Origin of the sequence: Paraglaciecola sp. MB-3u-78, from assembly GCF_002835935.1 — a bacterium.
GTDB lineage: Bacteria > Pseudomonadota > Gammaproteobacteria > Enterobacterales > Alteromonadaceae > Paraglaciecola.
Genome location: NZ_PJCF01000004.1, coordinates 288,357 through 346,027 on the forward strand (window position 1 = coordinate 288,357; position 57,671 = coordinate 346,027).

General features: G+C 41.5%; 42 protein-coding genes and 2 pseudogenes (1 of these 44 only partly in view). 23 read left to right on the plus strand and 21 right to left on the minus strand.

Going from position 1 to position 57,671, the window contains the following annotated elements:
• Positions 1 to 426 precede the first annotated feature (426 nt).
• Together CXF95_RS08140 and CXF95_RS08145 are read left to right on the plus strand one after the other, a co-directional pair.
• Positions 427 to 1,605: a monodechloroaminopyrrolnitrin synthase PrnB family protein gene (locus CXF95_RS08140; protein ID WP_101198222.1), complete on the plus strand. Its 1,179-nt coding sequence runs from the start codon at positions 427 to 429 to the stop codon at positions 1,603 to 1,605.
• Positions 1,602 to 2,738 carry an aminotransferase class V-fold PLP-dependent enzyme gene (locus CXF95_RS08145; RefSeq protein WP_101198223.1) on the plus strand — a complete coding sequence of 379 codons (1,137 nt, stop codon included), beginning with the start codon at positions 1,602 to 1,604 and terminating at the stop codon, positions 2,736 to 2,738. Before CXF95_RS08140 ends, CXF95_RS08145 begins: the two co-directional genes overlap by 4 nt.
• A gap of 28 nt (positions 2,739 to 2,766) precedes the next feature.
• On the opposite strand, the gene CXF95_RS08150 is transcribed toward CXF95_RS08145, so the two are convergent.
• A complete protein-coding gene (locus CXF95_RS08150) occupies positions 2,767 to 3,285 on the minus strand; it encodes a hypothetical protein (protein ID WP_101198224.1) in 519 nt (172 codons plus the stop codon).
• Between the two features lie 115 nt (positions 3,286 to 3,400).
• On the opposite strand from CXF95_RS08150, the gene CXF95_RS08155 reads away from it, so the two are divergent.
• From CXF95_RS08155 to CXF95_RS08165, 3 genes are all read left to right on the plus strand, one after another.
• A complete protein-coding gene (locus CXF95_RS08155) occupies positions 3,401 to 4,870 on the plus strand; it encodes a DUF3336 domain-containing protein (RefSeq protein WP_101198225.1) in 1,470 nt (489 codons plus the stop codon).
• Between the two features lie 21 nt (positions 4,871 to 4,891).
• A complete protein-coding gene (locus tag CXF95_RS08160) occupies positions 4,892 to 5,764 on the plus strand; it encodes an SMP-30/gluconolactonase/LRE family protein (RefSeq protein ID WP_101198226.1) in 873 nt (290 codons plus the stop codon).
• Between the two features lie 345 nt (positions 5,765 to 6,109).
• Positions 6,110 to 7,378, plus strand: a complete 1,269-nt coding sequence (locus CXF95_RS08165; RefSeq protein ID WP_101198227.1) for a serine hydrolase — start codon at positions 6,110 to 6,112, stop codon at positions 7,376 to 7,378.
• Positions 7,379 to 7,641: 263 nt separating this feature from the next.
• Here the strand turns inward: CXF95_RS08165 and CXF95_RS08170 are convergent, their stop codons facing one another.
• Both CXF95_RS08170 and CXF95_RS08175 read right to left on the minus strand, forming a co-directional pair.
• Complete coding sequence (locus tag CXF95_RS08170; protein ID WP_101198228.1) at positions 7,642 to 8,931, minus strand: O-acetylhomoserine aminocarboxypropyltransferase/cysteine synthase family protein; 1,290 nt, start codon at positions 8,929 to 8,931, stop codon at positions 7,642 to 7,644.
• A 151-nt stretch (positions 8,932 to 9,082) separates the two neighbouring features.
• Positions 9,083 to 9,808: a tRNA-uridine aminocarboxypropyltransferase gene (locus tag CXF95_RS08175; RefSeq protein WP_369809305.1), complete on the minus strand. Its 726-nt coding sequence runs from the start codon at positions 9,806 to 9,808 to the stop codon at positions 9,083 to 9,085.
• A 276-nt stretch (positions 9,809 to 10,084) separates the two neighbouring features.
• On the opposite strand from CXF95_RS08175, the pseudogene tnpA reads away from it, so the two are divergent.
• The 3 genes and pseudogenes from tnpA (at position 10,085) to CXF95_RS08190 (ending at position 13,477) form a co-directional block, all read left to right on the plus strand.
• Positions 10,085 to 10,516: pseudogene (tnpA, locus tag CXF95_RS08180) on the plus strand (IS200/IS605 family transposase).
• A 502-nt stretch (positions 10,517 to 11,018) separates the two neighbouring features.
• Entirely contained in the window at positions 11,019 to 13,004 is a 1,986-nt protein-coding gene (locus CXF95_RS08185) for a caspase family protein (protein WP_101198229.1), read from the plus strand.
• Positions 13,005 to 13,039: 35 nt separating this feature from the next.
• The gene (locus CXF95_RS08190) at positions 13,040 to 13,477 is read left to right on the plus strand and encodes a hypothetical protein (protein ID WP_101198230.1); all 438 of its coding nucleotides are present in this window, start codon (positions 13,040 to 13,042) and stop codon (positions 13,475 to 13,477) included.
• A 78-nt stretch (positions 13,478 to 13,555) separates the two neighbouring features.
• On the opposite strand, the gene CXF95_RS08195 is transcribed toward CXF95_RS08190, so the two are convergent.
• From CXF95_RS08195 to CXF95_RS08205, 3 genes are all read right to left on the minus strand, one after another.
• A complete protein-coding gene (locus tag CXF95_RS08195) occupies positions 13,556 to 14,572 on the minus strand; it encodes a bifunctional helix-turn-helix transcriptional regulator/GNAT family N-acetyltransferase (RefSeq protein ID WP_101198231.1) in 1,017 nt (338 codons plus the stop codon).
• 112 nt (positions 14,573 to 14,684) lie between these two features.
• Positions 14,685 to 15,506: a sterol desaturase family protein gene (locus tag CXF95_RS08200; RefSeq protein ID WP_101198232.1), complete on the minus strand. Its 822-nt coding sequence runs from the start codon at positions 15,504 to 15,506 to the stop codon at positions 14,685 to 14,687.
• Positions 15,503 to 15,949, minus strand: coding sequence for an SRPBCC family protein (locus CXF95_RS08205; protein WP_101198233.1), 447 nt, complete (start codon positions 15,947 to 15,949; stop codon positions 15,503 to 15,505). Before CXF95_RS08205 ends, CXF95_RS08200 begins: the two co-directional genes overlap by 4 nt.
• A 97-nt stretch (positions 15,950 to 16,046) precedes the next feature.
• Here CXF95_RS08205 and CXF95_RS08210 point away from each other — a divergent pair, with 97 nt between their 5' ends.
• Complete coding sequence (locus CXF95_RS08210) at positions 16,047 to 17,051, plus strand: AraC family transcriptional regulator (protein WP_101198234.1); 1,005 nt, start codon at positions 16,047 to 16,049, stop codon at positions 17,049 to 17,051.
• Positions 17,052 to 17,161: 110 nt separating this feature from the next.
• Here CXF95_RS08210 and CXF95_RS08215 read toward each other — a convergent pair whose 3' ends face one another.
• On the minus strand, positions 17,162 to 17,377 hold the full coding sequence (locus CXF95_RS08215) for a DUF4177 domain-containing protein (RefSeq protein WP_369809306.1): 216 nt from the start codon (positions 17,375 to 17,377) through the stop codon (positions 17,162 to 17,164).
• A gap of 119 nt (positions 17,378 to 17,496) precedes the next feature.
• Positions 17,497 to 17,736 (minus strand): CDGSH iron-sulfur domain-containing protein, encoded by a 240-nt coding sequence (locus CXF95_RS08220; protein ID WP_101198236.1) that lies wholly within the window; start codon positions 17,734 to 17,736, stop codon positions 17,497 to 17,499.
• Between the two features lie 274 nt (positions 17,737 to 18,010).
• Between CXF95_RS08220 and moeB the strand changes: the two genes are divergently transcribed.
• Together moeB and CXF95_RS08230 are read left to right on the plus strand one after the other, a co-directional pair.
• Positions 18,011 to 18,763 (plus strand): molybdopterin-synthase adenylyltransferase MoeB, encoded by a 753-nt coding sequence (moeB, locus tag CXF95_RS08225; protein ID WP_101198237.1) that lies wholly within the window; start codon positions 18,011 to 18,013, stop codon positions 18,761 to 18,763.
• A gap of 163 nt (positions 18,764 to 18,926) precedes the next feature.
• Complete coding sequence (locus tag CXF95_RS08230) at positions 18,927 to 20,618, plus strand: alkaline phosphatase (protein WP_101198238.1); 1,692 nt, start codon at positions 18,927 to 18,929, stop codon at positions 20,616 to 20,618.
• 332 nt (positions 20,619 to 20,950) lie between these two features.
• Here the strand turns inward: CXF95_RS08230 and CXF95_RS08235 are convergent, their stop codons facing one another.
• Complete coding sequence (locus CXF95_RS08235) at positions 20,951 to 24,079, minus strand: efflux RND transporter permease subunit (protein ID WP_101198239.1); 3,129 nt, start codon at positions 24,077 to 24,079, stop codon at positions 20,951 to 20,953.
• Positions 24,079 to 25,449 carry an efflux RND transporter periplasmic adaptor subunit gene (locus tag CXF95_RS08240; RefSeq protein ID WP_101198240.1) on the minus strand — a complete coding sequence of 457 codons (1,371 nt, stop codon included), beginning with the start codon at positions 25,447 to 25,449 and terminating at the stop codon, positions 24,079 to 24,081. Before CXF95_RS08240 ends, CXF95_RS08235 begins: the two co-directional genes overlap by 1 nt.
• Before the next feature lie 332 nt (positions 25,450 to 25,781).
• On the opposite strand from CXF95_RS08240, the gene CXF95_RS08245 reads away from it, so the two are divergent.
• A complete protein-coding gene (locus CXF95_RS08245; RefSeq protein ID WP_101198241.1) occupies positions 25,782 to 26,261 on the plus strand; it encodes a nucleotidyl transferase AbiEii/AbiGii toxin family protein in 480 nt (159 codons plus the stop codon).
• Positions 26,262 to 26,479: 218 nt separating this feature from the next.
• Here the strand turns inward: CXF95_RS08245 and pckA are convergent, their stop codons facing one another.
• Positions 26,480 to 28,084 (minus strand): phosphoenolpyruvate carboxykinase (ATP), encoded by a 1,605-nt coding sequence (pckA, locus tag CXF95_RS08250; RefSeq protein ID WP_101198742.1) that lies wholly within the window; start codon positions 28,082 to 28,084, stop codon positions 26,480 to 26,482.
• A gap of 795 nt (positions 28,085 to 28,879) precedes the next feature.
• Here pckA and CXF95_RS08255 point away from each other — a divergent pair.
• Entirely contained in the window at positions 28,880 to 29,296 is a 417-nt protein-coding gene (locus CXF95_RS08255) for a class I SAM-dependent methyltransferase (protein WP_101198242.1), read from the plus strand.
• A gap of 18 nt (positions 29,297 to 29,314) precedes the next feature.
• Here CXF95_RS08255 and CXF95_RS08260 read toward each other — a convergent pair whose 3' ends face one another.
• Positions 29,315 to 29,932 (minus strand): FMN-binding negative transcriptional regulator, encoded by a 618-nt coding sequence (locus CXF95_RS08260; protein WP_101198243.1) that lies wholly within the window; start codon positions 29,930 to 29,932, stop codon positions 29,315 to 29,317.
• A gap of 7 nt (positions 29,933 to 29,939) precedes the next feature.
• Positions 29,940 to 30,551 carry a GNAT family N-acetyltransferase gene (locus CXF95_RS08265; RefSeq protein ID WP_101198244.1) on the minus strand — a complete coding sequence of 204 codons (612 nt, stop codon included), beginning with the start codon at positions 30,549 to 30,551 and terminating at the stop codon, positions 29,940 to 29,942.
• A gap of 87 nt (positions 30,552 to 30,638) precedes the next feature.
• Between CXF95_RS08265 and CXF95_RS08270 the strand changes: the two genes are divergently transcribed.
• Positions 30,639 to 31,754, plus strand: a complete 1,116-nt coding sequence (locus tag CXF95_RS08270; RefSeq protein WP_101198743.1) for a PLP-dependent aminotransferase family protein — start codon at positions 30,639 to 30,641, stop codon at positions 31,752 to 31,754.
• A gap of 64 nt (positions 31,755 to 31,818) precedes the next feature.
• Here the strand turns inward: CXF95_RS08270 and istB are convergent, their stop codons facing one another.
• Positions 31,819 to 32,583, minus strand: coding sequence for an IS21-like element helper ATPase IstB (gene istB, locus CXF95_RS08275; RefSeq protein WP_101198245.1), 765 nt, complete (start codon positions 32,581 to 32,583; stop codon positions 31,819 to 31,821).
• A gap of 19 nt (positions 32,584 to 32,602) precedes the next feature.
• Positions 32,603 to 34,147, minus strand: coding sequence for an IS21 family transposase (gene istA, locus CXF95_RS08280; RefSeq protein WP_101198246.1), 1,545 nt, complete (start codon positions 34,145 to 34,147; stop codon positions 32,603 to 32,605).
• A 220-nt stretch (positions 34,148 to 34,367) separates the two neighbouring features.
• On the opposite strand from istA, the gene CXF95_RS08285 reads away from it, so the two are divergent.
• Complete coding sequence (locus CXF95_RS08285; RefSeq protein WP_198556526.1) at positions 34,368 to 34,757, plus strand: aminotransferase class I/II-fold pyridoxal phosphate-dependent enzyme; 390 nt, start codon at positions 34,368 to 34,370, stop codon at positions 34,755 to 34,757.
• Between the two features lie 170 nt (positions 34,758 to 34,927).
• Here CXF95_RS08285 and CXF95_RS08290 read toward each other — a convergent pair whose 3' ends face one another.
• From CXF95_RS08290 to hmgA, 4 genes are all read right to left on the minus strand, one after another.
• Positions 34,928 to 35,926, minus strand: coding sequence for an LLM class flavin-dependent oxidoreductase (locus CXF95_RS08290; protein WP_101198247.1), 999 nt, complete (start codon positions 35,924 to 35,926; stop codon positions 34,928 to 34,930).
• A gap of 156 nt (positions 35,927 to 36,082) precedes the next feature.
• Positions 36,083 to 36,712, minus strand: coding sequence for a maleylacetoacetate isomerase (maiA, locus tag CXF95_RS08295; protein WP_101198248.1), 630 nt, complete (start codon positions 36,710 to 36,712; stop codon positions 36,083 to 36,085).
• Between the two features lie 9 nt (positions 36,713 to 36,721).
• The gene (gene fahA / locus CXF95_RS08300) at positions 36,722 to 38,035 is read right to left on the minus strand and encodes a fumarylacetoacetase (RefSeq protein ID WP_101198249.1); all 1,314 of its coding nucleotides are present in this window, start codon (positions 38,033 to 38,035) and stop codon (positions 36,722 to 36,724) included.
• A gap of 164 nt (positions 38,036 to 38,199) precedes the next feature.
• Positions 38,200 to 39,504, minus strand: coding sequence for a homogentisate 1,2-dioxygenase (hmgA, locus tag CXF95_RS08310; RefSeq protein WP_101198250.1), 1,305 nt, complete (start codon positions 39,502 to 39,504; stop codon positions 38,200 to 38,202).
• 129 nt (positions 39,505 to 39,633) lie between these two features.
• Between hmgA and CXF95_RS08315 the strand changes: the two genes are divergently transcribed.
• The 7 genes and pseudogenes from CXF95_RS08315 (at position 39,634) to CXF95_RS08350 (ending at position 52,099) form a co-directional block, all read left to right on the plus strand.
• A complete protein-coding gene (locus CXF95_RS08315) occupies positions 39,634 to 40,095 on the plus strand; it encodes a MarR family winged helix-turn-helix transcriptional regulator (protein ID WP_101198744.1) in 462 nt (153 codons plus the stop codon).
• A 360-nt stretch (positions 40,096 to 40,455) separates the two neighbouring features.
• Positions 40,456 to 41,328, plus strand: a complete 873-nt coding sequence (locus CXF95_RS08320) for a phosphate/phosphite/phosphonate ABC transporter substrate-binding protein (protein ID WP_198556527.1) — start codon at positions 40,456 to 40,458, stop codon at positions 41,326 to 41,328.
• Positions 41,325 to 44,147, plus strand: coding sequence for an EAL domain-containing protein (locus CXF95_RS08325; RefSeq protein WP_101198252.1), 2,823 nt, complete (start codon positions 41,325 to 41,327; stop codon positions 44,145 to 44,147). Before CXF95_RS08320 ends, CXF95_RS08325 begins: the two co-directional genes overlap by 4 nt.
• Before the next feature lie 41 nt (positions 44,148 to 44,188).
• Positions 44,189 to 44,583: pseudogene (locus CXF95_RS29930) on the plus strand (hypothetical protein); the annotation flags it as partial.
• Between the two features lie 419 nt (positions 44,584 to 45,002).
• Positions 45,003 to 45,530, plus strand: coding sequence for a hypothetical protein (locus CXF95_RS08340; protein WP_101198254.1), 528 nt, complete (start codon positions 45,003 to 45,005; stop codon positions 45,528 to 45,530).
• Positions 45,531 to 45,699: 169 nt separating this feature from the next.
• The gene (locus CXF95_RS08345) at positions 45,700 to 46,257 is read left to right on the plus strand and encodes a GntR family transcriptional regulator (RefSeq protein ID WP_232787723.1); all 558 of its coding nucleotides are present in this window, start codon (positions 45,700 to 45,702) and stop codon (positions 46,255 to 46,257) included.
• Positions 46,258 to 47,083: 826 nt separating this feature from the next.
• Positions 47,084 to 52,099: a PAS domain-containing protein gene (locus CXF95_RS08350; RefSeq protein WP_198556528.1), complete on the plus strand. Its 5,016-nt coding sequence runs from the start codon at positions 47,084 to 47,086 to the stop codon at positions 52,097 to 52,099.
• 133 nt (positions 52,100 to 52,232) lie between these two features.
• Here CXF95_RS08350 and CXF95_RS08355 read toward each other — a convergent pair whose 3' ends face one another.
• Positions 52,233 to 54,062: a glycoside hydrolase family 3 protein gene (locus CXF95_RS08355; RefSeq protein ID WP_101198255.1), complete on the minus strand. Its 1,830-nt coding sequence runs from the start codon at positions 54,060 to 54,062 to the stop codon at positions 52,233 to 52,235.
• Entirely contained in the window at positions 54,055 to 56,295 is a 2,241-nt protein-coding gene (bglX, locus tag CXF95_RS08360; protein ID WP_101198746.1) for a beta-glucosidase BglX, read from the minus strand. The genes CXF95_RS08355 and bglX overlap by 8 nt, the downstream gene beginning before the upstream one ends.
• A 376-nt stretch (positions 56,296 to 56,671) precedes the next feature.
• On the opposite strand from bglX, the gene CXF95_RS08365 reads away from it, so the two are divergent.
• Positions 56,672 to 57,671: the 5' portion of an MFS transporter gene (locus CXF95_RS08365; RefSeq protein ID WP_101198256.1), read on the plus strand. It continues 470 nt past the right edge of the window; only the first 1,000 of its 1,470 coding nucleotides appear in the window; the start codon lies at positions 56,672 to 56,674; its stop codon lies off the right edge, out of view.

Here is a 57,671-nt window from a genome sequence, read left to right on the forward strand (position 1 = left end):
TTTGATTGAATTGTAATGAGAGTCTGAGGCATTTTTTTTATCGATATTGAAAATTTGGAAATAGGAATAGGTAGCTACCTACAATCCCATACATTTGACTTTTTAACACTAACACTAAACCTAAAGACTGAGGCTTTGTTTTAAGTTTTCCAAATCAAGGAATGTTGAATCATGGAGGACATCTGCTGTATGTGGCTTATGTATCATACTCATATCCATTGAATGTCTACTTATCGGTAAATCATCCTTAATGAAAATAAGATTTAAAAAAAGGGGCACGCCCTGATCTGTCATCACATAAGACCATGTTATGGTATTCATTCGGTTAACTTGCTTTATTTCATAATGGTTTGGCAACATATTTCTATATTCCCTAGGGGTGGTATGACTCGAATGGGAAACCAACATAATAATAATTAGGAAAACATGAAATTACTGACACCAAAAACACAAGCCTTTGATAGTTGGATCCGTAGCGATTTTGTGAAGCTTAATGATGAATTGGAAGCCCTGTATTTCCAACAAGAAGACAAGTCCAATGTTGAGGGTATAGGGGAGGACATCAAACAGAGCTTGGAGAGGGAAGGGCGAGATTTAATCAAAGAATTGTTGGCTGAGGGTAATACCGATCAAGGCTTCGATAGTGCTTTTGATTTATTAGGTAATGTGGGTCTGTATATGGCCGCCTGTCGTCGCCACGAAATTACTGAGCCTAGTCGAGAGACGACTTCACCGCTAATTGAAGCATCGGCTTTAGCCATGCATATTGGTGCCTCGATTGGGGTTACACCGCGTTTTGCTACTGCCCATTTAACCACACATAACAGCGCTCAAAATGGTATTTATAAGCGCTTCACCAGTTTAGACGATGAAAAGCTTTTTTTGGATTATAATACCCGGGGTATTTTGGCCTATAAAAGGGCTGCAGACGCGCTCTTAAAAATTCAACCGCTGGGGATATCTCATCCCATCAGCCATGATTTATTGGTGTCGTGTCAAAAGGCATTGCAAGAAGTGATCGATTCGAATGCTATATTGTTTGAACGTTTAGATGCGACACGCTTTTTCTATTGTGTGCGTCCCTACTATAAACCTTACCGTGTTGGCTCTCAGGTGTTTCGCGGCGCCAATGCAGGGGATTTTGCGGGTATCAATGTTATTGATTTGCTATTAGGTCTGTGTCCGGCAAATGATTCAAATTATTCTCAGCTGTTAGTGGATAAGTTTCTCTATATGATGCCTGAAGATCAAACCTTATTGCGAGACTGTATGCGCCGGGAAAGTCTTATGAACGATTTTCTCAATGCTAAAAACTGCGCCAATCAAGACTGGTATCAGGACAACTTAGGTCAATTCTTAACCGCCTGTCAGTTGCATGGTGAAACCGCCAATCAGCATCATGAGCAACTGGTTAATAAGTATATTACTCAGCCTGCCAGTGACTTAACTCAAACCCACTTAAATTCTGTGACGGCAAGTGGTCCTCCTCTTGCATCTCTGCTAAGTGGATTAGAAAAACTCAAAGATAAACGCATGGCAAATGAACGTAGCGACATTCTGACTCGCTTTAATGATATCAAGACTCTCAAGGCTAGCCTTAGATGACATTAGAATTATCGAGCAAGGATTATAAAGCAGATTTTTGTTTGCCTGAGCAAGGTTGTTATTTGTTGAGTCATTCGGTCGGTCGCCCGCTTAAGAGCGCACCTCAGGCTTTTCAGGATGCTTTTTTTAGCCCTTGGCAAAATTTGAGTACTGAGCCTTGGCAACAATGGCTTAGCAGTATTGAAACATTTCAGTCTGCTTTAGGGCATTTATTCAACCATGAGCCAGACAATTTTTGTCCTCAGGCAAATTTATCTAGCGCCTTGTGCAAGCTTCTTATGTCTCACCCTAGGCTAACCAAACCCTCTGCTAAGGTGTTGATGAGTGAACAAGATTTCCCCAGTATGGGGTTTGCATTACGCCATGCCTTACCTGAATGTGAGATTTTTTTTATTCCAAAAGACTTAGATACTACTTCTGTAGATGTGTGGCAAAGCCATTTAAGGGAAGACATAGATTTGGTATTTATCAGCCAAGTGTATTCAAACTCAGGGCAACAGGCGCCAGTAAAATCTATAGTCGATAGTGCGAAACACCAAGGTATTCTGACCCTTATAGATGTGGCGCAATCGGCGGGTCTCATTCCTTTAGATCTGACCGAAACAGTGCCCGATTTTATGATTGGGTCTTCGGTGAAATGGCTATGCTCAGGTCCAGGGGCTGCCTATTTATGGGTGCATCCGAGTCAGATAAAAAATTGCGAGCCAAGAGATGTAGGCTGGTTTTCCCATGACAATCCCTTTGAGTTTGACATACACAACTTTAACTACCATGAAGGTGCATTACGATTTTGGGGGGGCACGCCCTCAATCGCTTCCTTTATCTTAGCTGCCCACAGTATCGATTATGCTAACCAAATAACGCCAGGCTTGGCAAGACAGCATAATCTGCGTCTTTTAGCTCTATTGGATAAAGCGTTTGGGGCACAACTTGTGTCACCTAGGGCGGCCAATAAATGCAGTGGTACCGCAATATTACAGTTTGGTGATGGGCAAAACTCTGTTCTCAAAGCCTTAAAAGCCGCACATATAGGAGTCGATGTACGGAGCTTAGGGATACGTGTCTCGCCACATATCTATAATGATGAGGATGATATCGAGTATTTGATTGATGTGATAAATAAAGCCTGTTAATTCGAGGTGGGCCGCTATTTAATCTGCTCTAAGGAAAAAGCTGTACAATGCCACTTTTGCCATCCCAGTCACCTACTATCCAAATTTGTTCAAAGGGATGGGTAGAGGGAATTGATATACAATGTTGCAGAGCTAATATTTGATCTTTCCCCCAAGCAGGGTGAGCATTACGGATCACTAACCAAACCCGCTTGGTTTTATAGCGCTTAAAGGATTTATTAAACAGAATTCGGTTTAGAGCCGTTAACAGGCGCCCATGTGGCATAGTGTTTTTTTCCAATGCTTGAAGTTCTTGACGGGTCTGGTCACTTAGTTCTCGTTTCAATATTTGCATGGCCTCCTGCTCACTGCCATATAGATGAGCGACTTCCAAATCTAATCTGTCTCCCTCAAAACGACAAGACACATCAGGTTTGGCGGGGCGGTTATGCCAAAGGTGGCGTATTGGATTACCTGTATCGTGCTCATACCAGCGCATAAACAGTTTTGCCGCCTGATGCTCTAGCACTATCTTTTCATGTTCACTGTTATTCAGTTCAGACGCCACAGGATCCCCCTCATTTTTTCTTGTAGGTTTATATCAGCCATCTTGATGGTCCACAGCAATTTTTATGATTATAATGCATAAAGATATAATTTTATTATTGCGGTAATCTAACCTTATGCTTTCTTTCTCTTCTAGTTTTTCACTCTCCCGTTTGGAGCGCAAAATGCTCCGTGCCGACAGTTATGCTGATTGGAAAAATACTGCGCTTGAGCACGATTCAAAGTCTGGTTTCGAAGCATGGAAAGCCAAAGACGAGTCAAAGAGTTACGATTATGCCAATATTCGTTCCAGGATAGATGCACTTAAAGAGCACAGACGTCAAGCAGACAACATTGGACTATTATTTGCGCTGAATGAAGGGATACACGGAAATCAGGGAGGAATGGGGAAATCTGAACTCTATAAAATGGCTAAATTTGGTACAAAACATCTAATCGAAGAATACGTTGATGAAATAGTCGGTGCCTTAGAACATATATCCTCTATTCCAGAGTCAGGTGAGATCACCAAAGAAGACAAACTGGATTTTTTTGAACGTGCCAGCCACTGTTTTGGCCGTTCAGCTTTGATGTTGAGTGGTGCCGGTTCACTTGGACATTTTCATCGTGGTGTGATCAAAACGTTGTTTGAACATAACGTGTTGCCTACTGTGATTTCTGGCTCAAGCGCAGGGGCGGTTTCTGCAGCCATACTTGGAACTTATTCTGACGAAGAGTTACCTGCTGTTTTGCAAGGTGACAATGCACTGGATCCTCTACAAGAAAAGATTGATAAGCGTCCCAAAAGCCTTATACGCAAGCAAGTTGACCCTGCATCATTGAAAATATTGTTGGAGGCTCTCATCCCTGATATGACCTTCCAGGAAGCCTATGAAAAAACAGATCGAATGATCAGCATTACTATCGCACCAGCCGAAGAACACCAAACGTCAAGGTTAATGAATGCAATCACTTCACCTAATGTTTATGTGCGAACGGCGGTGATGGCTTCCTGTGCAGTACCTGGTGTATATGCACCTGTTATGTTGATGGCGAAAAATGTCTATGGTGAGGCCCAGCCCCATTTACCTGAGCGTCGTTGGGTAGATGGTGCCGTCACTGATGATTTACCAGCCAAAAGACTCGCCAGACTCTATGGGGTTAATCATTATATTGTCAGTCAGGCCAATCCATTAGCATTGGCTATTATCAAAGGCGAACAGTATTTGCCTGTGTCTGAAGGGGCAAAAAAGGTTTTACGATTATCCACCCATGAAATTTTAAAAAGTGGCGAAAAATTTAGCCGACGTTATTTACGTAAAATTCCGGATTTGGGTAAAACCATGAGTATGTTCTATTCGGTTATGGCTCAAGATTACAAAGGTGATGTGAATATTGTACCCAACTTTAATTTTGTGGATCCTCAAAAACTGCTGGGCCAACTCACCTCTACTGAAATCGATGAATTAGTTATTGAAGGTGAACGGTCAACTTGGCCTCAATTAGAACAAATTAAAATTAGTTCTAAAATTGGACATAAATTAGATGAAATACTGGATCACCATTCCAAGCATAATATCAAACGCTTTTACAAGAAACGCCGCTGAATTAAAAAGATAAGGATTCTAATGACACAATCAACCATATTAATCGACGGACTTTATTTTGGGGAAAGCCCACGTTGGCGTAATGACCGCCTCTGGTATAGCGATTTTTACGATAAAGCTGTTAAGTCCGTTGACCTGCAAGGCGAGGCGAGATTGGAATTGCAATTGGATGAGCAACCCTCGGGCTTAGGTTGGCTGCAAGATGGACGTTTACTCGTGGTATGTATGGAATCACTTGCGTTAAAGCGACTTGAAAAAAACGGTTTGGTTTTACACGCTGATTTATCTCAATACTCTAAGCATTTATGCAATGACATGGTAGTTGATAAGCAAGGTAATGCCTACGTTGGCAATTTTGGGTTTAACCTTGACGAAGAGATGCAAACACGTGGTGTAGAGTCAGTGATTGCTGATCACCCTAAAGCCAATATCGTGAAAGTGACACCACAAGGTGACGTAAGTGTCGCGACCGGCGGTATGAGTTTCCCCAATGGATCTGTTATTACAACCGATGGCAAAACGTTCATTGTCGCCGAAACCTTGGGGCTGTGTTTAACCGCCTTTGATATTGATGAAAATGGCTCTTTGAGTAATCGAAGAGAGTGGGCAGCTACCGGAGCACGAGTGCCCGATGGAATATGTATGAATGCCGATGGGAATATATGGGCAGCAAACGCAGTCAATAACGAGTGTGTTCTTTTTGCACAAGGCGGAGAGGTATTAGAAGTAGTGAATACCAGTCAAAATTGTTATGCCTGTATGTTAGGCGGGGAGGATGGTAAAACCTTATTTATGCTCACAGCGCAGAGCTCCCAAGCACAGATAGTGAGCGCAAAGAGAACCGGGAAAATTGAAATGACTAAAGTCGCATCGCCTAGAGCGGGTCGTCCTTAATTTTTTTGAGCTACTCAGAGTGATAGGGATAGGTTTTTTAGTGACGAATGTTGTTTTAAACTTATCTCTAACTGCAATTTTAGATCCCAGTTTTATGGAATGCTTGAATTAGGACCACTTTTAATTAATACACCCCTTACCCAATCCCAGCAAACATGGGATGTCATTTCTAATCACTCTGCTTGATTAGTCAGTGCTCATACCTAAGTTGAATAGAGCCGATACATCGTATAATGTTATTAAATTCAAACAGGCTTTATGCCACTAAAGCGCGCTGAAAATTAAGCCGTTTAATGATGATGGTTTTATAGTCTGACATGTGAAAATCAACTTGGATAAAATGCTATGCCATCAAAAATCATTCAGATGACTAAAAATAATAACATCATGAGTGTCGCTGTTTTTGCTTTACTGTTTTTTAGTTCTTCATTATTGGCTAAAGACTATAATTTCACCGCTGCTAAGAGTATTTTAAATGGATATGTAGAGACGAATAAAATTGCTGGAGGTGTCATTCTTGTCATGAAAGATGGCAAGGAAATTCTGCATGTCGCGGCGGGTAAGCAGAATATTGAAGCTAACAAAGAAATGAAAATAAATAGCCTGTTTCGTATTGCCTCTCAAACAAAAGCACTCACATCAGTCGGCGTCATGATCTTGAATGAACGGGGACTCATTAATTTTACAGACCCTGTTTCCAAGTATATTCCTTCCTTCAAAAAGACGAGTGTTTTAGTGATGAATCAAGACAAGTCTCTTTTTGAAGTACCTGCGGAACGCGAAATCACAATTCATGATCTTCTCACTCACTCTGCTGGCATCAGTTATGGATGGGGTGTAAATGAAGACAAGTGGAAGAAGATAGGATTACACGGTTGGTATTTTGCTGATAAAAATCAAACCATGAAACAAGCTTTAGCGCCAATAACAACATTACCTCAACATGCTCAACCTGGATCAGAGTTTGTTTATGGTCACAGTACAGATTTACTTGGTGTCATCATTGAGATTATATCAGGGCAAAGTTTAAAAATATTTTTTGAGACCGAAATTACAGGCCCATTAGGGATGATTGATACACATTTTTATATACCGCAAGGTAAATTAAATCGCCTGACTGCTGTTTATAACGCTACTGATAGTGATATAAAAAGAGCAAGGGATTCCGATACCGCTGATGATTTTATGCTTAGCCAAGGCCATTATGCTGATGGCCCCAAGCAAGCATACTCAGGTGGCGCCGGGCTAGTATCAACGGCTAGTGATTATGCAAAATTACTCTCAATGTTACTGAATCAAGGCTCTTTGAAGGGAACCAAAATACTATCGCCCTCTTCTGTAGCGCTGATGACAAGGGATCAAATACCTTACATTGATATGGATTGGAACGATGGTTTTGGCTATGGTTTTGCGCTAACAATAGGTAACGAAGGGGATTTAAAAGGCAAAACACTACAATATGAGTGGGGCGGTGCCTACAATTCAAAATATTATGTTCGACCTGAAGACGGAGTCATAGTCGTTTATCTTACGCAGTTAAAACCAACCAAGGGGCTTAAAGATTGGGAAGAAATAAACGCAGTGATTAAGATAGCGCTAGGGATAAAGCCGTAACTTATTCATTTCAACTCGGGTAAATAATCGCGATACTTATTACTTCATAGGTATCAAGAAGAGTTGATTTTTCAGAAAAATGCGGATCCCAGAACTGGCTTCAAAGTCACAACTTCTATGAACTAACTACTGAGCGGTCGTCAGAAATAAAAGTGGAAGGTGTATGGCTCGCTGGTGCACAAAAAATTTAACGGGTTAGATGATTTCTAGCAGAGGTATGCGGGGCGTTTCTAATGACATTCGCCCCGCTGGTTATATATTTCCTATTTCACAGCATCAAGTGCTTGGCTTACATCTGCAATGATGTCGTCAATATTTTCGATACCCACAGATATTCTGACGAGGTCTTCACTGACTCCCGCTTTAGCTAATTCTTCTGGATTGAGTTGCCTATGTGTAGTAGATGCGGGGTGACAAGCTAGGGATTTTGCATCGCCAATGTTTACCAGTCTCAAAATCATTTGTAAGGCATCGATAAACTGACCACCAGCGACCTTGCTTGAAGACTCAGCTGTGGTTTTTATACCAAAGCTTAAAATACCTGATGCTTTGCCATCAGTGATTTTTTGGCAAGTTGCTTGGTAAGGACTATCTGCTAATGCAGCATAGTTAACCCAGCTTACTTTTGGATGGTTAACCAAATATGCGGCTAGCTTTTCGGCATTTTCGCAATGGCGTTCCATACGTAGGCCTAATGTTTCAAGGCCCATTAAAATATTGAACGAGTTAGTCGGCGAAATAGCTGCGCCCGTGTTACGAAGTGGAGCAACACGACAGCGGCCAATATAAGCCGCTGCACCGAGTGCTTCAGTATAAACAACGCCGTGATAAGACGGGTCAGGTTGATTTAAAATAGGGAAACGTTCTTTGTTTGCTACCCAGTCAAACTTACCTGAGTCTACAATAATGCCACCAATAGAGGTGCCATGACCGCCAATGTATTTGGTTAATGAATGAATAACAATGGCAGCGCCATGTTCAAAGGGGCGACATAAAAAAGGTGTAGCTACGGTGTTATCAACAATTAAAGGTACACCATGTTTAGCGCCAATTTCTGCCAGCTTTTGTAAATCCACAACATTGCCAGCCGGGTTGCCAATTGATTCACAGAAAATCGCTTTGGTATTTTCATCAATGGCTGCTTCGAAGGCTCCATAATCGTCACCGGGGATCATGCGTGCTTCTATACCTTGATTCGGTAGTGCATGAGCAAATAAATTGTAAGTCCCGCCATATAGCTGACTGGTACTGATAATATTGTCACCTACTGTGCAAATACATTGAATAGCGTAAGTGATAGCAGCCATTCCAGATGCAACGGCTAAAGCGGCTATACCGCCTTCCATCGCAGCAATTCTTTCTTCAAGCACTGCTGTTGTTGGGTTCATGATCCGCGTGTAGATATTTCCTGGTACTTTTAGGTCAAACAAATCTGCGCCATGCTGGGTGTTGTCAAAGGTATATGACGTAGTTTGGTAAATAGGTACAGCTGCGGCTTTAGTGGTTTCTTCTGAGGTGTAACCATGGTGTAAAGCTAAGGATTCTAGTTTCATGTTGAGCGTGTTCCGTTATGAGTCGAATTTTTAATACATCAACCATAGCTCTTAGTCTCTGATGAGTTCAAACAGAAGTGTTTAAATTTTTGTGCTTATTTGGAATAAGGTATGCGCCAAATCATAAAGTGGGTTGGAACATCAAACAGAGCTAAATAAGGGTCAAGTGCGCTTTACCTGCAATATAAGCTTTTTTGAATTGGTGAAAGTACTCCCCAAGGGCTTCTGCAGCATGGTTATCGTCTGCCATATTTAACACCTCAATGGCTACTTCTGCGGTACACAGTTGATGCACATGTGCGGCTTCACGTAGTTGATAAGACGATGCTTTTTCAGGTTGGATACCCAAAACAGGCAAGGTAGCAAACGATGGGCTTTTAAACATTTTACTCGCTTCACGCCAGGTACCGTCTAACATCACAAATAGTGGCGTTTTACCTTGTTGTATATCGACTAAATCTTTGGGTGAGTCTATACATCTTTCTGCTGCGGCATATTGCTGAGGAAATACCAATATCGGGGCGTACTTTGGATTTTGTAGTAACGCGATTAATGCGGGATCGGGGGCGACTCTGTCCCATCTAAATGCATAGTTGTCGGCTATGACATCTGCAATAAGTTTACCGGTATTGGTGGGTTTGTAATATTCATTTTTATACATCACCAAACAAAAAGCACTGTGACTGAAAATCGATGGACGCTGTGCACAAATACATTTTTTTTCTGGGATTAAACACTCTTCGCAGCGTTTAACTTTATAACCTCTAGCCCTAAATTTTTTAGTCGATAGTGCTAGCTGCTGTTTGCGCAAAATATGTACTGTATTGATATGTGCCAAAAAAATCCCGTGAACAAATAGCGGTTTATGTAATATCATCGCTTTTTTTAGACATTTTAAATAGTTAAAGTATGAAACTTCAGGTTGATAACGATATTCACATCTAGCTTTTAGTGCCCGCATTTGCCGAGCGTTTATATGACCTGTAAGTGGATCATGCGGTGTACTCAATGTTAGCCAGTGAATATCAGACTAGCGAGCTTAATTAATAAAAGGTAAACCCCCGGCTCTGCCGAGGAGACTCGCATAGGTTTTACCGTTACCGTGGTGCAGGTATCTTTCGTATCTCGACCAAAAGAACGAAGGAAAAAACCTATTCGAAATTATAAAAGTTTGGCCCATACAAGGTGGGATTGTAAATACCATATCGTCTTTATTCCCAAGAAAAGGCGAAAGATTATATTTGGAACGTTAAGAAAATATCTGGGAGAAATATTTCACGAATTGGCGCAGCAAAAAGGAGTAGTGATAGAAGAGGGGCACTTAATGAAGGATCACGTCCATATGTGTTTGAGCATACCTCCAAAGTTAGCGGTTTAAAATGTAGTAGGTTACCTGAAAGTAAAAAGTGCAATATCAATAGCTCGAAATTTTAAAGGTAAACAAAAGAATTTCGCAGGGGAAGCCTTTTGGGCTAGAGGGTATTTTGTATCTACAGTAGGACTTGACGAAGAAATGGTTAGGGAATATATCCGAAATCAAGAAAAGAATGACGTTGACAGAGAGCAGCTAAAATTCGGTATTTAACGCGCCTTTGGCGCTTACTTTAGCCTTTTTAGGGCGTCATCTAATAAGCCCCCGGCTCTGCCGGTGGTACTTTAACTCTAGTGGGGAGTATCTATTACTTTATCTACGGCACATGCACTTTGCAAAACGAGTCAACAAATATGCTCGTTAGGTCAATTTTGTTGAGTGCTTTAAAATAAAGCGTACTTTTAAATACCGCCTAATTTTCTTACGCATTAACTTGTACAAATAATCCACTAAATTACTTAAATACCAACAAAATCAATGCCTGTTGCATAGATCAAGTATGTGTACTAATCTTCCTGTACTCGAATAAATCGAGGGAATTAAATGGAACGAAATAATGAATTATTTCGAGCGCCACGGTCCTAGGGATATGGAGTTAGTTTTATTCAGGGGTGCCCAAAGGGCAGCTCTCCCCCCATTTCTGTTTCATTACTGTTTGTTTTCTTATACCGCCTGCTTAATTTCCCTTTAACCGGGGGCAACATGGAGTGTCACAATGCCTGAAAAACACGCTTTACTCATTGGAATAGACAACTACAGCAATTTCGAGGAGCGTTACCAGCTTAGGGGCTGCGTCAATGATGCAAAGTTGATGAAAAGCGTCTTGGTCGACCACTTTAATTTTAAGGAATCGGAAATAACCGAACTGCATAATGCCGCAGCAAGCCAGCGGGGTATTCTTGACGCGATGGAAAACCTAGTTGAGCAGATAGGGCAGGATGACATAGTCGTGTTTCATTTTAGTGGGCATGGATCCCAGCGAAAATCAGCCGATACCGATGAGGGAACCGGTATGAACAGTACGATCACGTCCGCCGATAGCGGATACATGGATCCGTTTCCTAACCTAGATATTATCGACAACGTGATCAATGACTGGTTGACACGTCTGGCCAGCAAAACTCGCTATATCTCATTAACGTTTGACTGTTGCCACTCAGGCACCATCACTCGAGACGCACTTAGTGCAAGGGCAAGAGGCCTACCTGCGGATCCACGGTCTCTGACTGCCATGGGGGTCGACAAAACCACACTGCCGCCAGCACCGCGCAAACAGGGCAATGGGGCAAAACCAAGCGGATGGCTGGCACTCAGTGACAACTATGTAGTGATGTCGGGTTGCCGAGATGACGAGTATTCATATGAATTTGAGACCGAAGGGGGCGGCGAACCTATTAGGAATGGCGCTCTGACCCATTTTCTAACTAATGCCTTGCTTAGTGCCAAGCCTGGCTCGACCTACAGGGACGTATTCGAACTAGCTAGGCAGGGTGTCAACTCGAAATTCAAGCAGCAACATCCGCAGATTGAAGGTGTCCAAGACCGAGAGATTTTTGGCGTTAAGGATATTGAACCGCTGCGTTTCATTGCGGTTGCTGCGGTGGAAGGCGAGAAGGTCACCCTAGCGGGCGGCGCAGCCCACGGCCTGTGTGTCAATTCCCTGTGGTCTGCTTACCCACAGGGCACCAAACAAACGAAGGGCCTAACGCCGCTTGCATCCATCGAAATTACACAGGTAGGCTCACTAACAGCACAGGGCGTGATCCGCAAGGGTGAAGGAAACCTCACCATAGGCGCCCGCTGTGTTGAAGCCGCCGCGTCTGCTGAGCAGTTTCTGCTCAGTGTCGACCTGAGTCAGATGGATAAAGAGGCAGCTCAAGGACTCGCCGAGGGAATTAAAGCATCCCTCTTGCTTACCATCACCGAGACGCCCGGCGCGGGTGACTTTTGTGCCTATATTTTGATGCCAGAGGATAAGGTTCGTGCAGGCCTGTCTTTGCCTACAACGATAAATATTGAGGAGCCAACTTGGGCGATGGTTGATCGCACTAGGGAGCTGGCCATGCCTCTGCATGTGATCAGTAATGAGAAGGCTATCGAAACGATAGTCAGCAATCTTGAGGCAATGGCCCGTTATCGCAACGCGCTCAAATTAGACAATCCGGCTAGCCAACTCAACGTTGAGTTCAATATTTTCCATGTAGACTCAGATGGCGAATTGCACAATATCAATGGCGAAGACTTTGTCTTCGAAGAAGGTCAAAATCTAGCATTTGAGGTGGTCAATCATGAGCCAAACAACGTCTTTGTGAGCTTGCTGGACTTTGGGCTGACAGGAAAGGTTTCATTGTTTTATCCTCAAAAAAACAGCAGCGAAATGATTGCTCCCGGTAAGGCCCTTAAAATTGGCGCCGATGAGAGAAAAATCCAGCTCAGCGTTCTTTCGGAGTTTGTCGGTAATCAGGGTACAGAAACCGTCAAGGCCATTTTCACCAGCGATGAGTCGGATTTCCGCTGGTTACAACAAGAGGGCACGCGCTCGCTCGCGACCAAGCGCTCATCGCTGCGTCAGCAATTTGAGGCTGCTTATAATGGTCCGCCTACTCGTAATATGTCTTTCGAGACTGAAGCCGAAGCCGATACAGACGAGGACTGGAAAGCAATAGCCCGCTCCTTCGAATTGAAGCGACGGTTAATTTAGCCACTGGATTAGTAACCTCATAAAGGAGAGATAGAATGGGACGTTCCATTATTACGAGTGTGCCTACTGCCAGCGAAGCGTCCCGGGGAGGCCCGGGAAGTGAGACTCAGGCGGCGCCAGCCGTAGACGGCTATTCCGATGCATTGATGAAGCTTATTCCTGCAGAGGTGATTAGTGTCTATCTGGCGATGCAATCAATTTTGATTAACGGGACGCCCAAACCAAATTGGGTGGCCTTCGTGGTCGTTTTTATGTTCGGCGTTTTTGCAACCTATTTCTATCTGCGCGTCAGCCTGAAAGTCACCAATAAATTGCAATTGCTGTTATCGGTTGGCGCATTTTGTGTCTGGGCCTATTCGATGTTACCCCAGGATTGCAGCTGGCATAACGGCACTTACGCCGGACTGTTGTTAATTGCGTACACATTTATAGCGCCCAAAATTTCTTTAGATGTAAAAACCCAACCAAAATAGCTCGGGGAATCTGTCTATCGGGTGACTTGAGCTGGAATGCCACCTAGCCCTTATTTGGAAGCTGGATGAGTATCAGGTTTATTGCTTGGGCAATGGCATTGTTACATCAGTGATTAAACCTGTATACAACATAGCTACGTTACAGCGTGCGTAGTTCTGTCCGTAATCTTGCATAATAGTGTTGTCATGTATAAAGCCATTTTTTTCGTAGAGATGGATAGCTGACTCACATTTTGCGTTGGTGAGTAAAAATAGCTTTTTAATGCCTAATGATTTAGCTTCATCGAGTACATGTTGTAGTAAAATCTCACCTACTTTAAGTCCTCTTGCAGATTTTAATACCCCCATTTTGGTCAGCTCAAAGCTGTTGTCGCCCTTATTCCAGAAGGCGCATGTGCCTACAATACCTAGGGTCGGGTGTTCAGCAAACCAAATTTTACCCCCTTGATTGATAATATGGCTTTGTGGATCTTCGAGTACTTGTTTATCGATAGTTTCTAACACAAACATATCGTCTATCCATTCTTTGTTAATGGTTTCAAAATGGTGGGCGAGGGCAGGTTCAAACGGCTTAATCATTACTTGGGCTTGTATAGCGGTTTGGTCAAGATAACGCCGCGTGCGGGTAAGCAACGACTCACTAGAAAATGATTTTTCGAGCTTCAGTAAAGACCGATAAAAATCATTATTATGTTCAGTACACAAATCTACAGCTGCCTGTTGCACAGCGTCCCAGATTGGCTTCATCTCTTGCACTCGGACGCGGCCTTTAGGGGTTAAACTCAGTACCCGTTTACGTGAATCAGATTGGTCTATAACAATCTTAATCAGTTTTTCATTTTGTAACTGTTTACTAAACTGACTTAAGGCGGGCTGTGATAAACCCAGTAAATTCGATGCTTCCACTATGGTCAATACTTGTTTGTTGCTGTCTTTTACGTCTAGTAGCGCCATTAAAGTGAACCATTTAGGATTAATGTTCATGCTAAATTCTTGATAAACATCCGACGTGCTGGCTAACATTCGCTCACTCATACGTTTTAGGCGACTGCCAAGAGCTAACTCTGCTAATTCATTTAAGAAATCTTGTTGCATATTATGCTCTATTAGAAAACTACATAACTTATTATATAAGTGGTTATGTAAAATGCAAAGGCACTGTTTTATTGTAATTGACTAATTTGTATACCTAAATATCTACAAAGGTTTATTTATGATTTACGGCACTTGTAGGATAGCTAAATAGTACTTTTAGTTTTGCTTTAAGGCCTTTTGCATTAAGGGTTGTTTTAGCTAAATAAGCCCATTGATGAAAGGTAATTGTGAGTGGGTTATTACTATTTAACTGCCCAATAATCCCATATTTGCAGGGTTTTGATGCTTCTTCTTCAGCGTAAGTACCAAACAATTTATCCCAAATAATAAGCACCCCTGCAAAGTTTTTATCTAAATAACCTTTATTAATAGCATGATGCACTCGGTGGTGCGAAGGTGTATTAAATACTTTTTCAAACCAGCCTAATTTCTTCACTGTTTGGGTATGCACAAAAAATTGATAAGCCAAATTAAGCGCCACTACCGTAAATACAGTGATGGGGTCAAAGCCTAGTAATATCATCGGCATCCAAAATAACCACATACCCGCAATGGGATACATTAAGCTTTGTCTAAATGCAGTGGTAAAATTCATTTTAGTCGAGCTATGATGCACGATATGCGCAGCCCATAACCAATGAATATGGTGCGACGCTTTATGAAACCAATAATATAAAAAGTCTTGTAATATAAAGGCTACAAAAACACTGAGTGCTGAAAGTTCTATATCAAATAATCGATACCCATAAAGCCAATAAAAAAACGGCATTAACAAAAGTAAAGCAATCGCATCTGCGCCTTGGTGCATCAGTGCTAGTGCGGTATTGGCCAAGCTATCCTTTATATCGTAATAGTGCCCATGCTTAATAAACTCATAACTGATAAAAATCATAAATATAGGGCTTAGCATGAGTAAAATAGTTTCAATGCTCATAGGGCAACGTCTTTAAAGTGAGTAGCTAGTTTTTTGAGGGCTTGAGTGATATCTTTTTTAATGAAAAATCCAAGTACAAAACTGGGTATCCACCATGGCGCTTTACAGCTTATGTTGTAGGTAATTTCAGTTGTTGCCATTGCACTACTATTATCTGTATCAAAAGATATATCGCCACGATGCAGGGCTACGGGTTTATTGCCCATTATTTGATAACTAATATGCTTGTCATCTGCGCTAATAATCTGTTCTTGAAATTTACCGCCAAGCATACTGACTTGCCTGATAGAGCCTTTGCCACCCCTTATTTCACCTTCATTTTGTGTTTTTAAGAGTAAAAATGTGGCATTAAAAAATCGATTTAAATGCTCATGATCAAGCAAAGTCTCTCTGACTTGTGAAGGCCTCGCGGCAAGACTTTGTTTTAAGCTTATTGATATCATTTTTACAACAGCATCTATTTATCAGTTGAACTAGCATATAAAAATATTCCGTGACAGTATTGCTGTTACGCGACCATTTTTTAGCTTTAGGCGACAAATGAGCACACTTGCCGATCATTACTTTTCAAGTAGTCTTGATTACCTTGAAACTCTAGGACTTAACAGCCAGGTTGTTTTGTCGGCGATTAATTTTAATGAGTACAATAATAAACAAGCACAACAGCTAGCGCCTCGCATTAGTTTAACTAGCTATAACGCATTGCTGGATTATGCACAACATACCTTAAATGAACCTTTGTTTGGTTTTAAACTTGGCCAGCAAATTCGTACTGCTGATTTTGGTGTGTTGGGATATTTGATAGAGTCGAGTAACAACCTTGCCAGCGCAATTGCAGCGCTGCTTAATTATGACAGTTTGGTAGCAGACATAGGCAAGGCGCAATTTGAGCAGCAAGATGATATTGCTGTTATTCGATGGTTACCCCATCCAAGCTGCAACCCACAGGTTATTTTACGTAACATGACGGCTTGGGTCTGTGTGATACGCCAATTACTTAACTCGCAGTTATCACCGAGTACGATTTATTTTACCCAACCTTGGTCTCATACTGAAAAAAAGAGTCTCGCTAACTGGTTTCATTGCCCAATTGAAACTAACGCCCAATATAACCAAATTGAGTTCCCCAGTAGTTATTTAGCACTGCCTTTTAAAACCGACAACACACAAATTAATCTTGTACTTAAGCAAATATCAGAGCAGCAATTATCACGGTTTAAGAGTCAGCAATTATTAACTGAAAAGATTAATCATTTACTGATGGCTAAAAATGATTTGGACGACTGCAATTTAATACGCACAGCAAGCGCATTAAATATGACTCCTCGAACTGTGCAGCGGCATTTAAAACGAGAACAAACAACCTTTGCTGATTTACTTGAGAGTGAACGTAAAAGGCGCCTTCATCTTTACATTGGGAAATACGCTTTTAGTACGATTGCCATTAAGCTTGGTTTTAATGACCAAAGTTCGTTTAATCGCGCATTTAAACGCTGGTATGGATATAGCCCATTATATTATTTAAAACATAAATTAATGCTGTAGAGCCTGTTAATACTGAATAGTGTAGTCAATTTGGCATTTATTATTAAAAACCTAAACGCTTGTTATGTGGCGGTTAATAATTAGTCCACATTACATTTTGGTTTAGAAACTCAGCCTGATTTTTGTTTTTTATACACACATAAAGCGGATTGAGGGTAACCAAACAACGAAGAGATACACACGCTGACAATATGCCATTCCAACGTAGCCTGAGCATTAATTACACCATCTAATTCATCTGTATTTAATTCTGAGTTCGTCCAACGCTTTTTGAACTCTAGATTAACTGTTTTATATTCCCAATTGATATCTTCATCCCTATAGATATCAAAACTATGTTAATGACAGAAGCATATAACTTGTTTAAAATTTTGCCTAAACGGGTTGGCAATAATTTCACAATATAATTCTGAAATATATGCCAACGAGTTTGGGTTTTACTGGGTTAGATTTTCTTATGACTACCATCACACATTGGCTGGGACGCCGTCACTTTACAGCCACAAAAAAATACTTTCTTGGACTCGGTTGCCGTGTACTTCACAGGTGTAAAACCAGTGCCACCATGAGAACCATCACAAAAAGGTTGTTTGCCACTTTTACCACAAGCACACCAAAAGTAGTTTTTACCTGATTCTACTTCTACTGCATATGGCGTGTCAGATGCTCGAATTGCCTCACTCATAATACATTCCTCATAATTGTTAAATAACTTGAATTCTGGATAAGCCGTACTCTAGCACCGCTATTATCATACCTATCTTGGATGAACTTGCTCTCAATAGCTCGTTTTTCTTTCACAAGTTCGCCTCGATAAACGCAATAATAGCAGAACTGGATATGTTCAATTAATTGCATTTTTCGACCGTTATCTGTTCTCAGTTTCATTTGCACATTGCGAGAGCTCTACCCAAGTGGTACAAATTCACCATTATTAATCATTAAATTAAAATAACGACGTGCCTAAACAAATACTGACCACCGAGCAAGCTTTGCGTTACAACCGGCAAATAGTGTTACCTAACTTCGACTTAGATAAACAAGAAATCCTACTTAACGGCAAAGTGCTCATTGTTGGGGTAGGTGGCTTGGGTTGTGCTGCTGCTCAGTATTTAGTGGCCGCCGGTGTTGGCGAAATGACATTGATCGACGATGATAATGTTGAAAAAACGAATCTTCAGCGTCAAGTGTTACATGGTGAAGCAGATGTAGGCGTAAATAAATGTGTGTCAGCTAAGGCATCATTAGAACAACTCAACAGTGATATTAAAATTAATGTCATACAAAAACGTCTTGAATTAGATGACTATCTTGAGCTTATTCAGTCACTTGATATGGTGCTAGATTGCACGGATAATTTGGCTAGCAGAAACACCCTCAATCAAGCTTGTTATCAGGCAGGTACACCTTTGGTTTCAGCAGCAGCTATTCGTATGGAAGGCCAGCTGATGAGCATAGTACCGCAAGAAAAATCTGCCTGTTATGCTTGTATTAGTGCTTATTTTGGCGAGCAAAATTTAAGTTGTGTCGAGTCAGGTGTGATGTCCCCTGTGGTAGGTATTATCGGTGCTATGCAAGCATTAGAGGCGATTAAAGTGTTGTGTCACTACGGACAATGTCATATCAATAAATTGCTGATTTTTGATGGTATGACATCTACTTGGCAGACTTTTAAAGTGCCTAAAAAAGTCAATTGTACAGTGTGTGGTTAATATGCACGTTTCGTTTTTCCTTTCAGACGTTACTAATCCATATTCTGGCTAAAAGCAATATAAACGCACACATAATAAATCATCAACCTACATTCGTTTACAGTGCTCAACTTGTCACATTATTGATTTATAGTGGGGTCACTAATTATTTCGGGATCGATCAATGAACCAATTCTCTCGCCGTCACTTTCTTAAATCGTCAGGTCTGGCAGCCAGCTCTATTGCCATTTCTACTGCTATTACTGGTTGTGCAACTGATACCACACACACCAAACTCTCTAATATCGAATTTGAACATGGTGTAGCCAGTGGAGACCCAAGTAGTAGCGCGGTAATTATTTGGACTCGTGTCCAACCAGCATTAAAAGTAAATACAGCTCAACTAACCTGGGAGCTAGCCGGTGATCGTGATTTCACCCAGATTTTACGCTCAGGTGTTGTCACAACACAACGTCATCAAGATTTTACAGTCAAAGTTGACGTGCAACAGTTAAAACCTGCAACCGCTTATTATTATCGTTTTATCGGCGCGAATAACACCAGCCAAACCGGTCGCACACTCACGTTACCCGTTAACAATGTAGACAAAATTAAACTGGTTGTGGTGTCATGTTCTAATTATCCTGCCGGATATTTTAACGCTTACGACCATGCGGCACAGTTAGAAGACATTGATGCTGTACTGCATTTAGGCGATTATATTTATGAATATCCTATGGGGGGTTATGCCACCGAAAAAGCCGCTGAAATTGGACGTGCTTTAGCACCAGATAACGACAAAGAAATTATCAGTCTAGACGATTACCGAAAGCGTTATGCCATCTATCGTACCGATAAAGGATTGCAAGCTTTACACGCCGCCGCGCCGTTTATTGCAGTGTGGGATGACCATGAGGTTTGCAACGACACATATAAAAACGGAGCCCAAAATCATAATGAAGGTGAAGGTGATTTTTTTGCACGACGTGCCGCCGCTATTCAAGCTTATTATGAATGGTTACCCATTCGCCCCCCATATGGTGAACAAAAACCTGAAATATACCGCAGTTTCGACTTTGGTCACTTGCTCAGCTTGCACATGTTAGACACACGCGTTATTGGTCGTGACAAACAATTAAGTTACAACGATTACCGGGACTCTGTAACCAAACAGCTAGACATAAAACAATTTTCACAAGATTTATATAAGCCACAAAGAACGCTCTTGGGAAAACAACAGATGTCTTGGTTGAAGAAATCGGTGAATCAATCAAAGAGCCAGTGGCAAATGCTTGGTCAACAAGTATTGATGGCGAAAATGCTAATTCCGGTTGAAGTATTTGCGGGTGGTGATATCGCAAATACCCCAGAGCGTATTACAGTCTTAAAAAGCCTAAAAGACACCCTTGATGCGGGGGGAGCACTTTCCCCAGAACAACAACAAAGACTAGCGTCTGTTATGCCGTATAATCTCGATGCATGGGATGGTTATCCTAAAGAGCGTGAAGATCTTTACGCCTTATTTAGCGCTCAAAACAAACGATTAGTGGTAGTCGCTGGTGACACTCATAATGCTTGGCACAGTGAGTTGAAAGATAGTGAAGGCAACATTGTGGGTGTAGAATTTGCCACTCCGGGGATCTCCTCTCCTGGCATGGAACAATATCTAAAACTGACTAAGGATAGTGCACAAATAGTGGCTGAAAACCTCAGCAGCCTAATTGCTGATCTTGAATATTGTAACCTACATCAGCGAGGGTACATGGTCGTGACCATTACGCCTGAAAGTGCTAGCGCCAAATGGCATTTCGTTGACAATATACTCTCTGATAAATACAGTGTGATAGATACTCATCAAGCCAGTTATAAGGCTTAAAGTTAACCTGAACTCTGCTTAAGACCTGCCGCTTCCTTGAAAATCATTGCAACAATAACAGTCTCTTAGAGAGTAATAGTGGTGCTGGACGGTATGGCTTATCTAAGGCTAAGGTTAACGATTAAACCTCGTACAAATTACACTATATCCCATAGTTTAATTGAATGGGCCTGTTGGGAAAGTACCAGCCGTTTTTGTGCTGCGTTCTCGCTACTTGAAAAGGGAATGCCCTTGCAAGTCGCGACGCCTTGCCCAAAAGCCGCTGGTATTGCCTAAGAGGCCAATTATTTATGCCCACTGGTATAAGTTTGTAGGGAGAACTGATCATCCTTTTAACCTAAATGCGCCACCTCTTCAGCCGCTATACCTTCCTCTTCATTCGTCAACTCTATAAAACCAATATCTTCCATTATCCCGTAAGCCGCAGGTAGCACTAGTAGCACTAACATTGTTGAAGTCAACATACCGAAGACGATACTGGTTACCAATGGGATCAACACTTGTGCCTGTAAACTGGTTTCTAATAGCAGTGGTGCCATACCAGCGATAGTGGTTATCGAGGTAAGGAAAATGGCACGGAAGCGATCATGCACCGCCTGACTGGCAGCATCATGTAACACCATGCCTTCCTTAACCCGGTATTTAACAAATTCAACTAGCAGAATGGAATCATTCACCACCACACCTGCGAGTGATACAAAACCAATCATGCTCGGCATAGTGAAATCGAGTCCCATAATGTAGTGGCCAAAGATTGCGCCAATCAATGCGAGTGGAATATTCAGCATCACCACTATTGGCTCTCGGTAATTTTTAAACTGTAAACTCAGTAATAGAAATACCCCAGTAAGCGCTAGAAAGAAACCCGTGAAGATTGAATTATTGGTTTCTGCACTGCTTTCAACTTCACCTTTCAAAGATATGGTGAGGTCGGGATAACGTTGTTGAAGCTCAGGGAATAAACGTTTTTTGGTATCATTCAATACTTCTGATGTGTTGGCTTTAGCAGAGTCAATATTACCGAAGATATTGACCACACGTTTATGGTCAACATGACCTATACGTGCGTAGTCTCTGTATTCCTCTATGGTTGCGACACTCACCAATGGAATGCTTTGTCCGGTTTTGGAAAAAATAATCATATCGTCAAAATCAGCAAGGGCATTTTCAAGACTGCTGTCTAATTTAACGTTAATTTCGTAAGCTTCTCGATTTTTGTAAATATCGTTAACTTTTGCTCCTTGATACGCTGAGCGTAACTGAGCCGAAACCATTTTCGCATTGACTCCGGCTGCAAGTGCGCCGGGCAATAAGGTCACTTTGTATTGGGGTTTTCCTGGGCGTAGATCATCTAGAATATTGGACACACCGTCATAACCGAGTAACCAGTTTTGTATTTCATAAGACGCCTTAGATAATTCACTAAGGTCATTACCTCTTAGTTGGATTTCAATAGCGCGTCCAGCGGGGCCAAATGACGGCTCTTTAAATTGTAGGCTGATGATGCCTGGTATTGAACCTGTATTTTTACGCCAAGCGGGAGTGAAATCTGCCAGTGATGTATGACGTAATTCAGTATCTAAAATATCTAGATTGACGGTTGCTAAGTGGGCTCCCGATTCGCTGGAATCACCATTTTCACTATATGCGACTTGGATATTTTTAATTAATGGTGCTGACTCATTTTTCTGAAATTGGTCCTGTGTTTTACGTGCTGCAGCGATGAGTTTTTCAACCAAGGCTTCGGTCTTCGCCAGAGGTGTTCCTTGTGGATAGAGAATACGGGCTTCAAGCCTATTTCCCTCAAGATCAGGAAACGCTTTGAATTTAATCGTACCTGTTGCCAGCATACCGATAGACAGTATGAACAAAGCAAAAGCAATGCCTACAGTAATATAGCGATAGGTAATAGCTGTTTGGGCAAACGATGTAAAGCGGTCACGAAGTTTTAAGAAGTTAGCATCGAAAACATTGCGCCATTGTGGTTTCTTCTTTTCATGAGAATGCTCTAATGAATGTTTTAAGTGATGGGGTAAAATAAGGAATGCTTCGAGTAAACTAAAGGTCAAAACAGCCAATAATACAACGGGCAGAACCCCCATGACTTGACCCATGTCTCCTTTCATAAATAACAAACTGCCAAACAATAAGGCGGATGTGATAAATGACGAAAATACACCGCGGGCTACTTTTTGTGTGCCTGAAATAGCCGCTTCCATGGGGCTTTTACCTTGATTATATTCATGAGAGATACTTTCGGAGAGCACAATGGCATCATCCATTAAAATACCAATTGCCATTAACAGGGCAACCATAGAGATCATATTGATGCTTATACCTAGAGTACTCATAACCGCTAAACCACCCAGAAAAGAGACAGGTAATCCTAGTGCTATCCAAAAGGTATAGCGGTAATTGAAGAATAAAAGCAGCGCCAATGTTGCCAGCAACAGACCTTGCCATGCATTTTTTAAGATCAACTGCAGACGATCTTTAACGATACTCGCAGCATCTTGAGTCAGTGTGAGTTTGGTGCCATCGGGTAAACGTGCATTTTCTTGGTCAACAAATTCTTGTACGCTATCGAAAATGGTGATGGTGTCATCGCTGGTATTTTTAGTTACTTTGAGCAGTGCAGCCTGCTTGCCATCAAGCTCTACACGCTCTTCTAAATTTTCGAATTGATCTTCAATGGTGGCAATATCACCTAAACGTATTTCACCCCCTTTGTCAGTGTTAATAATCACCAAAGAAGCCAGTTCAGCTGCTGTTTTGCGGGCATTATCAAAGCGAATTTGGTAAGACGTATCTTTGGATTTGAGGATACCTACAGGCAGTTCCAGCGCCTGTGATTTAATTAAATCGGCAATATCTTGAATGCTCAAATCGAATTGCAGCATTGCGTCTGATTTGACCAAAACATTCAATTGATGGGTAGAAAAACCGGAAACGGTAACAATGGAGACTTGTGGTAAAGCCAGCAAGCGATCGCGGTAATATTCAGCTAACGTTTTGAGTTCGGGTGATGATAGGTTTTTTGCGGTTATTGCAACCGTGACAACGGGTTCAGTTCGACCTAATTCTTTAATTACGGGGTCTTCGGTATTTTCCGGGAATTGTGTTATGGCATCTACCGCAGATTTGATGTCATCAATAAATTGGCGTATCTCTCCGTTTTCCTGCATTTCCATGGTGAGCATGCCAAAGTTATCCCGTGCTTCACAACGCTGCTCTTTGGTGAAGCTAATCCCATCTGTGGCATCTTCTAGAGGGTTGCAAATTCCTTCTTCAACATCAGAAGGGGAGGCGCCTGGATAAGCAACAGTGACCTGTACCTGATTGAGATCTATCTTAGGGAAAGTTTCTTTATTTAAGCTAGGTAGGGCGACTAACCCAAGGGCGATAATCGCCAACATTAAGATGTTGGCGGCCGTTGGATGGGAGACGAAATAGCGGATCATTATTTTGTGCCTAAGGCGAGTGCTGTAATTTCTTTTTGGAATTCATCAGATTCGATTAGCCTAAGTTTTATGCCTTCAATAACAGGTACCAGATCACTGGTGATAATTTTGTCACCTTCCTTAAGTCCATCTTTAATCACCACTAACTGTCCTTGGGAATAACTAATTTGAACAGGACGAATTGATAACGTATTTTTTTCACTGACCACATAAACACGATCCTCATGGAGTGCCATACGAGGAATAACTAGCATATCTCTAGGTTGAGATAAGAATTCAACCGAGGCATACATACCTTTTAGCAAGGGTGGACGTACTCCTGGGATAACGCCTTCATAAGGCTTGTCAACGGCAACAACCATGCCCAAAGTGTCCCGCGTAGGGTCGACCGACTCACTGATCCTAAGTAACACGCCATCCCATACAGTGTTTAGATCACCTCCCACAATTCGAACTTTTGCGTCAAGGTTCCACTGTGAGACCGCTTTTTGCAAATTCTCACTACCCTGCAAGTTGGCTAACTGCGTGTTATCGTTACCATTCATAGTCGTCGCCAGAGGGCGCACATGTTTGATGGGTAATTGTGCATTAATTTCTACCGCTTCAATTCCCAATGCTTCAAATAGCTGACTACCTGCAGCCACAAATTCACCTACATCTACCGAAACAGTTCCTATTCGGGCATCAAAAGGGAGTATGAACTCGGTACGTATTAGGGAATCTTCACTCTGCTCAACCTGGCTTTTTGATTGTTTGATTTGGGCGCGTATCGAAGCTTTGCGGCTTGCGTATGTATCAACATTACCTTGTAAAGTTTGTACGGTAGAACTGAGTTGTAGCACTTTTTGTTCTTCAATATTTAGCTGGTTTCGAGCAAGAGTTCGCGCCTTAACAAGTACTTTAACTCTTTCAAGTTCTGCTAATTCTAAATTTAAATTCTCTTGGGCAATTTGTAATGAACGTTTTGCACTTTTCTCTTCGGCTTCAATTTGTTGCAACGACGACTGGCTGCTTGCCAAGCCCGCTTTACTGGAATCGAGTGAAATCTCAAAGGTGGTGGTTTCTATTTTTAGAACCGTAGTGCCTTTTGGTAAACTCCCCCCTTGTTTGAGCTCAGGGTGTATATAGCTAATTTTGCCGTTTACTTCTGATTTAGCCTTTAGCACAGTTGCTGGCTCTACATTGCCATAGGCCACAGCACGAGTGCGAAAGGGAATTTTTTTAACGGTTAACACTTCAACCGTCTTTACAGGAAACTCAACATTCTGGTGCTCTATGGCTTGTTTGGATTTGATCTGTATAAACACAAAAGCCAATGCAGCAGCAATAATGAGGGGAAGAAATATAAAGTTTTTCAGTGTTTTTTTCATGATTGACTTGTTTTACGGAAATTATTTCGGTTAAGGCTAGCTAAAAACAATTTTTTCTTGATTGGCTTATCATCAGAGTCTTGTAAAGATACATATGTGTTAATCATCAATAATCACCTTTATTTTAGTAGCACTAAACCCTAGTTATGCATACATTGATATAAACAAAAGACAGCTTAATAGATTCTAGCAAATTAGTGTTGATGGAAATCAATTAGTGTCGATTTTATAAATATTAGGGGGGATGTTTATAGGGTTCAGGGGATAGCAGAAGAATAAGCGACACTTCATCTATACCCAAAGCTTTGATTTTGTTGGGTTGATGTTTACTGATGCCAATAATACCCACCCTCACGTCGCTACTGACCCACTCACACCAGCATTTGCTGAACCTGAACCTCCAACATGATGAATTATCAGAAATGTTTACGTATGCAGCACAACAACATAAAGACGGGTTGGCCGCTAATTTCCTAGAGAAAGATGTATGGGTCACAGAAATTCTCCGCTTACTTTATGATGAGAAGTTATTGGGAAATTGCTCTGTAGCTTTTAAAGGCGGAACAGCATTAAGTAAATGTTGGTCGGCAATTGAACGCTTTTCTGAAGATATAGATTTATCGATTCACTGGGCTGACCTATCAGGCCTATCAGAAGAAGATGAGCAGGCTTCTTGGATTCAAAGTACAAAAAACCCAAGCCAGAGCAAGAAGTTCATAAAGCAGCAACGAGAACGACTAATTGAATGGAGTACTCGTTTGGTTGAGGCTCTGATGCGTAATAATATGAAACCGATCGGTCAACAACATTGAAGACGATCACTTTTTTGTCTTCCAGTAGAGCTCAGTAAAATCTAACTTGTGTGATTGGCCTGGATGTTAATATGCAGTGCTTAGGCCAAAAGACTGAGAAGACGGAAGGCTTAGAGCGATTGGCCGTCAGTCGCTCTTGATTAATTGCAGAGGTGAATAGAGTAAATGGGGGTGATTGAAATAGCTGGGGGATAGCAAGCCATCCCCCAACTAAACGACTAAAGTTGTGGTCCAGCAGCAACCAGTTTACTGCCATCATCTGTGTCAGTAAATTTCACAAAATTGTCTACAAACAACGCAGCTAGTTTGTTTGCCTTAGTATCCCACATTTGCTCTTCCTGATAGGTCTTGCGAGGGTCAAGTATCTCAGTATTTACACCTTTTACCGCAGTGGGGATCTGAAGATTGAATATAGGCAGGGTATTGGTTTGAACCTCATCCATAGAGCCATCCAAGATACTGTCTATGATAGCGCGAGTGGCTTTAATAGAGATACGTTTACCTGTTCCATTCCAACCCGTGTTAACCAGATAGGCTTGGGCACCTACGGTCTGCATTCTGTTTTTTAACACTTCAGCATATTGTGTAGGGTGCAATGTTAAAAAGGCTGCGCCAAAGCAACTGGAAAAGGCCGGGGTGGGTTCGGTTATACCGCGCTCTGTGCCCGCTAACTTAGCGGTAAATCCAGATAAGAAGTAATATTCAGCTTGTTCCTGAGTAAGTTTGGATACAGCAGGTAAGACCCCAAAAGCATCAGCTGTCAAAAAGATAACCTTGTTGGCATGTCCCGCTCTGGATACCGGTTTTACGATGTTATCGATGTGGTAAATGGGGTACGACACACGGGTATTTTCGGTCTTGCTGCCATCGTTAAAATCTATCTTGCCAGCAGTGTCTACAGCAACATTTTCTAACAGGGCGTCACGACGAATGGCATTGTAGATATCTGGTTCGTGTTCCTTGCTCAACTGAATCGTTTTAGCGTAGCAACCCCCTTCAAAATTGAAGATACCATTATCATCCCAACCGTGTTCATCATCACCAATCAGCTTTCTATTGGGATCGGTAGACAGGGTTGTTTTGCCGGTTCCCGACAAACCAAAGAATATTGCTACTTCACCGTCTTTGCCAACATTCGCACTGCAGTGCATAGAGGCTATACCTTGTAAGGGCAGGAGATAGTTCATTACTGAGAACATACCTTTTTTCATCTCACCGCCGTACCAAGTGCCACCAATAAGTTGAATTTTTTCAGTTAAATTAAAGGCCACAAAGTTTTCGGAATTTAATCCTTGTTGCTGCCATTGAGGATTAGTGGTTTTCGCGCCATTCATCACCACAAAATCTGCTTCAAAATCTACAAGCTCAGCATCGGAGGGGCGAATAAACATATTTTTAACAAAGTGAGCCTGCCAAGCAACTTCTGTGATAAAACGCACTTTTAATCGCGTTTCTGGGTCTGCTCCACAATAAGTGTCCATCACAAACAGACGTTTAGCAGAGAGTTGCTTAGTCACTAAGGTCTTTAAGTGCGACCAGATTTCTTGGGAGATAGCTTTGTTATCATTTTTGCCTTGATCCGACCACCACACTGTATCTTTTGTGGTGTCGTCTCGAACAATGTATTTGTCTTTTGGAGAGCGACCAGTAAATACACCAGTGTCAACAGAGACTGCACCTAACTCAGTGGTAAAGGCTTTTTCATATCCCGCTAATTGCGACTTAGTTGTCTCAGAAAACAACATGTCATAAGAAGGGTTATGGAGTACTTCAGTTACATCAGATATACCGTATTGAGACAAATCCACAGTGGGTACGCTCATTAAATCTACTCCCATTTTTAACACACCCATAAATTTTGCTCCTGTTGTTCACTGTCAAAAACATTGCTGTTTTCAACTTTAATTAGTTCTGTTAGAAGCAAGTAAAGTTGATATTTCTAGCAACAATATAAATTTTCTTAAAACTGGCTGTATTTTTACATTTTTCACATCCTAAGTTAAGAGTTGTTTGGTAATAATGTAGGTTGGCTTACATTCTGGAGTTGTAATAATACGAAACTAAAAGCAGGGTTTTATGAGTAATTGAAATTGAGATGTAATAAATAAATTACAATAAAAACAGTTGTTTGTGGTTTTTTTTGTTTTATTTAATCACTTAATCTAACTTTGAAATTAATTAATATGTTGAAACTTACAATAAAAATGTACTAATTCGATCATAAATAACGGTCGGTATTATTAGGTTGAATAACAAAATATTTTTAAATTGAAGCCGGTTTGTTGGCTTATTCCGCACCTTAGCGGTTAATTTCCTTGCTTTTTCATATGCTTCAATTGAAATTGGCTTATTTCTAACCATTATTACAAGAATGATAACAAGGCTGCATCTTATCTTTGAATGCTAGTAGACTGAGTTAATTAACAAAGATAAGAATGGATGTCACTTACTGGACGTTGGTTGGGATTAGGTGGGGCTGCATGATATGTGGCATCAGAATACCAACCATTGTTGCAGACATTGACTTAACTCCTGAATACATAGAAACCGGTAATACCTTATGTCACTGGTTGGATCTTGATAGTCATGTATCTCTTGTTTAGGGAAGTGCATTGTCTATGCCTTATAATGATAATTCATTTGATGGCGGTTATATGCTTCATGTGGGTATGAATATTGACGATAAAGTTTCGCTATTTGCCGAAATATTTAGAGTATTAAAGCCTGGGGCTGTTTTTGGTGTGTATGACATTATGCGTCAAAAAGATGGAGTGTTAACTTATCCAGTTCTATGGGCGACAGATAGTAGTACCAGTAAATTATCGACTCCTGGTCACTATACAGAAGCTCTAGAGCAGGCTGGTTTTGAAATTTCCCAAGAAAATAATTGTCGTGACTTTTCAGTGGATTCCTTTAAGAAAATGCGAGAAAAAGCAGAAACTAATCAAGGCTTGCCACCTCTAGACCTGCATATTCTGATGCAGCAAAGTGCTGCTAAAAAGATCGGCAATATGCTCGAGTATGATCGCTATTAGCGATACCGACTATCAGATTTAGTGGCAACCAATATTTATTTTTTGCATATATTTGGCAAGAGCTAAGTCATTTGAATTACCTGAGCTGCTAAGTGTTTTGTAAACGCCAGCTTGATCATCCTTGCTTCTATGTTGTCCCAACTTTAATTTCCCTTGTAGTTTTCTTAATTCGATTTTAAACCCCACTATACCCGCCAACATTTTGTGTTTGATTGTATCGGTCACTATGTCACGGTCAACGAGTAGTTGAGGTTCGTATTTTTCTACCACTTGATCAACCGTTTTTAGGGTATCTTGTGGGTTTAGCAAAGAGGCAACACCATAAGCGTGAACCGCCGTATAGTTCCAAGTAGGTACTGCAGGTTTAGTGTTATACCAACTAGGAGAAATGTATGCATGTGGTCCAGTAAATATGACCAGTACATTCTGGCCTTCAATACTTTTCCAAAGAGGATTGGCTTTGGCACAGTGGGCATATAATACACCTTGTTCACCTTCATTGGATTGTAATACAAAGGGCAGGTGTGTCGCTGATAGGCCATTCACATTTGATACTATTACCCCAAAACCAAACTCATGGATAAACTGTTGTTGTTCAGATAGGTCAATCATTTTAAATTTATTTGGAGTGAACATATAACGTCTATACCTTCATTTGACATATAGCTGGCGGGGTTATTTTTGCTGATAGTTGAGCTTTGATTTGTGGCCATTCAGGTTTGATAATGCTGTAAAACGCGCTGCTGCGAACGCTGCCATTTTGTTGAATACGGCAATCCCGCTGAATACCTTCAAAAGTTGCACCTATGGCTAAAATAGCTGTTCTCGAAGGTTGGTTTTTTTCATGTGTTTGTAAAGTCACTCTGTTAAGTTTGAGTGTTTCAAATGCATGGGTTAGCAACAACAATTTGCAGCGACGGTTAACATAACTTCTTTGGGAACTGGGGTTTAAAAAGGTAAAACCGATTTCAATGGCTTTGTGCTCTAGATAAATATTCAGGTAGCTGGTTGAGCCAACAATTTTATGCTGGGTTTTATCCACGATAACAAAAGGTCGCAGCAGGTTTAAGTGGGACTTTTCAAGGCAAGACTCCACCCATTGTTTGGTGATGTTTAGGGTTTGACAATAGTTTGCTGTGGTCCATTCCCAAATTGAAAGATCTTTACCTGCGCGGTACAAATCTTCTATATGGCTAGTTTGCATAGGTTTAAGCGCCACATATTGGTCTTCCAATGTCATTGTTTCTAGCACCATTATTTGCGTCCTGTTTGTTAAGAATAGCTATTATTGCTGTATTTTGGTCTAATTAAATCAACCAGTTATTTTTTTTTTGCTAGACCAATGAAGATATTTAAACTACACAATGTGAGCAGCTCCCAAGCCAAGTATTTGCAACTCGCAGAAACCGTTAGGCTTGCCATCAGGCAAGGTCAGTTGGCCGTGGGTGACAAGTTGCCATCGGTCAAGTCCATAAGCGAAGATTTAGGCTTAAACAGACATACTGTGATGAAGTCTTTAGCTGAATTAGTTGCCGAAGGTTGGATAGAATCAGTTCAAAGGGTAGGGTATAAAGTGGTGCCTAATTTGCCTATTGAGAAGAGCAAGGGCAACAGCCAGCGCCAAGTTTTATCTAATGTAATAGATAGTCTTAGCCCTATCGACTTTCGCTTTGTGCGCTCGGGTAGTCAATTACCTACTTATCCTGCTAATGATTTCGAGTACAATTTTTCGGGTGGCCAGCCTGATTTAGCGTTGTTCCCTTTTGATGAATTTAAGCGATGTATGTCGAATGTTTTGTCTAGGCCTGACGAGGCTAAAATGAGCTATGGGCAAAGTGCCGGCACACCTGAATTGATAGACCAAGTGAAGATTTACCTGCGCAAGTCCAGAGCGATTACCGATCGAGAAATTGTGATCACCAATGGTTCACAAGAAGCTTTGTTTATCGTGGCACAATTGTTATTACAAACGGGTGATAAAGTGGCAGTTGAGGAGTTGGGTTATCCCCCAGCCATGTCGGCGTTTAGGAATACTGGTGCCGAGTTGGTGGGGGTTAAGCAAGATGCTCTGGGGATGTGCCCTAATGATTTAGAAGCACAAATACTAAAAGGTAACATTAGGTTGATATACCTCACACCGTTGCATCAATACCCAACAACGGTGACGTTAACTGTGAGTCGTAGAATGGCTATCTATCAACTTGCGGCACAACATAAAATCCCAATTATTGAAGATGATTACGACCATGAGTTTCATTATCGCTGTCAACCTCTTGCGCCCATGGCAACAGACGATCCAGCACAATTGATTATTTACCTTTCGACTTTTTCAAAAATCATGTTTCCCGGTGCCAGAATTGGCATAATGGCTGTCAGTAAAGCGATGGTAAAAGCAGTAACCGAATATCGATTAATGATTTGCCATAAAAGTAATGTATTAATGTGCGTAATAACATGAAACCGATCGGTCAATAACATTGAAGACGATCACTTTTTTGTCTTCCAGTAGAACTCAGTAAAATCTAACTTGTGTGATCGGCTTCAGTCAAGGAATTTAGTTTTTTTCGCATGGATTCGCCTTTTAATTCTAACTTAATTGCCCCGTGAACAAGCCGATCTAGGATCGCATCTGCATGCGTGGATTCCCCGATCATATCGTACCAATTTTCTATCGGTAATTGACTCGCAATCAGTGTCGATTTTGTGTCATACCTCGCATCTATTAACTCAAGTAAATCACTGCGTTGTTGCCCCGTTAATGGCTCTAATCCCCAATCGTCTAAGATCAGTAAGTTCGCTGATGTGAGTTTGTTAATAAACTTTCGATAACTGCCATCCGCTTGTGCCATAAACATCTTTTCAAGCAATTCTTTGAGCCTAAAGTAGTAAACGTTTTCTCCCTGCTGGCAGTGGTTATGGCCCAACGCACAAGCAAGGTAGGTTTTACCGCAACCTGTTGCTCCTGTGATCAGTATGTTTTGGTGAAGACGAAGCCATTCACCTTGCGCTAATGAGCGGATCTGCGTTTTGTTTAACTGCCTCGACGCACCATAATCCAACTGTGCTAATGTCCCGTTCACTCTAAATTTGGCTTGGCGGGTCAGTCGGTCAATTTTACGTTGATCTCGCTGGGTTATTTCATGGTCAAGCAATAAACATAACCGCTCTTCGAAGCTTTGTTCGACGTATAGATTGGGTTGTTCACTTTGTTGTGATAACGCATCACGTATGCCGCTTAGCTTTAGCATGACTAATTGAGTATTGATTTGTTGCGTCACTGATTGCATGTTGTTTCCTTAGGTTTTATTAGTGGTAATAATGATTGCCACGGATATTTTGATGGTCTATCTCACTTAAAAGATCCAGCTGTTTTTCCGGTAGAGGTTGGCTATCTAACCCTTTCTCTAAGATAGCTTTCACTTGGTTTACTCGCGTAACACCTGTTGCTAACGCTCGGTAGCAGGCGGCTTCAAGTCGTTTGTCTGTGAACTTTTTTCCTAAACTCAATATGCCCATACAGGCACGGTAACTTTGCTCGGGGTGTTTTTTGGTTTGCATGAGTTGAATGACAAATTGCTCGGTTGATTTTCCGAATTTTCTGGCCCAACTTTCAAATCGTTCGGGGGTCCATTGCTGCTGTTTTTGATGGGCGATGGGCATATGGATATCCAGGGTGCTGTGACCTCCCACGCGGTATGATCTTGGATGAACGGCCACTTGTACCCCTTGATGATAAAGTGTGACCAGTTGCCCCGTAGCATGTGCTTCTAGCTTTTTCTTGATCAAGGCGTGTGGCACCGAGTAGTAATGTTTTTCAATCTCGATGTGATAATCAATATGCACTTTGACCTGTTTCACTAAGGTGTAGCGATAAGGTTGTGACGGCAAAGGTTTCAGTGCGGGTTTATCTATCGCTTCAAATTGGGATAGCCTTGAGCCTGGATGCTTTTTCATTTGCCTTTGATTCAAATCGGTTAAAAGTGTCTGTATTTTTAGATTTAACTGTCGCAAGCTAAAAAAGCTTTCCTTGCGAAGTCGCGCCATTATCCAACGTTCAACGATTTGAACACCCACCTCAGCTTTCGATTTATCCTTGGGTTTATAAGGTCTGGCAGGCACGATAACGGTATCGTAATGGGCGGCGAGTTGTTGGTAGGTTGGGTTCAGATCCGGCTCGTAACGACACGCTTTTGTCACGGCACTTTTTAAGTTATCTGGGATGACCAATTCAGGTACGCCACCCAGAAATTCAAAGCATCGTGCATGACTCATCACCCAGTCTTCGAGTTTTTGGCTAAACGTAGCCTCTGCAAAGGTGTAGTTAGATGCGCCCATGACTGCCACAAAAACCTGTGCTGTGCGGCATTCACCCGTTGTTGAGTCCACAATATTCATAGTGGGTCCACAATAATCAACAAACAGTTTTTCACCTGCTTTATGGTTTTGACGCATGGACGGTTTTTGACATGTTAGCCATGTTTTATATAGACGACAGAAGTGGTTGTAGCTGTAAAAACCTTCTGGATACCGCTCACCATATTCTTCCCACAATAACTGCAATGTCATCGTTTTCGGCCTCAGCTCTTGCTGGACGACAGACCAATTAGGGATGATGTAGCCCTTGCTCTTAGGTTTGGTTTTGAAGAATGCTCGTTGAAGCGTCTCATCATTCCATTTTTCATCAAGCGGCCAACTAGTGATCCCAAGAGAGGTGGCACGAATGGCATAAATAGACACGATTGACGCTGAAACAGATAAGCTTTTGGCTATTTTTCGATGGCTGAGCAAACAGCCGTATTTGAGTCTTAAAATCTCTTTTAACTTACGCATTGAAATAGGTGCCATTGGCATAGTTATTCTCACCATCAAAAATGAAAAGAATAACGGTTAAAAACACCTACTGGACAGACAAAAAAGAGTAAAAGTTGGGCAATAACATTAAGCCGGTCACTGAATAACATTTTAACCAAAAAGTGATCGGCTTCGATGTTATTGAGTGATCGGGATGGATGTTATTAGGTGATCGGCATCAATGTTATTAGGTGATCGGGTTGGATGTTAATATGCATTAATGCAAGCTGCATTAGCTAAATGGATGACAGACGGTGGTTTTGAACGGCATTTAAGGCGAACAACTCGGGTCAATCTGCAGCGCAGAGACCATGCTGTTTTGGTACTAAAACAATACCCCTGTTTTGAATTTGATATTCCTGATGGCGGTATGGCTCTTTGGGTGAAGTTGAATCATAGCTCGGATAATATTATAGGTACCCCCAGCGCTGAGTGGTTAGCCAATAAGTGTCAAGCACTGGGTATCTATATCCAACACGAAAAGCAGTTCTGCTTCGATAAGAATAACGACCGAGATGGTTTTATACGTTTGGGATTTGCAGGAATGAATGAAAATAAGTTTGCTGAAGGAATAGAGTTGTTAGTCAATAGTTTAAACATTAAACATTAAACATTAGGTATCTAGGCCTGCGCATTGTTGTAGGGAAACATAGAGATGATATGCCTGAACGAATTACCTATGAAATATTGAGATTAAACAGCGCTTTTGTATCTGTGGAAATAGTGGATAGTCATCGCGCGAGTTTTGAGAACTTTGTTTATTAATTTCCATCCTAAATATTAGCAGGCCTTCATTAGGCCTGTTTCAGCTAGCAACTGTACGCTTTTTAGGCGTGCTTGCATATTATGTATTGGCATTGACACTATGACTTCGTCTACGTTTGTGGCTTCAATGAATTTGCTTAGTTTATCGGTGACTGTCTGTTTTGAGCCCACCATGGCGTAACGTAAGATATTCGACAACATTGCCTGGTCTGCTGGAGTACATATAGTCGATATATCATCTACTGGTCTGGTAAAAGGGCGATTTGCCCCTTTACGCATGTTCATAAATTGCTGTTGTACTGAGGTAAATAGATATTTGGCTTCTTCGTCAGTATCGGCAACCACCGCCATCAGTCCAGCCATCATATAAGGCTTTTGAGATTGTTCTGATGCTTGAAAACTCGAGCGATAAAGGCTGATTGCGTCGAACAGTTGATCCGGAGCAAAGTGAGAAGCAAAAGAGTAGGGCAGTCCAAATTGACCCGCTAGTTTGGCACTGTACAAACTTGATCCTAACAACCAAATGGGGATGTGTGTATTCGCACCAGGTACGGCTACTATATTTTGCCCAGCTTGCGGTGCGGCTAAATAATGTTGTAGTTCGCGGATCTCTTCAGGGTAATTATCGACATCAGAACTAAGATTACGCCTTAAAGCTCTAGCCGTTGCCATATCTGTTCCAGGCGCACGCCCTAAACCTAAGTCCACTCTATCCGGAAACAAGGTCGCAAGAGTGCCAAATTGTTCTGCAATCACTAAAGGAGAATGGTTTGGTAACATCACGCCACCGGAACCAATTCTAATTTTAGATGTGGCGGCGGCAATATGCCCCAACACCACGGCTGTTGCAGAGCTAGCCACGCCAAACATGCCATGATGCTCTGCTAACCAAACTCGGTTGTAACCAGATTGTTCTGCCTGTATCGCCAGATTACGGGAGTTCTCAAGTGCGTCGGCAATACTTGAACCTTCAGCAATAGGTGCTAGGTCAAGCAGTGAAAATGGTAATGGCATAGTTAACCTGATGGATATAATGTAATTAAATTAACATTATCATAAGTGCATCAGGCGAGCTGTTCTTTTCATATTTTTGATGATCACTTAATTGTCATCTAGAACCAAAATAGAGCTTTCTGCGAAATTTTATCAACTCAATAAAGGGTTGGTTTGTTAGATTGCGTCTTGCTGATTTTCTGGCTTGGCTATCATGAATGCGTCCAGTTGATTACAGTTTTGGTAGGCATTCATGATTTTTGGATATGACGTCATATCAACCTCAAATCGCAGCGCGTTGTAGACCTGAGGGATTAAATAAACATCTGCGAGGGTAGGCTGTTCGCCAAAACAGTATTGTGTTTTATCTAATAGGGTTTCCAATGCTTCAAACCCTATGACTATCCAGTGTCGATACCAAATTAATTTTTGCTCGCTATCCACTTTCAGTTCTTCGGTAAGATAATTGAGTATCCGTAAATTACAGATAGGGTGGATGTCACAAGCAATCATATCCACAAAACTTTGCATTTTTGCTGCCTGAAAGGGATCAGGCAGTATTAATGTAGAGTTAGGATATAAAGCATCTAAGTAACTCAAAATAGCACCTGATTGAGCTAAAAATTGCCCTGTATCGGTTTCTAAACATGGCACTAACCCTTGTGGTTGTTTCGTTAAGTATTCAGTGCTTTTATGTTCTTTTTTTAGCAGATTGACCGGTTCGATACTATGCTCAATCTGCTTTAGGTTTAAGGCTATTCTGACTCGGTAAGCGGCAGATGAGCGATAGTAACTGTATAATTTCATGGTTAGGGCCTATACATTAACAGGCAAAACGGTTGCCACTACTTCTCCAAAACCAATTCTAGCAGCGCCTTGTTTACTGCATGATGCACGCATAATAATACTGTCACCATCTTCTAAGAATGTGCGTTTTTCGCCATTGGGTAGGTCGACAGGTGATTTGCCACCTTTACTTAATTCAAGTAACGAACCGGCCTCTGCAAATGTTGGTCCTGACTGAGTGCCTGAACCTAATAAATCACCAGAACGCATGGCACAACCATTGCTCGCGTGATGAGTTATCAATTGCGCCGGGGTCCAATAAGAATATTTAAAGTTGGACGCTGATAGTTGTGTCATTGGTTGCTTGTTATCACGCATAGCTTGGGTCTGAATAAAACAGCTTAGGTCGATATCTAGGCCTCCATATTGACTATTCTGTTCGCTACTTAAGTGAGGCAAAGGCTGTGGATCTGTTTCTGGTCGAGTAAAATCAGTGCGATAGGGGGCTAAGGCTTCCATGGTGACTATCCACGGTGAAATAGTCGAGGCAAAACTTTTAGCTAAAAATGGCCCTAATGGCTGGTATTCCCACGCTTGAATATCCCGGGCAGACCAGTCATTAAAAATACACACTCCAAACAGATGTTTCTCGGCGTTTTCGATGTTTATAAGTTCGCCCATTTGGGTGCTTTTACCTACAAACAAGCCCATTTCTAATTCGTAATCTAAACGTTTACAGGGTCCAAAACTAGGCTCTGTGGCATCAGGTCCCTTGGTTTGCCCTACTGGACGGTGAAACTTTTGGCCAGAGATGCCAATGGTAGAAGAACGGCCATGATAACCAATCGGTATCCATTTATAGTTAGGTAATAATGGGTTATCTGGGCGGAACAATTTTCCTATAGCAGTAGCGTGATAAATGGATGTATAAAAATCAGTGTAATCGCCAATATGGCAAGGCATACCCAATTCTATTTCTTGTTGGCTAATCAGGGCCGCAGTTAATTCGCTTTGCAGTTCTGAATCGCTTCGTAATGCTTTTGATAAAGCTAACCTCAGGGCTGAATTAGTGTGAGCACCCAAGTCCATTAACGCGTTTAAGGTTGATTGACTGGCAGCTTGTAATGCCAACTGAACACTACCAGAAAAAATATTGGCATTAGCCAAAGCGGCTAAATCAAGTACCTGATCGCCAATCGCTACGCCACCTCTAAAAGCCTCACTCTGTCCTTTGCGTTTAAATATGGCAAAAGGTAAGTTCTGAATAGGAAAATCACTATTGGTATTCGCACTAGTCACCCAACTGGTGAGTTTGACATCGTGTGTTTCATTGATCATTAACATATTTTTTCTCTCAATTATTTTAGTTTCGAGCTACGAGCTACGAGCTACGAGCTACGAGCTACGAACTTCGAGCTTTGAGCTTCGAGTTTCGAGCTTTGAGCTTCGAGATTCGAGCGTTTTTAGCTCCTAGCTTCTAGCTCGCAGCTCGTGGCTTTAGGCTGCTCTTAAGCCTTGCCGTCAAAATATTTTTGTAGATTACCCCAACACCCAAGATAATCTTTTTGTCTTGTGGTTGAGTTTAACGCATATTCTGTGGGCGCAATCACATACCTAGACTCAAACATAAACGCCAAAGTATTCTCATATTTTTGTGGAGTCAGTTCACCACTTGAGGCTTTTTCAAATACCCCTGCTTCGGGCCCATGAGGTGTCATGCAGTTATGCAAACTCATACCGCCAGGATCAAAGCCTTTTTCTTTTGCGTCATAGACACCACGAATCAACCCCATAAATTCACTCATCACATTACGATGATACCAAGGTGGCCTAAAGGTGTTTTCAGCCACCATCCACCGTGGAGGAAAAATAACAAAGTCCATATTGGCGGTACCTTGGGTATCTGATGGAGATGTAAGTACCGTAAATATGGAGGGGTCTGGATGATCAAAACTCACCGTATTGATGACATTAAAACGGGACAAATCGTACTTGTAGGGAGCACTATTACCCACCCACGCCACCACATCCAGTGGGCTGTGACCTAAATCTGCTTGATACAACTCACCACAGAATTTCGTGACTAAAGAACTGGCTTGTTCTTTGTCTTCAAACCAAGCCGTTGGATACTGAAAGTCACGTTGATTAGCAAATCCGTTAGCTCCCACAGGCCCTCTTTCTGGCAAGGTAAAAGGTGCACCGTAGTTTTCACAGAGATAGCCAAGGATGGGTTCATCCATAGGTTCTATTTGAAACTTTATGCCACGAGGAATAACCATTATCTCACCAGGTTTTACTTTGAGTAATCCTAACTCTGTGCGGGCGACTAATTCACCTTGCTGTGGCACAAACATTAACTCGCCATCTGCATTGCAAAAATAACGATTTTCCATCCCCTTATTCGCTGAATAAAGATGGATGCCTATGCCTATATGGGTTTTTGCATCACCATTGGCGGCGACAGTGGTGAGTCCATCAATAAAATCAGCAGGCGTTTCTGAAATAGGCTGTGCGTCCCAGCGCATAACATTGGGTGGGCAAGGGGGGCCGCTCAAGGGAGCTGTGCGTAGCAAACCTTTATCAAAAGGTGAATAGTCGCCCATGCTGATGGATGGTCGAATACGATACATCCATGTGCGGCGATTTTCATGTCTAGGGGCAGTAAAGGCTGTTGTACTAAATTGTTCCGCATACAAGCCGTAAGTACACTTTTGTGGATTAAACTGGCCAATAGGCAAGGCGCCGATCAAGGCTTCAGATTCATGTTCATTATTAAACCCATTGGAATAACAAATATCATTTGGCTTAGTCATTGGCTTACTCCGTTTAATGTATTTTTATATATACTCTCACATGAAACTATATTGCTGTTATTATCAACCTTTATTCAGTTTGACTGTGCTGTATTTTATTCTTTACGCGGCACAGGTTGGAGACAAGATATGAAAGAGGTAAACGTAGCTGCTGTGCAACTTAATCAGTTTGTTCCCTACAGAATGGTTCATTTGGCGGCAAATATAAGCTTGGCATTATCAAAAATATATAAACAAGAATTTGATATCACTATTCCAGAATGGCGAGTATTGGCCCAGTTAGCGCAGCAAAATAAACTATATGCCAAGGATATTGGGGACCTTACTTCTATGGATAAATCTAAAGTATCGAGGGCTGTGAAAACCTTAGAAACCAAACATTATTTAATAAGACAAACCGACAAAAAAGATAACCGCGCCGCTTACCTATCGTTAACTAGTCAAGGCAAGGCGCTGTATCAAAAAATTGCACCTAAAGCGCTGCAATGGGAAAGGCAACTTATTGGTGTATTGGACGCGAGTGAACACCGAGAATTAATGAATGTGTTGGATAAGTTAGATAAACAAGTTTTGTTGATTGGTGAAGATTAAGTTGAGGTATAAGCGCATATTCGTTCTTAAACCCAGTTGCTTTAAGATGTAACCAGAGTAAAGTCATCTGTAGTAGGTTACATTCGATCTTACAGTTTTTGGGATAAGCTTCGGCTTAATCTGACAGTCGTCTTGAGCTCAGGCTGTGAAAACAGTTGATTAATAGACGAAAATAGCCGACGTTCACTCCCTCAAGGATATAAAAGACAGGTAAATACGGAAAATATGAGGCATCATTTATCTAACGCCTGATATTTACACATTAGCCAGCCCAAACGGTGACTATTCTTGCAATGCCAAGTCAATGTTTAATTGGGAATTTTAATGAATAACTTTTTTCTGTTCCTTATAATAGTAATATTGTCCTCGTGTGGTCAGACTGACGACAATACGGGTACCGAGCCTCAATTTACTTCACAACCCCCTCTGATTGAAAAAGAATACATCTTTGCTATTCATCCACTACATAACCCCCAGCGTCTATTTATTATCTATGGTCCGTTGATTGATTATCTTGACCGTAATATTCCTGCTGCCACATTACGTCTTGAAGCTTCTCGTAATTATGGTGAATTTGATAAGAAGTTGTATGCACGAGTCCCCGATTTTGCTTTGCCGAATCCCTACCAAACATTGAACTCCTTGCAATATGGTTATCATGTCATTGCTAAGATGGGAGATGATCACAAGTTTACGGGCATTATTTTGGTTCGACGTGATAGTGATATTAAACAAGTGAGTGATCTTAAAGGTAAGAAGATATCGTACCCAGCACGCACAGCATTAGCAGCCACCATTATGCCGCAATATTATTTATATACCCATGGTCTAGATGTGAAACATGACATCGAGAATGTGTATGTTGGATCACAGGAATCATCTATTATGAATGTTTATTTAGGTGATGTTGCTGCCGGCGCGACCTGGCCTTTGCCATGGGAGATATTCCAACAGGAACAGCCTGATAAGGCAGGTGAGTTGGAAGTGAAATGGGAAACTGAACCAATGTTGAATAATGGGGTTGTAGTTAGAGACGATGTGCCAGAAGAAGTTGCTCAGCGTGTAGCGGAACTACTCAATACGCTTCATACTACTGAAGAAGGGCGACTTATACTTGATCGTATGCCGCTATCTCGCTTTGAATTAGCGAATGAGCAGCGTTATCAGATCATTGGTAATTTTTTGCAGATGTTCGATAAGACGGTTCGACATTTGGATGAAATACAAAAGTGAAGATTTTCTCATCTAAGAACCCAATACATTGGTCATTAAAAGGGCAGATTGTATTGACCTTTGTGTTTGGTTTCTCTTTGTTGATTGCTAGCTTTGCCCTCTATATTAGCCTAGCTGAACGAAATTCTCTTTATGGTAATAGTCTCAAAAACACGACTAGCTTGGCTAAAACGCTCGCAGTAGGTTCACGCTCTTGGGTGCTGGCGAATGATGTTATCGGGTTGCAAGAAGTCGTACGCTCGTTACAAAGTCATTCTGCATTGCAATATGCCATAATTATTTCTCCGAAAGGTAGAGTGCTGGCGCATACTGATCCAAATAAAGTTGGATTGTATATGGCCGATGACGCGAGCCTTTCTTTGCTTAATACTTCAAATAAAGTAGTGATCATGAGAGAGAACTCTTCTCTTGTTGATATTGCCGTTCCCGTCAGGTTTGGTGATCGGGTAATTGGTTGGGCTAGGGTCTCACAGTCACGTATTCAAGAAAATGCCGATTTACGTAGTGTAATATGGCGTAACATCAGCTTTGTTTTATTTGCTTTTGTAGCATCATTATTTGCTGCATTACTGATCGCTAGGCGATTGAGCTCTGGGATGAAGATGCTTGTCGGTGTGGCAGATCAGATACAGGCAGGAAATACTGTTGCTCGTGCCAATGTATTAGTGGGAGCCGATGAAATTCTCACGCTGGGAAATAGCATGAATAAAATGCTAAATTCACTAGCGTTAGCAGAGCAACAAGTCCGCGATAATGAGAAAAAATACCGCACCATTCTTGATGGTGTTGATGCCTTTATTTATCTTAAAGACATGGATGGACATTATCTATTCGCCAATCGTCCCATCTGTGAATTGTGGCAGGTCAAAATGGAAGATATTATTGGTTCTGGCGATGAGAAATTTTTTGATGTTGCTACGGTTGATAATCTTCGCCGCAATGATCGTAAAGTATTACAAGACGGTGAAATATTAAAAACAGAAGAAACCAATAAGGCCGTAGAAACAGGGCAGACAACAATATTTGAATCGACAAAACTGCCACTGCATAATGAGGACGGCACAATTTATGGCCTATGCGGTATCTCTGTCGACATCACAGAGCGTAAACGCATTGAGGATAAGCTGCAATTATCTGCTGACATTATCACTCATGCTCGTGAAGGCGTCATAATTACCGATATTTCTGCCAATATCATAGAAGTGAATGATGCTGTCACTCGAATGACCGGCTATTCACGCGAAGAATTAATAGGACAAAATCCACGAATACTGCAATCAGGTATGCAGTCGCCAGAGTTCTATGCTGACATGTGGCGTGACTTGACTATAAAAGGTTATTGGTCAGGGGAGCTCTGGAATCGCCATAAAAATGGTGAAATTATTGCCGAGATGAAAACGATAAGTGCTGTTTTGAATAATAACGGCGTTATTCAAAACTATGTTGCCTTGTCTACCGATATCACTGTAATGAAAAAACACCAAGGACAACTAGAGCATATCGCTCATTATGACATGCTTACTGGACTGCCAAATCGTGTATTACTTGCAGATCGTCTTGCTAAAGCAATATCACAGAGTAAACGACGCAAGCAATCATTAGCCGTTGCTTTCCTAGATTTGGACGGGTTTAAAGACGTAAATGATACCCATGGTCATAAGGTAGGTGATGAATTGCTTATAAGTATTTCCCATGAGATGAGTAAAGCCCTACGTGATGGTGATACCTTGGCGCGAATTGGCGGCGATGAATTTGTTGTACTATTAACGGATCTAGAAGATGACAATGATTGTGAAATTATAATGGCGCGCCTATTAGAATTAGCATCGAATCCTATCAATGTGAATAATATTATACTGCAAGTCTCTGTCAGCATTGGCATCACACTCTATCCAAAAGATTTCTCTGATGCTGATCAGCTTGTGCGCCATGCTGATCAAGCCATGTATGCTGCTAAGCAAGCAGGAAGAAATTGCTATCATTGGTTTGATGTTGAATATGATGTGGCCCTTAAAACTAAACATGAAAATATAGAGCAGATTCGCAAGGCACTGAATAAAGATCAGTTTGTGCTTTATTATCAACCAAAAGTGAATATGAAAACAGGTGTAGTAATAGGCACTGAAGCCCTCATTCGCTGGCAAGATCCACAACGTGGTTTAGTTCCACCGGGGGTGTTTTTGCCTGTTATAGAGAATAATTCGCTGAGTATAGAAATAGGTAATTGGGTAATCAAGACCGCATTGTCACAAATAAGTAGCTGGCAAGTTACAGGGCTTAGTTTGCCGGTGAGTATCAATATAGGTGCACTACAATTACAACAGGATGATTTTGTGGTCCGTTTATCAGAACATCTTGCGGATCATCCAGACGTTTCTCCTGAAATGCTAGAATTGGAGATTTTGGAAACCAGTGCGTTAGAAGATATTATTAAAACGTCCGAACGTATGCTCGCCTGTCAACGATTAGGTGTCCATTTTGCTTTAGATGATTTTGGTACGGGTTATTCATCGCTCACCTATCTTAAACGGCTACCCGCTCATATTTTAAAGATCGATCAAAGCTTTGTGTGCGATATGCTGGATGACCCAGATGATCTAGCTATTGTAGAAGGCGTTATTGGATTAGCAAAAGCCTTCCAACGTCAAGTGATTGCTGAAGGTGTCGAAACCATTGCTCATGGTGAGCTTTTGCTGAAATTAGGCTGCGAACAGGCTCAAGGGTATGGTATCGCTAGACCGATGCCCGCGGAAAACATTCCAGAATGGGTGGCGACTTGGCATCCAGATGCTTCTTGGAAGTGTATATCTGATGGTTGATTGCTTGTAAAAAAACTAAAAGTACGGTTTGTGAAGTAACTCGTTTGGAATATGGCTTTTTGCGAGTACGTTGTGAAGATTGTCATCATGAGCACCTGGTTGCATTCAGTTGGCCGCTCCTGCGCATCCATGCGCCCGCGGCATTAGTGCATCCTACACGTCATCACGCAGAGGATTTTAGTCGTGGTCTGCCAGACCCAACTGCGGTGCGCGGCGAATGGCAGAAAGCGCCGTCTTGCTAGTTGATGATGTGTTGCCCCATGAGCCCATTAGGCAATGGGTATTGAGCTTCCCTTTTCAACTTAGATTTTTGTTTGCCAGCTATCCTCAGATCATGGGAAAAGTACTGAGTATTGTCTATCGCACACTTGCCACACATATCACTAAAAAGCAGGCTATAACAAACAGTCGACACCGCGTGACAATAACGCCGGCAAAACGAAATAAGGCTAAACAAGCATTGCCGGCAGAGCAGGAAAAAACACAGGCACACAAACACCAATCGATGACCTGGGCGCAAAGACTTAAACGGGTTGTCGCACTTTGGGATAGAAATAGAAACCTGTGAGCAATGCGTGGTGCGAGGTTATAGCGAGCATAGACAAATCGGCAGGAAAGCCGATTTGCACAGCGCATGCTGCCCGAAGGGATAGACACAGCGATGTGTCTAATGAACATCCGTTGGTGATCCAAAAGATACGTAGTCATCTGAATACAAAAAATGACTAAGTCGTCGAATTATTGCCCTAATAAACTCGATAAAAGTCCGTTACAACGTAAATGACTTGTTTAGATCACCCCAAGTTAGCTTTAATCAAAGACTCGATTACCGATTAGGATTATGGAAACTAAATTATGAAAGTAATTTCTTTTATCACCAAGATATTAATACTGACAGGCTCATTGCTACTAATTCAATTCCAAGCAATGGCACAGAATGCAGCGCCTGAACTAAACCCTTGTATCTCGAAGGACCCTGCTCTAGGAGATTCCGCATATTGGGCTAATACTTCTATTGAACTATATACTGAAAAAAAATACAAAGAAGCTATAAAAACAGTTGATGCTTGTTTTAACCAATGGGCTTCAGGAGCAGTTAAGCTTCAAAGTACCTTTAATAATAAAAAAGTAAAAGCGCCACCCTTGGGGAAATTTACTGAAAGTGAAAAAAAGGAAATACATGACAACTATTTATTAAATGATGTTTCACTAGCGCTTTGGGTTAAGGCTCGTTCCTTAGAAGAAACTAATGAAATTGAGTTAGCAAAAAAAATGTATTCGAATTGTATATTTTTAACCCATGGCCGCGCGTGGGATCCTAAAGGTTGGTTTTGGAATCCTTCAGCTGACTGCATCAAAAGAGGTCGTAAACTTTTAAAATAAGTTCTTAGGAAGAAAGCCCGCTTAAAAACGGGCTGTTTATTGCGTTTATTCTGTCTTAATATTTATTACTCACCTCAATTCGCCCGTGTACGGTAGATACTTCGACGGTTCCCGTTGGGTTTTCTGTACTAAACTTCAACGAACGTCTTGGGCCATATTTTGCTTTGGTTTGTTCTTTATCCGTATCTTATGCGAAACAACCAAAGCATCACGTGTCACCGTTCGCAAAGCTATCGATCAACTCATCATGGAGGGGTTATTATTTCGCAAGCAATGTTCAGGTACTTTTATCAGCGAGCGCATCGAGCATAAAGGAGAAGACCTATCAGGTTTTACCGATGAAATGCGTACCTTGGGTGTTTATCCTAGCTCTATTTGGCTGATTAAAATGATTGCACAAGCCACATCAGAAGAAGCATCTGCTCTAAAGTTATCAACCGGCTCTCAAGTATGTCGTTTATCTCGGGTACGCCTGTCTAACGATATGCCCATGGGTATCGAAAATACGATTATACCTGCCCAATTTTTACCTGATTTAGACACCTTAACGGATTCACTTTATCATGCTCTGCAAACCAACCATTGTTCCCCTAATCATGGTGACCAAAAGGTAACGGCTTCCATTGCCTCACTCACTGAAGCGGGGTTACTATCAATCAAAGAAGGCGGTCCTGTGCTGCGTATTGAGCGTTACACCTTTTTACCTGACAATACCCCCCCCTCTTGAATATACTCGAAGCGTGTATCGAGGCGACAAGTATGTGTTCACTTCAAAGCTTCAGCCCTTTAGTCAGGGGTGGTAAGCTCTAGCGACTTGGTATGGTTTTTTTGATTAAATATTAACGTAAGCTTTGATTGGTATATTTTATTATAAAAGAATTATTAGTAGCCGTAAAAATCTCTTACCTATTGAATTAAAAGTTAAACATGTCAAAAAGATACTAAAGGGTAGCAACCAAATTAAGTGGCAAAGATGCCAATAACCACCACAGCTTTTAACTTCAATGAAATCTGTTTTCACTACTAAATTATCACTCTGGTTCACAGGTGCAATGGCAAGAATGAGCATAGAATAGACTTTTTACTCTATTCTAAAAAAGGCAACTAACGGCCCAAACTGTGAAAACTATTTTTAAACCATCATTTGAATAAAATTTCATGTGAATATGTGCTCTACATTAAAATCTGACCAAGTTTTCTAACCAAACCAGACTTACATTTCACGCAGCAGTACAGGATTAATTTGGCCGTTGGAGTTTTCACACAGCCTAGGCACATAGCTCTCTGTCAAATTTGGTTAAGCTCTATTCTTAATGGTTGTCAGAGTGCTGACTATTCAAAGTCATCCTATTTAATTTAAGCGACGACCCCTGCCTTTTTTAGCAGAAGCAAACCTAATCGATGCAACTGATATGTTCAAAAAACAGTGATGGGGTCAATTTGAAGCATTCCTAGGTATTAATCTGCATACTTTGTTGCGCCAACACTACTATTTAAGTGTATATCACTGCTATATTCTGATACTTGTTGTTAGTTTATAAGGAAAGTGTGCAATGACTCCCCGTGTTTGGAACAGTATGTTTTTAAAGGTTTTATGCATTATTTCAGTATTAGTCAGTCCTGGGTGTTTTGCATTTAGCCAAAAAGTACTCGATCTAATACTTGAACAAAGCCCTGACACCATGAAAATTGGATTAATGGCGTTAGCTGCTGTGTTTGTTTTTTTATTATTGTTTGTTATTTTCATAAAATTGCAACTGGGTCGCTCCCGTAAAGAACAAAACAAACACCACACTGAATTAGCAGACAAACAATCCTTACTCAACGACTTCAAAGTTGGCATGTTGCATATCAATCAGGCCGGTGAGATTATTTTTGCAAATCGAGTCGCTGCATTTTTTCTGGGTAGTAAAGAAGAAAAGTTAATGAATAGACCTCTTATTGAGATGTTTGATAATGAGGTGCAAGAATCAATAAGCGCGGCTTTAACCTCTAATCAATATGTGCCACTGCAAACTTATGTGTCAGCTAGTAAACGTCATTTACAATTAGGATTCAGTAAACAGTCCGATATCAATCATGGTATAGCCAGTGTCATTTCTCTTGCTGATGTGAGCAATTATCAGCATCAAATAAATCAGCAGTCTTCACACTTAAACAGCTTAAATCAAGGATTACAACAAAGCGGCTTAGCTCAGCTCAGTATCAACTTTGATGACAATACTTTTACCTCAGATCAGCTATTTGCCGATTTGTTGTTAGCCACTGCACCTTTGAGCGGAGAGCTCAATCAATTAAAAAAAATGCTTAACAACAAAGCGGTGTTTGAGTGGGAGCAGGCCCTAGAAACAAGTAAGAAACAGCATCAAATGGATAGCTGTTTTGAGTTTTTACAATTAAATAAAAACCACACAGAGAGTCAAGGCAGTGAGCCCAAAGAAGCCCAAGACCGGAACACTATTCCCTTAAAATTTATTGGGCTAAGTAGGAAAAAAAATGCGAATGGCGAAACCACGTGTTTAGATTTTTTTGTTCAAAACCTGTCAGAGCTGGAGCAGCAAAAAAGTCTTCTACTGGTTAGCCAGCAAAAAGTTAAAACTTTGTTAGCCACCAGTCCTAGTCCAGTTTATTTGCTGGATACACAGGGTAAATTTGTTGATTGTAACTCAGCTTTTGAGACGATGTTTAAACAAAAACTGTCAAAAATAGAGCACAAAAGTATACAAGAATTAGACCTATTGCCAGCTGAACTCAGTCGACTGCATGTAGAAAATAGTGCCAATTTTAGTTCTGTGAATGCCGGTCACGATAAAGAGTTCGAGCTGCAGCTTGCTGATGAGGTGATACACACACTTAAATTAAAGTTAAAGTTTTTTGCAGATAAAAATAAAAAACGCGCCGGTGTAGTCGGTGTCATTCAAGATGTGACTGAGCTTAAACATACCAAACAACAGCTTGAACTAGAGCGAAAACATTTTATTACTATTTTGGACTTAGCACCTATAGCCGTAGCGACTATTGATGCCGAAGACCGCATCATTAGAGCCAATATCGCTATGACTGACAGATTAGGTTTAAGTGAAAGAGAGTTGAAAAAAGACACTTTTTATCAGTTGTTTAACGACTCGAGTAATGCAGGTAAGGCAGCTAAACAAATTCATCAGACCGGAAGATTGCGCGGTTTTGCGGCACACTTAAAAGGTAAAAATGACGAATTACATCCCAGTGAGTTACACGTCGATTTATTAAATAAAGAAAAACAAGAATACTTGTGCTGGATTTCAGACCGCACTAAAGAGCAGTTCCATCAAGATAAGTTTGACGGGTTGTTGCAACATAGCAGTATGCCAATGGCTATTTTGAGTGAAACTGGCTTTAGCAAATTGAACCCCGCCGCTTGCGCATTTTTTAATGTAGAAGATGAGCATGAGTTATTTGGTAGTACCCCTTTTGCTCCTGAGTTAAACCTAGACCAACAAGCATCCGAAGAACTGGAAAGACATTTAACCAAAGTTAAATTGGATGGACAGGCCAAATCATTACAATGGGAGCATAAAGTGGGGCAGGTCTCTTTACCCTGCCAAGCGACTTATGTGCCTATGTATAAAGGCCAAGATTTCGATTCAATCCTATGTATTTGGACTGATTTTAGAGATTTACAATTAGCGGATGAAGCACGTGTTGAGGCGATGAATTTACATCAAGCTGCCGAGAAAGAAGTCGCAGAAAAACAACAACTTTTACAAAGTAGCCAAGATCAGCTGGCCACTAAAGTGAAAAATTTAGCCGACACAGAAACAAGATTACAAGCTGCTCAAGACGATTTATCTGAAAAACAAAGTGAATTCAGCGATTTACAACAGGCTCATCAAAGTGTCACTGATAATCTACAAGAGCTTCAAGAGGATTATAATCAGAGTCGTTCTCAGCTAAGTGAGGCGCAAAATGTTAACAGTGAATTAAGCACTCAATTAGAAGAGTCCACGGCTAAAGTGACGGGGTTACAGGCCCAGCGAAATCAAATTTCAGATGCGCTACAACACAGTGAGAAAAAATATAAAACGGCTCAACAAGAGCTAATTAAAAGTGAACGTAATGCTGAGAATTTAAAACAGGAACAACACAGCCAACAAACAAAAATGGATGATTTTGTGGCAGAAATTGATGGGCTTAAACAGTCCATTGATCAAAAAGATCTGCAGATTAATGAAGTGGGCGGACAAATCAATTCACTTCAGTCTGAGTTGACGAGTTCTGGCAATACCAGTGAAAAACTTCGTCAGTTATTGGTGAATCAACGTAAGGCGAGTGAACAAGCGGAGGAACAGCGCAGAAACCTTGAGCAGACTTATAAAATAGCCGAGTCAGAGTTATCCAATAAAATGCGTCATGTTGAGCATTTGCAAAATGAAATGCAAAAAATTGAAGAAATGTCGAATCAACAAAAAGGCGATATGCAGCAACAACAAAGCCAGTTGGTGCAAGAGTTAGAGGCCAAACAGCAACAGTTGCAAGAAACTCAACAAGCTTTAGATGAAACTAAACAAGCCGCAGAACAAGAGAAGGTGGCTAAAGAGCAACAGCAAAATCAATTAGAAGTATTGCAACAAGAACTGTCTGAGATGGAACATCATAGCCAGCAACAACAGCAGAAAATGACAGAAACTGAACATGAGTGGCAAGCACAACAACAACAAATTCAACAAGAATTAGCCGCTAAACAGCAGCAATTGCAAGACACCGAACGCACCTTACAACAAGCTAAAGAACAAAGTGAAACGGAAAAAGCGGATAAAGAGCAACAACTAGCCCAGTTCGAAAAATTACAATTAGAACTCTCTGAAGTGGAGCAGCGCAATACACAACAGCAACAGCAAATAGCCCTAAGAGATGGCGAATATCAGCAACAACAAGAAAACATGCAACAAGAGCTCAAAGCCAAACAACAGCAGCTTCAGGAAACGGAGCAGAACTTAAGCCAAGCCAAAGAGCAAACCGAAGCAGAGAAAAAACAACAACACACCTTGTTCGAAAAATTACAACATGAGCTAAGTGAAATGGAATCTCGCAATGTTCAGCAGCAACAGCAAATGGCAAAAAGTGATGAAGAATGGCAATTACAGCAGCAGAAAGTGCAACAAGAGTTAATTGCTAAACAAGAACAGTTGCAACAAACCGAGCAATTATTGTCACAGACTAAACAGCAAACCGAAGCAGAAAAGGCAGCAGAAAGAGCGGAGAAAGAACAACAACTAGCCTTGTTCGAAAAACTGCAAAATGAGCTTGCAGAAATGGAGCAACAAAGTACACAGCAGCAACAGAAAATAGCCCAAAGCGACCAAGATTGGCAAAAACAACAACAAGCATTGCAAGACGAAGTCGAAGCTAAGCGTCAGCAATTACAAAATACCCAAGGTAATTTGGATGACATTAAGCGCCAAGCCGATGCTGAAAAACTTGCTCACCTAGAACAACAACAGAAACTTGAACAATTGACTGTTGAGCTCACCGATGTAGAAAGCCGAGCGGTGAAACAAAAAGAAATGATCGAAGGCAGTGATGAACAATGGCGTAAACATCATGCAGAAATTGAACAACAAAAAGTACAATTACAACAGGCCTTGATTGAAGCTGAAAAGCAAAATATTCAAATGCAACAGAAGCTTGAAGGGAACTTAGAACAACTTCAACAAGCAGAGTCACAAGTATCAGTAACCCAATCGGGCGAACAAAAGCTGCAAAATGAACTCAATCAAGCCCGTGACCAAGCACAGCAGTTACAACAACGTATCCAACAACAAGAAGAGCATGAACGTAAACTACAAGAGCAGCTCGAACAGCAACAGCAAAGTTTGCAGGGTAGTGAGCAGAGTATTCATTCTTTAGAGGAAAAGCAGGCTCAATTAACCGAGCAATTACAAGCAGTACAACAAGAATACTCCAACAGTAAAGAAAGTTTGAGTGACCAACATAGTGATCATGCGGATTTAGCACAGCAGTTACAAAAATTAGAACAGGATTTACACAACAGTCAATCACAGTTAAATGATAAAGAAAGTGCTCTTCAGGAAGCGAAACAAGAGTTGGAGTCGAATCAGGCGAAACTAGCTGAACAAGAGAACGCTTTACTGACGGCACATAAAGAAGAACTGCAACAAGCCATAGAGCAGCAAACCGTGCAAGAAAATAAAGCGCCATCTGAAATCGCAAAAATAGTCATGCCAGATAACCCAGCAGTTTGGTTCGATTTATTGCCCTATTTACAAAATCAAAATGTGACTAAACCTTTACCTGTTGCCTTAAATGAGCTGATGGATGAATTGGAAAACGTCATTAAAGAAACGGATAATGCCGTGGATGAAGACGATGTGACTTCTATTTTACGGGGCGCCCGTAAGTTGGTACTCGTGGCTAATAAAGTGAATTCTGAGGCCTTGACTGATGTGGTGACAAGATTAGAAGCTGACTGTCGACAAGGCCTTGTTGATAACATTTCAATCTCATGGCCGACGGTTCAACGTTCGTTAAACAATACGTTACGGGTGATTTATTCTCATTTGAATAACTGATAATGGATGAAAACTGTTTTGAAGCTTTATTGGAGAGTTGAAAAATATTCATATGAATTTCATTAAACAGCATCGGTATCAGTCATATGGTTTTAAACTCTAAGCCCAGCGCAAAGATTATATTTAGATGGTTTTAAGAGTGTTTTAGACCAAATCCATAAGGAAATAACGGGTTGTAGTCTTTATCGCCCTTATTCACTTTAGGTTGTGATAATTGAGGCCAGCTAAAGGACAGTTTGCCAGTAAAATCATAATCACCGAATAACACATCACTGATACCTTGACCTTCAGAACCGGGTAGCCATGCTGCTATAAAAGCACTCGATGTGGCTAGTTCTTGTTCAATAATAAGCGGTCTGCCAGAGACTAAAATAGCGATCACAGGCACACCTTTGTCGGTGATGTTTTTAATAGTCTGTAAGTCTTCTGGATACAACTTGTTGAGTTCAAGAGAGTGACCACTAGCCGGCAATATTTTCACTTGCCCATTAATTTGAGAACCTGCTTCTGTAATGATTTTATCGTCGACTCGAATATCGCCAATGCCCTCAGCATACGGTTTTTCGCCAATTACCACTATGGCAACATCATGCATATCAGATGTTGCTTCTAAGCCATCACCATTGACACTGAGCTGCGTATTAGTGGCGACTTGTTTAATGCCTTGCCAAATTGATGTGGCGCCTATTATTTCTTCATTACCAGTCACCCCTTGCCAAGTGATCGTAAAACCACCGCATTGATGGCCAATATTATGGGCATTCTTTCCTGCGACTAAAATCCGGGTATGTTTTTTAAGCGGTAGGATCTTATTGGTGTTTTTTAATAAGACTAAGGATTTTCTGACCGCTTTACGCGCCACTTGGCGATGTTTATCGCTGCCAAATGAAGGGTGATTTGACCATTTCCTGAGGGTAGGGCGGGGCTTCTCAAATAAACCAAACGCGCACTTCACCGATAAAATACGACGCACTGCGTCATCAATTCTGCTTATAGGCACTGTGCCTAACTCAATATGGCTGAGCAAATGTTCAATAAAAAACGGCCAGTTTCTTGGGACCATAAACATATCAATGCCAGCGTTAACACCTTGCGCTACAGCTAGATAAAAATCGTCTTCTAGGTAATCAATGCCCTGCATATCTGAGATCAAAATTCCTTCAAATCCCATTTTTTCTTTTAAAGTGTCTACCAATAATAATTTATGGCCGTGACACTTGTCACCATTCACACTACTAAAAGATACCATCACACTTAATACACCGGCTTTGATGGCGGCTTCGAATGGTTGGATATGCAAAGAGTGCAGTGCTTCAAAGCTTAATCGTGTATCACCATGGTCAATACCATGATGCGTGCCCCCGTCGCCTACAAAATGTTTTGCGCAAGCCATGACATTGGCCTCGGATAAGACGCCTTGCAATCCTTGTACTATCTTGGTGGCGAAGTTACTTATTTTCGCGGGGTCTTCAGAAAAACTTTCGTAATTTCTGCCCCAGTGGTAATCACGAGCCACGGCTAGGTTGGGTGCGAATGTCCAGTCAACGCCTGTGGCAAGCACTTCTTTTGCTGTGACTTGGGCAATTTTTTTAATGAGTTGAGTATCATTAGCTGCGCCTAAACCGATATTGTGTGGGAATACTGTTGCGCCTTTGACATTGTTGTTCCCATGTACGGCATCTAGTCCATAGAGGATAGGAATACCCAAATGGTCATCGTCTTTTTCGGTTGATGCTCTCCAATAGGCGTCATTCATTTCTACCCAGTCTTGCAATTGGTTGTTACCAGGACAAGAGCCTGCACTGCTTAATATTGAACCAATATGAAATTGTTTCGCCTGCTCTGGTGAACAGGTCGTCCGTTCAGCCTGGGTCATTTGACCCACCTTTTGTTCAAGTGTCATGATGCTTAATAAAGTGTTTACTCTATTGTCTAGTGCAGTCTCTTTGCGCTTTTTAATCATCAGTTATCTCAAACTCACCCTGCATCCCACTTTGTGAACAGCCCCCTAACCAAAGATGAAATTGACCTGTTTCTGTTTTGAGTTGCATATTCCTGTCATAAAATGCAAGTTTATCCGTACTCAGTTCAAATGTGACCCATTTACTTGTACCCGCAGCCAGCTTTATACGCTTAAAATCTTTTAACTCTTTGACTGGGCGAGTCACACTACCCACAAGATCGCGAATATACAATTGTGCTATTTCTTCGCCGTCTGTGTCGCCGGTGTTAGTCAACAACACGCGAACCGTTAATGTCTCGCCTATATGTAATGTTGTGTGACTAAGCTCAAGATTTCGGTAACTAAATTGGGTGTATGCAAGGCCAAATCCAAATGGAAATAAGGGACTAAAGTGAGTGTCTAAATGAGTGGCTGCCATACCGAGTGATGTTTGTGGTGAATGCACCGGTATATCATCCATATGTACAAAAGCCGCTTCTGTGGCTGGCTTACCAGAATGTTTTTGTGCGTAGTAAATAGGGACCTGTCCTATTTTTCTGGGGAAAGTAACGGGCAATTTTCCAGAGGGGAAGGCTTTGCCAAATAATAAGTCCGAGATGGCTGGTCCGCCCATTGTGCCTGGATGCCAAGCAAACAAAACCGCTGCCACCTTAGGCAAGACCGTTTCTATTGTTAAAGGTCTACCGGCCATGATCACTAACACAATAGGTGTACCTGTTGCTGCAATCCGGTCGATTAACTGCTCTTGGCAACCGGGCAAACCAATTTCAGCCCGGCAATGGGCCTCGCCTGATAAGATAGACTCTTCACCTAAAATCAACAGGGCTACATCCGCCGCCGCAGCCGACTCAACTGCCTGTTTAAAATTAGTCTGATCGTAGCTGCGAGATGTTTCCATAGTCTTCACATAGTTAATATTGGCCTTACCTGACAATTCTTGTTCAATCGCGGTTAAACAGGTTTGACTATGCTGGGAGTCACCATCAAATATCCAAGTACCAAGTTGTTCATAAGGATCATCAGCCAAAGGTCCAATAATGGCGACACAGTGCAATGATTCTGTTGACAGTGGCAGTATGTTTTTATCATTTTTGAGTAATACACAGCTTTTGATTGCGGCGTCTTTAGCGATCTGTAAATGTTGTGAGTTAAGAGGCGTGGGTAACAAGCTTGCATCTGTATAAGGAGAATCGAATAAGCCGAGTTGCCATTTTAGCTGCAATATTTTGTTGACTGCAGAGTCTATTTGTTGAATGTCTATGCGGCCTTCTGCTATAAGTTCTGGCAAGTGATCAAGATATGTGGAGCTGACCATTTCCATGTCAATCCCGGAATTTGAAGCCTCGTAAGCTGCATTTTTGTTATCTTTACTGAAGCCGTGAGTCGTTAACTGTTGGATTGACTCCCAATCGCTGACCACAAAACCTTTGTAATCCCATTCTTCTCGCAATATCTCAGTCATTAGCCACTTATTACCTGACGCAGGCACACCATTCAGATCACTAAAGGCTGACATGAAAGTGGCAACACCCGCGTCAGCGGCTGCTTTAAAAGGGGGGAGATAGACGTTACGCAGTTCATTTTCTGGAATATTGGTGGTGCTGTAGTCACGACCACTTTCACCTGCACCGTATCCAGCAAAATGTTTTGCGCAGGCGGCAATGCTGCCATTTTTGCGTAATTCGTCACCTTGAAAACCTTGCAACATGGCAACGCCTAAGACTGAACATAGATAAGGATCTTCACCTAAACTTTCCGCAATTCTACCCCAACGAGGGTCGCGGCTAATATCGATCATCGGAGCAAAGGTCCAATTGACACCCGCAGTGGCAGCCTCTAATGCACTGATATGGGCACATTGTTTAACGGTTTCAGCACACCAGCTAGCTGCTTGTCCTAATGGAATAGGAAATATGGTGTTAAAACCATGTATTACATCACGACCGATCAAGAGGGGAATGCCTAGTCTACTTTCTTCCACCGCCAGACGTTGCAATTCATTCACAGTGTGCAGTCTGACTTCATTGATAACTGAGCCCACTCGGCCTTGGCGAATTGACTGAACCAGATGTTCCGATATAGGCTCCCCATGGCCAAAATACTGACTCATTTGGCCAATTTTTTCTTCCATTGTCATACGAGCCAAGATGCTGATTAACATGTCTGGTTTTGCGGATGTTGCTGTGGGAGAGTTCATCTCACTTGGTGCTTCATTGGAAATATTTGATGGCATTAAAAACCTGTGGTTACCCGTATCTGCCAAAGTCATGGCTGAGCTGTGTTTTTTGTTAACAAAATGTTTACTTATGGGCTAACAATATTTCACTGAGGGATTTACACAATCTAAACAAGCTAGGATGGACTTGATGAGAGGTAGGTTGGATAGGGTATTTGGTTGTAAAAAATAATGATGTTCATTGTGTTGGTATTATGTAAAAAAAACCGCTTCAACTTGTTAAGTTTACCCTCTTGTCGTTTTAGTATTGTTGATTATTGTATTCTGTGTAGTGTCGCCGATAATCAAGTCGTGTGTGTCGAGATTCACTGGGGTTATCTACCCTGTAATCGTCTCTTTTCATACGACCTAACTCAGTGATGGAAAAACGTATATGAGCGCCCAGCAACATTTCGAAACAGCACCCGAAGACAAAATATCACTTTCCAAAAAACTTATTTATGGCTTAGGCGCATTTGTTAACAATATTTTAGCTGCCGCAATAGGCGGTATGGTTATCGTGCTTAATTTAGGCTTGGGCATGAATCCCGCATTAGTCGGTTTACTCAGCGCTTTACCCCGCCTGACCGATGCGATTACCGATCCGCTGATGGGTTATATTTCAGACCAAACTAAGTCCAAGTGGGGCCGGCGTAGACCATATATTTTTTGTGGTGCCATAGCCGTAGGTATAATTTATGCCTTAATGTGGCAGTTGCCCCTTGGGCAAAGTGAAAATTTCTATTTTTGGTTCTTCCTCGCCGGTTCGTTTGTTTTTTATCTTGCCTATACTGTTTTTGCCACTCCATGGGTAGCCCTAGGTTATGAATTAACGCCCGATTATCACGAACGTACCCGTTTGATGGCCGTGCAAAACTCTATGGGTTACGTGGCTTATCTCATTTCACCTTGGTTTTTATGGTTTATGCAAAGTGATGTGTTATTCGACGATATGGTGGAAGGAGCCAGTTGGTTGGCCATTATTATCGGTGCGGCTGTAATCGTTATTGGCGTTATACCTGCCATCTTCTTGAAAGAACGTTTTAATAAGGCCAACACAGAAGAGCGTTCTGTGGCTGCAACCGAAGAAAAACCTCTTAAAATAAACAACGTGGAAGAATTCCCTACTGGTTTCAAAGGCTTTATACGTGGCTTCGTTATTACTTTAAAATTCAAGCCCTTTTTAAGCCTCTGTGGTGCCACCTTTTTGGTGTTTAATGGCTTTATGCTGGTTTCATCGTTCCAGATATATGTGATCATTTATTATGTATTTGAAGGTAATCAATCCTTAGGGGCAGAATATTCAGGCTGGGCAGGCACATTATCTGCGGCCTCTACGTTTTTTGTTATTTTCTTTGTTTCTTGGTTATCCACTAAAATAGGCAAGAAAAAAG

What these genes read in the sequence shown, in the direction of transcription:
- CXF95_RS08265 (WP_101198244.1), bottom strand. Translation starts at nt 30,551, where the DNA reads ATGGTGCTAGAAACAATGACATTGGAAGACCAATATGTGGCGCTTAAA.
- CXF95_RS08315 (WP_101198744.1), top strand. Translation starts at nt 39,634, where the DNA reads ATGAAAGAGGTAAACGTAGCTGCTGTGCAACTTAATCAGTTTGTTCCC.
- istA (WP_101198246.1), bottom strand. Translation starts at nt 34,147, where the DNA reads ATGCCAATGGCACCTATTTCAATGCGTAAGTTAAAAGAGATTTTAAGA.
- CXF95_RS08160 (WP_101198226.1), top strand. Translation starts at nt 4,892, where the DNA reads ATGACACAATCAACCATATTAATCGACGGACTTTATTTTGGGGAAAGC.
- CXF95_RS08165 (WP_101198227.1), top strand. Translation starts at nt 6,110, where the DNA reads ATGCCATCAAAAATCATTCAGATGACTAAAAATAATAACATCATGAGT.
- CXF95_RS08185 (WP_101198229.1), top strand. Translation starts at nt 11,019, where the DNA reads ATGCCTGAAAAACACGCTTTACTCATTGGAATAGACAACTACAGCAAT.
- CXF95_RS08355 (WP_101198255.1), bottom strand. Translation starts at nt 54,062, where the DNA reads ATGATTAAAAAGCGCAAAGAGACTGCACTAGACAATAGAGTAAACACT.
- CXF95_RS08190 (WP_101198230.1), top strand. Translation starts at nt 13,040, where the DNA reads ATGGGACGTTCCATTATTACGAGTGTGCCTACTGCCAGCGAAGCGTCC.
- CXF95_RS08350 (WP_198556528.1), top strand. Translation starts at nt 47,084, where the DNA reads ATGACTCCCCGTGTTTGGAACAGTATGTTTTTAAAGGTTTTATGCATT.
- CXF95_RS08260 (WP_101198243.1), bottom strand. Translation starts at nt 29,932, where the DNA reads ATGTTCACTCCAAATAAATTTAAAATGATTGACCTATCTGAACAACAA.
- bglX (WP_101198746.1), bottom strand. Translation starts at nt 56,295, where the DNA reads ATGCCATCAAATATTTCCAATGAAGCACCAAGTGAGATGAACTCTCCC.
- CXF95_RS08230 (WP_101198238.1), top strand. Translation starts at nt 18,927, where the DNA reads ATGAACCAATTCTCTCGCCGTCACTTTCTTAAATCGTCAGGTCTGGCA.
- CXF95_RS08290 (WP_101198247.1), bottom strand. Translation starts at nt 35,926, where the DNA reads ATGCCATTACCATTTTCACTGCTTGACCTAGCACCTATTGCTGAAGGT.
- CXF95_RS08140 (WP_101198222.1), top strand. Translation starts at nt 427, where the DNA reads ATGAAATTACTGACACCAAAAACACAAGCCTTTGATAGTTGGATCCGT.
- CXF95_RS08255 (WP_101198242.1), top strand. Translation starts at nt 28,880, where the DNA reads ATGCCTTATAATGATAATTCATTTGATGGCGGTTATATGCTTCATGTG.
- CXF95_RS08155 (WP_101198225.1), top strand. Translation starts at nt 3,401, where the DNA reads ATGCTTTCTTTCTCTTCTAGTTTTTCACTCTCCCGTTTGGAGCGCAAA.
- CXF95_RS08170 (WP_101198228.1), bottom strand. Translation starts at nt 8,931, where the DNA reads ATGAAACTAGAATCCTTAGCTTTACACCATGGTTACACCTCAGAAGAA.
- CXF95_RS08245 (WP_101198241.1), top strand. Translation starts at nt 25,782, where the DNA reads ATGCCAATAATACCCACCCTCACGTCGCTACTGACCCACTCACACCAG.
- CXF95_RS08145 (WP_101198223.1), top strand. Translation starts at nt 1,602, where the DNA reads ATGACATTAGAATTATCGAGCAAGGATTATAAAGCAGATTTTTGTTTG.
- CXF95_RS08205 (WP_101198233.1), bottom strand. Translation starts at nt 15,949, where the DNA reads ATGATATCAATAAGCTTAAAACAAAGTCTTGCCGCGAGGCCTTCACAA.
- maiA (WP_101198248.1), bottom strand. Translation starts at nt 36,712, where the DNA reads ATGAAATTATACAGTTACTATCGCTCATCTGCCGCTTACCGAGTCAGA.
- CXF95_RS08235 (WP_101198239.1), bottom strand. Translation starts at nt 24,079, where the DNA reads ATGATCCGCTATTTCGTCTCCCATCCAACGGCCGCCAACATCTTAATG.
- CXF95_RS08340 (WP_101198254.1), top strand. Translation starts at nt 45,003, where the DNA reads ATGAAAGTAATTTCTTTTATCACCAAGATATTAATACTGACAGGCTCA.
- CXF95_RS08240 (WP_101198240.1), bottom strand. Translation starts at nt 25,449, where the DNA reads ATGAAAAAAACACTGAAAAACTTTATATTTCTTCCCCTCATTATTGCT.
- CXF95_RS08195 (WP_101198231.1), bottom strand. Translation starts at nt 14,572, where the DNA reads ATGCAACAAGATTTCTTAAATGAATTAGCAGAGTTAGCTCTTGGCAGT.
- CXF95_RS08175 (WP_369809305.1), bottom strand. Translation starts at nt 9,808, where the DNA reads ATGATATTACATAAACCGCTATTTGTTCACGGGATTTTTTTGGCACAT.
- CXF95_RS08210 (WP_101198234.1), top strand. Translation starts at nt 16,047, where the DNA reads ATGAGCACACTTGCCGATCATTACTTTTCAAGTAGTCTTGATTACCTT.
- CXF95_RS08200 (WP_101198232.1), bottom strand. Translation starts at nt 15,506, where the DNA reads ATGAGCATTGAAACTATTTTACTCATGCTAAGCCCTATATTTATGATT.
- istB (WP_101198245.1), bottom strand. Translation starts at nt 32,583, where the DNA reads ATGCAATCAGTGACGCAACAAATCAATACTCAATTAGTCATGCTAAAG.
- fahA (WP_101198249.1), bottom strand. Translation starts at nt 38,035, where the DNA reads ATGTTAATGATCAATGAAACACACGATGTCAAACTCACCAGTTGGGTG.
- pckA (WP_101198742.1), bottom strand. Translation starts at nt 28,084, where the DNA reads ATGAGCGTACCCACTGTGGATTTGTCTCAATACGGTATATCTGATGTA.
- hmgA (WP_101198250.1), bottom strand. Translation starts at nt 39,504, where the DNA reads ATGACTAAGCCAAATGATATTTGTTATTCCAATGGGTTTAATAATGAA.
- CXF95_RS08270 (WP_101198743.1), top strand. Translation starts at nt 30,639, where the DNA reads ATGAAGATATTTAAACTACACAATGTGAGCAGCTCCCAAGCCAAGTAT.
- CXF95_RS08220 (WP_101198236.1), bottom strand. Translation starts at nt 17,736, where the DNA reads ATGAGTGAGGCAATTCGAGCATCTGACACGCCATATGCAGTAGAAGTA.
- CXF95_RS08285 (WP_198556526.1), top strand. Translation starts at nt 34,368, where the DNA reads ATGCAAGCTGCATTAGCTAAATGGATGACAGACGGTGGTTTTGAACGG.